Here is a 54,851-nt window from a genome sequence, read left to right as displayed (position 1 = left end):
CAATATATAAACGCTTGCCACACCTCGAATTTACGCGTAGAGGCGGACCGCAAGGGGGCGGCGGATGTGATCATTGCTGCAGGCATGAGCCCAAGCCGCTTTGGAGCCGCTCTGCTGCGCTTGCATTCGGAGTGGGACGGCTGCGAGAAGCCGCGCAAGTGGTCGACCGCGTTGGTGGCGGAGTGGGCGGAATGGTTGGCCGAACCGAAACCCACACCCGAAGCGCGCCGATTGGCTGCTGTCCAGGCGCAGGCCCAAGCCCATCAGTCCTATCTGCACGAAATGGGCATCCTGTTCGGAAAGCTCAAAACCATGCCGGTCGTGCGCGCGCAGGTGGTGCTGGAGCTGCGCAAGTGGGGCGTTTCAGATGCTGAGACCGTAGGCCCTGCAATATTGATGCATTGGCTGGATGCCGTATGCCACCCATGCGGAGGTTTGAAGTTCTTGCCGATACCCAACACGCCCGCTTTGTCGAAAAACCGGTGCAAGGCGTGTGCAGGTTCTGGCATCAGCCGCGTGCCACACGAGGAGGTCGGCAAGCGGATGGAGAATTTCCTGGACGACAGCACGCACAGCGCGCGGCAACAAATCAGCAAACGCTTGCGCAATATGATGAATCGCGATTAGAATTGCCACCGCCGATGGCAGAGAATGCTAATTCTCTCGTCCGGCAACTCTCCGACGAATGCCCGTAGCAACAGCCTGGCAATTGCCTGTAGCGACTGCGGTAGACATGAGTGGACAGCCGACTTTAAATTTCAGCGCGGTGGAGCAGCCTGGTAGCTCGTTGGGCTCATAACCCAAAGGTCGGGGGTTCAAATCCCTCTCGCGCATCCCTTTAGCCCTCACGGTTCACGCCCTGTGGGTTTTTTGCTTTCCGCTGCGGCTCGGTCTCCCAACATCCAGGCCATGTGCCATTTGTGACTGCAGCCCAGCAACTACAACCCCGAAGCCACTGGAAACCTGAGCCAGGCCACCACGGGTAAATGGTGGCTACATTCGCCGACTGCACCCCCGGAATCAGGAGCGGTGCGAACGGTTGCCCTTGCGCTCCCCCATGGGGGCGTAAATCCGAAGGGGCATTGCTGCTGCGTGCAGAGAAGGGGCAGCGATGGCAGGAAGAAAATCAAAACTGAGTGAAGTGCAATGGAAGGACGTAGAGCAGCGCATGCTGGCGGGCGAATCAGTGCGCTCGATTGCCAAGTCTTACGGGGTCTCTGAAACGGCCATCAGACTTCGCAAATCTTCGCAAGTGAAAGATATAAAAACCGTTGCAAATCAAATACTTGCGACGGAAATAGCTTTTAAAGCTTTGCCCATTGCTTCGCAAATCTCCGCACATAACCTCGCAGACGATTTACGCGCTATCAGCACGCATTTGGCAGGGGCGGGGAAGTACGGCGCAGCGACCGCGCACCGGTTGTCGGGCATTGCGCACTGCAAGGTGCAAGAGATTGACGATGCCGCCCCGCTGGACGCGGACAGCCTGAAAGCGCTCAAGGGCGTGGCGGTGCTGACTAAGCTGGCAAACGACTCCAGCCAGATCGGGTTGAACCTGCTCGCGGCAAACAAGGACATGCTGGCCGAATCACTGCGGCTCAAGGCTAAAGAGGTGTGGGCGTTCGAGGTCATTGAATATGAGCCTGACGCTTAGAGCCAGAGCCAGCGGGCCGCAAACGGAGTTTGTCAACTGCAAAGACCAGTTCCCGGCGATGGTCGCGGGGTTCGGCAGTGGCAAGACCCAGGCGGCGATTTTGCGGGCGTTAAAGCTCAAGTTTGAGAACCCCAGGCAGGACGTGGCGTATTACCTGCCCACGTATGACCTGGTGCGCATGATCGGCTATCCGCGCTTCAGTGAGACGCTGGGTGAAGCAGATATCAAGCACACGCTGAACAAGTCAGAGCACGTTATCAGCATCCCTGACAAGGGCCGGATCATTTTCCGCACGCTGGACAACCCTGCGCGCATTGTGGGCTACGAAGTCGCTGACAGCATCGTTGACGAGCTGGACACGCTCAAGCAAGACGATGCAGAGCACGCGTGGCGACAGATCATTGCGCGCAACAGGCAAAAGAAGCCCAGTGGTGCGCTGAATACGGTGGCGGTGGCGACTACACCCGAGGGCTTCCGCTTCGTCTACGACCGCTGGGCCAAGAACCCCGAAGAGGGCTACCGGTTGATCCGGGCCAGCACGTACAGCAACCAGCGCAACCTGCCCGCAGGCTATGTGGAGTCGCTCAAGCGCTCGTACCCGCCGCAGTTGATCGCCGCGTACCTCGAAGGGCAGTTCGTCAACCTGGTGGCCGGCGCGGTGTATCCCGATTTCGACCGGGCCAAGAACCACACGGACGAGACGATCGAGGCGGGCGAAGAGCTGCACATCGGGCTGGATTTCAACGTCTACAACTGCACGGCAGCGGTGAGCGTGGTGCGCAATGACCGCCCGCGTGTGCTGTTCGAGCTGGTCAAGATGCGGGACACCCCGCACGTGGTCGATACGATCAAAGAGAAGTTCCCGCACCGTCGCATCACGATTTACCCGGATGCCAGCGGTGCCAGTAACAAGACGGTGAACGCTACCGAATCGGACATTTCGCTACTCAAGCGAGCCGGTTTCGGCGTTTCCGTGCCGAACAGCAACCCGTTTGTCAAAGAGCGGGTGATGGCGGTGAATGCGCTGCTGTGCAACTCCTTGCAAGAGCGCGCACTGTTGATAAATACAGTCCTGGCTCCTACGGTGACCGAGTGCCTGGAACAGCAGATTTACGACGACAACCAAGAGCCCGACAAAAAAGCGGGCAAAGACCATGCGCCCGATGCGCTGGGCTATTTCATCCACCGGCTGTGGCCGATTGTCAAACCCACTATGTCCCGTGTGGCCCAACTGCCGCATATCGGACGCTGACCCGCTTATGTTCAAAACCATCACAGCAAAAATTGAGCGAGACCGCGACTATCCGCAACGTCAGTTCGATATCGACATGCTGACGCGGGTGTTGGAAGGCCGTCTGTACGGCCATCTGAAATACGATTTTCATCAAGAAAAGATCGACGGGATTGGTGAGTACATCCCTCTGCGCGACCGCCGTCCCAGTGTGCGCTACGCCCTGAGCCGGGTGGTGGTGGACGATGCGGTATCACTGCTATTCAGCGAGGGGCACTTTCCCGCCCCGGTGTGTGACGACGAGCCCAGCCAAGACATGCTGGCCGAGATCATCAAAGAGACGCGGCTGAACGAAGTCATGATCGAGGCCGCCACGGTGGGCAGCGTTGGCAGTGTTGCGGTGCTGATGCGCGTGCTGTCGTTTCGGGTGTTCTTTTCCGTGTTCAACACGCAATTTCTGACCCCGACGTGGAAAGCCGACGCGCCCGACACGCTGGCGATGGTGACCGAGCAGTACAAGGTCAAGGGTGAGGTATTCGCGGCTAGCGGCTACACCATTCCCGCAGACAAGCTGTCAACCGACTTTTGGTTTCGGCGCGACTGGACCGAGGTCGAGGAAACCTGGTACATGCCCGCCGAGCTGCCCGTACTGGCTGGCGAAGCGGTCGCCTGGGTGCGTGATGCAGCCAAAAGCACGCCGCACAAGCTAGGATTTGTGCCCATGGTGTGGGTCAAGAACCTGCCCGGTGGCAATGGCATTGACGGGCGGTGCACGTTTCCGAGCGAGACGATTGATACGCAGATCGAAATTGATTACCAGCTGTCGCAAGCCGGGCGCGGACTTAAGTACAGCTCCGACCCGACTCTGCTGCTGAAAGAACCAGCCGTAGACAACGACGGGAAAATGGTCAAGGGCGGCGGTAACGCCCTGATCGTCGGCAAAGAGGGCGATGCCAAGCTGCTGGAGATCAATGGCACCGCCGCCCAGGCCGTACTAGAGTACGTCAAGGGCCTGCGCGAAATGGCGTTGGAATCGGCGCACGGCAACCGCTCCAACGCCGACAAACTGAGCGCGGCTCAGTCTGGCCGGGCCATGGAGTTGATGATGCAGCCGCTGATCTGGCTGGCCGACAAGCTGCGAATCAGCTATGGAGAAGGCGCATTGCTGGACTTGCTGCGCATGGTAGTGGCGGCCTCGGGCAAGTTTGCGTTGGTGAAGAAAGATAGCAGCAAAGTAGGCGTTTTGAGCGCCGACAAGCCGCTGTCGCTGCGCTGGCCCGCGTGGTTTGCCCCTACATATGCGGACAAGCAAACCCAGTCGTTGACGCTGAACACGCTGTGCACCACCGGCCTGCTGTCACGCGAGACCGCTGTGCAGTCGCTGGCCAGCGATTACGACATTGAAGACGTGCAGGCCGAGCTAGCTCTGATCAAAGCCGACCCCATGACACCCCCGCCCCCAGCAGATGGGAAAGTCAACCCAGACGCTAACGACAACTAGCCCGCTTTCACGCCCAATTTTTAAGGTTTTCCATGATCTATACCAGCTTTCTTGCCAACAAAATCAGTGATTGGCTGCGCCGTGGCCAGGCTTACACGCCTCCGACCACTGCCTACAGCCTGGGTCTACTAACTACGACCAAGGGCCCGCGCGGCAACAGCACGGTGTATGTGCTGAACGACACCATCAGCTTGACCGCTAACGACGCCAAAACGCACATGTACAAGTGCACCACGGCGGGTACCAGTGCTGCGGCCCAGGCAACGTTGTATCCGGGCGCGTTCAACGAGGCCATTACGGACGGCACGGCGGTGTTCACAGAGCAAACCTCTGCCCTTCGCGCCGGTATCGGTGGCGTAGTGGTCGAAGCGGCTTACACCGGGTATGCCCGCTCCAATACAGCCGCCTCGCTGGCGAATTGGGCGGGTACGCAGGGCGCGGGCACCACCGTGGCATCGTCTGGCACCGGTGCACCGGCCAGCAGCAACAACGCCACGGTGACCTTCGGCACAGCAGCGACTTCGGGCACCACTTTCGTGTGGGCGGTCGCCACTTTTGACGCGACCACGGCGGGCAATATGCTGGAGATCGACCCGATGGCCACCGCTAAAACCATCAATAACGGCGACCCGGCCCCCACGATAGCGGCAGGAGCGCTATTGCTGGCCATTGACAACTAAGGCCCGTTATGACGCTGCTCGACGAGATCAAAGCGAAGTGCCCGGCCCTGGTGCTGGCAGCCCGCGAGGCCCAGGCGATTGCCACAGCCGTTAGCGTAGACCGCGTGCGCATGGGCAGCGTCCAGCGTGCCGACTTTGCGATGTGGGCGGCTGTGAACGGCATGCGGTCGAAGATCGAAGATCACGCAGCTAATACGCAGTCGCCTCTGCGCGATGCGGCGCTAGCTTGCCGTGACTTGATCCTCGGCGCTGCCAACTCTATCGACTTCTCCCTTGCGCAAAACCAGTACATGCTGGGCGCGTGGGTGCAAGTCGGCGCTCTGACGCAGGCGCAGGCTGAAACGCTGCTCGCACTGGCAACCAAGCCCGACCCGATAACAGAATTTGATGTGCGCTGTGCTCTCTGGGCAACAGACGGCACTTGGCTGGGAGGCTAAAAAATGGCAGCAACAAAAACAGCAAAGACGCTGCTCACTTCGCAGTCTCTGGGTGCGACTGCGTCCGTCAACTCCACCGAGTGGAACATGGGCGTGGTCTATGGCGGCATAGTAGGGGTCAAGCTGACTAATGGCACCACCGCACCTACAACAGCTCCAATTGTCAAGATCTATATCGGTGAGGCCACAGGCGTCAAACGGCTGCTATACCAGGCTGCGGGGGACGTTGTAAACAGCAGCGTCAATGACATTGTGTGCGAGATCCCAGCGTCAGCCATGTTTGTAAATATCACGGTGGTCAATGGCGCGACTAACGCAATCACCACCGAAGCCTACGGCCAAGAGCTGACGACGATCTAAGCAATGGTAAAGCGTTACACGCAGCCGCAGAGCGGACCCGCTACAGCAAATCCAGCTTGGCAGGTCGCCCACCTATGGGGCCCCAATCTCGGGGGGCGTATGGTGTTGCGCGATTGCGCAGGCAAAGGTGACGGGGTATTTGGTGCAGCCAGCAGTGGATCTGAACCCAGCGGCATAAGGTGGACACTTGGACCAACAGGGTACTATTTGCTTGCTGATAACAGCGGCACTGGTACAGTGGTTTCAACCGATGCATTACTTGGTAATGCGTCAGGGTCTGCCGGTCCATCGGGCAATACGTTCACCATCGCCGCCCGCATTCGATTTGCGTCCTTGGGCGTGCAGACGATCTACTCAGGGGGTAACGGCGGCGTAAGTTTCCGCATGAGCGGAAATAACAAGCTGCAGCTTTTAGTCGCTGGCATAGCATCCATCGGGGAGAGCACAGCAAGCCTTTCTGTCGGCATAGACTACGATCTCGTTGCAAGCTACGACGGTTCAACAGCCTTTTTCTATGTCAACGGCATACTTGCTGGAAGCTCTGCTAGCGCTCAAACTTTTAATCACGCACAGCAGCACTGTCTTGGCTGGTATCAGCCAGTGGCCGGTGAGCGTTGGGGTAACGGAACCCAGCTCTACCAGCTCGCCGTGTTCAACCGGGCGCTATCTGGCTTTGAAGCCAAGGCACTAACAGGCCAAGGCTTCTGGCAGCTTTTCGCCCCCACGCGCCCGGTCTTCAATGCCTCGGTGGCTGGTGGCGCAGCGCTGTCGGGCAGTAATGCCGCATCCACCTCGGCCAGCGCCAGTCTCACCACGGCCATCAATCTCGCGGCCAGTGCCAGCGCCAAGACGGCCAGCAGCGCAGGCTTGACGACCAGCATCGCTTTGGCAGGCAGTAATTCCGCTACCATGACTGGATTAAGCGCACTGGGCACGCAGATAGCCCTGGCGGCAAGCAATACGGCAGTGACAAGTGCTACGGCGGCGCTGTCTACGGGGATCACACTGCAGGCTAGCAACGCGGCGACTACATCGGCCTCTGCCACGCTGGCGGGGTCAGGCACGCTACAGGCGAGCAATGCGGCGACGACGGGCGGCAGTGCGGCGTTAACCACCGCTATCACGATCGCCGCAGCGGCCAGCGCCAGTACCTCGGCTTCGGCGGCGTTGCCGACCAGTGTAAATGTAACGGCGACGAACAGCGCGACCAGCAGCAGCAGTGCAGCCCTTGCGACGGCGATTCAGCTGGCCGGGCAGGCTGCAGCGGCGGGCAGTAGCTCGGCGAGCTTGAGTACTGCTATTCAATTGGTAGCATCTGCCGCAGCCACCACATCGGCTAGCGCCACATTGACCGTCGGTAGTGCACCCTGGTCGGCAGCGGCCACCGCGTCCACGATGGCGACGGTGAATTTGAGCACGCAGATACGGCTGACTGCAACGAATGCGGCGGCCACCTCGGCCAGCGCAGACCTGCTGATCGGCACCTTGGCCAAAGACCCGCGCTACATCGTGAGCGCAGAAGCCCGGCTGTTTTCCCTGTCCGTCAGTGCCCGCCCCTTTGGGATGGCTGCCAGTGCGCGGCCTTTTTCCGTGGCTATCAGCCAGCGACCTTGGAAGGTAGTAGCCACATGAAGACATTTAGCGACCCGAAAGACCCGGTAGAAAAGATCGTGCTGACATTCGATTTCACGCTGGCGCTGGCCACGGGTGAGTCGGTGATTGCCGTGCCCACCCCCACCATCGCCGTGCGCAGTGGAAGCGACGGTGCGCCGTCTGCCATGCTGGCCGGAACCGCCACGATTGATGCCAGCGGCAAGATGGTGCTGGTGCCCGTACAGGGCGGCCTCGACATGACGGACTACCTGATCAAAGTGCTGGCCACGACCAGCAACCCCCTTAAAGCCCCGGCCCTGGTCGGCTTGCTCGCAGTACGGTCTTAGACCTTTTTTAGTTTCTCAACCAGCCCGCTCGATGCGGGTTTTTTTTATTGGAGTGGCTGATGCCCCGATTCCTTAAGCGATACCCCCTCTTTAACGCCGACCCCGGTGCACCCGGTGGCGGCAGTGCTGCACCGGCTGTCCCTCCCGCCACGCCGCCTGCGTCGTTCTCTGCTGAGTACGTTAAAGAGTTGCGCGAAGAAAACAAGTCCTGGCGGCTCAAGGCCCAGACGACCGAGCAGGAGCGTGACAACTTCAAGACGGCGGCTGATAAAGCGATGGTGGATGCCAAAGAGGTGTCCACCGCTGCCCAGGCGGCGGCCGACCAGCGGGTCATCCGCGCGGAGTTGAAAACAGTGGCGCTGAAAGCGGGTATGGTGGACCTGGACGGCTTGAAATTAGCCGACCTGTCCACCGTCAAGCTGGACGACAAGGGTGAAGTAGAGGGCGCAGATGCGCTGATCGACGCGCTCAAGAAAGCCAAGCCTTATCTGTTCGCCACCCCGCAGCACACCAGCACGCCTGGCGCTGCGCCCCCTAGCACCCCCCCCGCAGCCAAGAAGGCCAGCGAGATGACCCCGGCGGAATACGCCGTTGGCCGCGCCCAGTTCAAGCGCTAGCACCCCCACCCGCCCCAGCCTGATGGCTGCGGGCAACCCATCACCGTTGACGGCGCACACGCGCCACCCATCGGGGCAAGACGCCCAGGGGATTTATCCACCCCCTAGGAGCTTTCTATGCCCGTTCAAAATATGCCCGCGTCCCTGCAAAATGCAGTCCAGACCGGCTTCCTCGAAACCGAATTCCAAACCGGTTTGACTTCTGCCATCGGCTACCGCGCTATCGCGGACGCTGAACCCGTCTCGATCAATGTCGGTGAAACCGTCACCAAGACCCGTGCTGGCCTCAAAGCCCCGGTGACCACGCCGCTGAATGCCAGCGGCAACACCAACTTGGACAACGGCATGACCCCGACGGCCCAGGCTATCGAGCAGTACACGCTGGGCATCGACCAGTACGGCGACACCATCGACCTGAACATCATCACGTCGCAAGTTGGTATTGCCAACCAGTTTTTGCTGAACGCCCGCACCAATGGCATCCAGGCCCGCCAGTCGCTGGACCGCTTGGCCCGCAATGCGCTTTTTGCCGGGTATATGGGTGGCAACACCCGCGTACGTGTGACCCTGGGTTCGCCTGCGGCCACGGTGTCGGTCGATGATGTGCGCGGCTTTGAAACTGTGCTGGGCACCGGCTCCAGTGCCGGTAAGTACGTGGCCGTCTCGGGCACGTACACCGCTGCTGTGCTGGTCGGCCTCAACGTCTACACACTGATCGGCACCGCCCGCGACGGCTCCAACGTGTCCACTACCCCCGGTGGCTTCTCGGGCACGTTGACCTTTTCGGGCAACGTGACCACCGCCGACGGTACGGCGCTGAACATCGCTTCGCACGCCAATTGCCCCGTGCTGGTGCGGCCTAACGGCAAGTGGAAGAGTGGCTCCGCGCTGGGTATTGCGACTGCCACCCCTGCGCTGGTGGCCGCCGATACGCTGACCTTGTCGGTGATTGAAGATGCGATTGCCAACCTGCGAAACAACACCGGTATGCAAGACCAGTTGTTCAATCTGTACCTCGACAACATTTCGATGCGCCAGCTTTTTTCGGACAACGATTTCAAGCTGATGTACCAGGGCCAGTACGGTTCGGCAGAAGCGCAGCGCGGTAAGGTATTTCAGTTGATGGGGGCGAATTTCATCCCCACCACCGAAGCGCTGACCCAGGTGCACCCCACCAACTCCGCACTGACCGTGCGCCGCCCCATCCTGTGTGCCCCTGGCGCGCTGGTGGAGGGCGACTTTGCGGGCATGGCCAACAAGGCGCATGAGATCACCGATGGCAATTCCGAGATCCAAATGATCGACGGCGTAGCCCAGGTGATCCGCGGCCCGATTGACCGCTTGCAACAGATCATCGGCCAGTCCTGGTTCTGGATTGGTGGCTTCGTGGCGCCGACCGATGCCACTGCGACCACCCTGATCATTCCGACCGCTGGCGCGCAGTATTTGAAGCGCGCTGTGGTGATTGAGCACTGCTAATTAGCTAGGGCTCCAGCCTGAAGGGGCTGCCTACGGGCGGCCCCTTTGTGACGCAGCTTTGCACCTAGGACACACCATGACCGACGACAACCCCCCCACTATTGCCCTCGATGTAACCGCTGCTGAGGTGGCCACCCCAACCCCCGTGGAAACTGCTCCTGTGGAGAAGGTACACCTTCGCCGCCAGCGCAAACAACAGACTATGAACGTGGTCACGGCCCAGATGCAGGATGAAACTGTCATCACCGACGACCTCGCAGATGCGCTGCCCGTCAGCGTGACTTTGGCCGCACCGTACGGTTTCTACGCCGACGATGGCCAGTACTACGCGTGGGCCGCTGGGCAAATCGTGGTCGATGCCGCAGAAATCGCCATTCTGGTGGCGCGCGGTGCCATCTTCGAGGTGGAGTAAATGGCTTTCACCGATCCCGAAAAGACCGATATCCGCCGTTTTTGCGGTTACGGCGCGTTTGGTGGTGGCCAGCCGCTGCCTGCGTCGGGCTACCGTTTCTCCACCCAGTACGGCGTGTTGGAGTACAAGCTCAACACCTTGGGCGCGTCCGAAGAATCGGTAACCCGCTCGATCTACTTGGCCAGCCTGGCCTTGCTGGAAACTGACATCATCGGCGCGACCGGCATCCGGGCCAATCTGGATACCGATGCGGCGGCGGTGTGGACGCACAACAAAGACGAGTACCGGGACCGCAAGCGGCTGTTTGACGGCACGCGGCGCGAACTGTGCAACTTTCTGGGCATCGCGCCCGGCCCCAGTCTGGGTGCTGGCGGTGGTATCACGCTGGTGGTGTGAGATGGACGGCCCCACGATCCAGGCCCGCGTTTACGGCGGGTATGCGAAGGCGGCCCGGGTGATCGGTGTCGCCTTTGACCAATACCGGCCCCTGACGGCGGCATCCCCCTTGGGTAACAAGGTGTCTACCGTCAAGATGGCGTTGAACTCGGGCAAGCAATACACCTTTTCCTCGCCCAACGAATACGGCGACCCGACTTGGTTGGCCCTAATCGACGATGCCAGCGTGCTGACCGGGGATTACCTAGTGGGCAATAACGGCGGCTACAACATCGGCACCTACTTCATCGCGGGTAAGCAGTTTTTGCTACCGGTGCTGGCGATTGAGTGCAACCGCAGTCTGCGTGTCAGCCGCCAAGTGAGCAGCACTAGCTTGGGCGCAGTGGACTACAGCGGCAGCAGCGCGGCCAACGAGGTCAATATCCTAGGCGCGCCAGGGGCGCTGTGGCCTGCGTCAATTCTGTTTGGCGGCAAGTCGCAGCAAGGTTTGAAGCTGGCTGCGGGCACTAAGCAAACCGGCTGGAAAATTTTGCTACCGCCGTCAGTACCGGCCAGCGTTGTACTGACGGCTAGCGATATCGTGACCGATGACCTGGGGCGGCGCTACGTGATCGACGGGGCCGAGCTGACCGACCTGGGTTGGCGTATCAGCGCAAACGAGTTACACACCTGATGGCTGACTTCACCGATGTAGCCAATGTGTTGCGTGACACCCTCTCTGCCGCCGTGTACCCCAATGGCACCGGCGCGGCCTCCGTGGTGGGCTTTGGCGTGCAGGTCTATCAAGGCTGGCCTCAACCGGAAAAGCTCGATGCCGACCTGAAAGCCGGGATTGGCCATATTTCGGTGTGGCCCACGCCCTCCGAACAGCCCAGCCAAGCGCATTTCCCGGAATGGCAAACCCTGAGCACCAGCCCGGCCACCCTGACGGGTACGGTCAGTGCGCAAACGGTGTCCCTGGGCGGCACGGTAACGGCGGGGCAGGTGGCGGCGCTACTGGCAGACGGCAAGGCCTATCCCTACGCCGTGCAAGCTGGCGATACGCTGGCCACGATTGCCACCGCGCTGGCGGCCGGCATGACGGCGGCAGGCATGGCGGCCACTGCAGCCGGGCCCGTTGTGACGCTCGCCAGCGCCAAACGCATCGTGTTTCGGTCGGGTGGCACGGGGGTAAGCATCCGGGAGTTGCGCCGCCAGTCTCGGGTGTTCCAGATCGGCTGCTGGGCCAACGACCACAGCAAACGCGATGCCCTAGCGGTGCTTGTAGATACCGCGCTCGGGGCCAATTGGCGGGTTCTGTTGCCCGATGGCGCTTACGGCAATGTCACCTATCAAGGCTCCAGCCAACACGACGAGAGCCAGAAACAACTGGTTTACCGGCGCGACATTTTGTATGCCGTGGAGTACGCCACCACCCAGACCCGCACCGATGCGCAGGTACTGATCGAGAACTTCAATACCCAGGCGGCAACGGTGATCGCTGCGTCTGTTCCTGTGCAAACCACCAACTTTTAAAGGCTCCCCATGAAATTAGTCGCTACCCAGTCTTTTGGCCCTTACGTCAAAGGCGATGACATCACCGACCCGCAAGCCATTGCCGAGATTTTGGCGGGCGAGAACGCTGCCAACGTGGTCAAGACCGCCGCTACACCGCCTACGCCGCCCGCCGAGTAAGGCCAACCCGCCACCCCCCCACACAACCACCTTCGGGTGGTTTTTTCGTTTCTAGGCCGCCATTGCGCGGCTTTTTTCATTTCTGGAGAGAAATATGCCAGTTGTCCAAAGCGGCTCCCTGAACACCACCGCCCTGGTGGTGCCTGATCTCTATGTCCAAATCGTGCCGCCCAGCGTGACCCTGCTGAACGGCGTACCCAGCAACATCGTCGGCATTGTCGGCACATCCGCCTGGGGGCCGGTGAATTCGCCAGTGGTCCTGGGTTCGATGGCGGACTACGCCTACAACTTCGGCGCGATTCAGAACCGCAAGTACGACATGGGCACGATCATGGCCACCGCCGTGATGCAAGGGGCCAACAACTTCCGGGGTGTGCGCGTCTCCGATGGCTCGGATGTGGCCGCTTCGGTGGTGGTTCTGACCAACTGCTTGACCCTGACCGGCAAGTACACCGGCACGCTGGGCAATAGCCTGGTGGTCTCGGTCAGCGCCGGTTCTGCCACCAATACCCAGCGCGTCACCGTGGCGCTGCCGGGCCAGGCCGCCGAGGTGTTCGACAACATCGGCGCGGGCTTGTCCGGCAGCGCCTTGTGGGCTGCCATAGCGACCGCTATCAACAGCGGCAACAGCCCATTCCGGGGGCCGTCCAACTTTGTAGTGGCTTCTGCGGGCGTGGGCGTGACGGCTCCGGCCATCGCTTCCTACACGCTGGTGGGTGGCACCGACGGTGTAGCGGCCATCACCGCCTCGGTGCTGCTGGGGGTGGATACCACGACCCGCACCGGCATGTACGCGCTGCGCAATACCGGCTGCAGCATCGGTGTACTGGCAGATTGCGACACCTCGACCAGTTGGACCACCCAGGTGGCTTACGGCTACAGCGAAGGCACCTACATGATTTTGGTGGGGCCGTCGGGCGACACCGTGTCCAACGCAGTGACCGTCAAAGCCACGGCGGGCATTGATGCCTACATCGCCAAGTACCTGCATGGTGATTGGATTTACTTTACCGACACGGTGAACGGCGTGGTGCGCCTGGTCAGCCCACAGGGCTTCATTGCGGGCATGATGGGCAACCAATCGCCAGAACAATCCACGCTGAACAAGCCGTTGCAAGGCGTGGTTGGCACCCAGCGCAGCTACTCCAACCGGGTTTACAGCACGGCCGAACTGACGCTGCTGGGCCAGGCCGGTATCGACGTCATCACCAATCCGGTGCCGGGCGGTGCGTACTTCGGTGCCCGCTTTGGCCACAACACCAGCTCCAACCCGGTGACCAACGGCGATAACTACACGCGCATGACCAATTACCTGGCCTACACGTTCAACGCGGGCATGGGCAAGTTTGTGGGCCGGTTGCAGTCCAGCCAGGCCACCGACCCGCTGCGCGCCCAGTGCGGGGCCACCCTGGCGGCGTTTCTGGAGGCCATGAAGGGCCAGAAGCAACTCGATGACTACAGCGTGCAGTGCGACCTGGGTAACAACCCAGCCAACCGCATCGCCCTGGGCTACCTGCAGGCCGATGTGAAGGTGCGCTACCTGGCCGTGGTCGAAAAGTTCCTGATCAATTTGGAAGGCGGCCAATCGGTCCAGATCGCTCGCACCTCCACCACCGCCACGGTGTAACCCACCCGTCCACCCCTCCCCAAGCCGCCTTAGTGCGGCTTTTTGCATTTCTGGAGTACCCATATGCCTGTTAACAATATGTCCATCGGCAAGGACGTCGGCGTGGTCATCAACACCACCACCGGCGTTCTGAACATTCCCGCTGCCGCCATCACCAGCTTTAGCAGCCAACCCGTGACTGAAAACGAGTCGCGCATCGGCTTCGATGGTGTATCCCGCTATTTGGTGGTTCCGACCGGCTGGAAAGGCTCGTTTGACGTGGACCGCATGAGTAGCGCCATCGAAGACTGGTGGGCCTCTTACGAGTCAGCCTACTTTGCGGGCCAGACGACCCAGCCGGGCACCATCACCGAAACCATCACCAACCCCGACGGCTCAATTACCCAGTACCGCTACACCGGCGTAATGTTTGACCTGCAAGACCTGGGCACGCGCGAGCCGACCAAGGTGATCAAGCAAAAACTGAGCTTCATGGCCTCGCGCCGGGTGAAAGCATGAGCAAGATCACGATCAAAGCCACACCGAGCGCGGAGGTGGTGGCCATGGCGACCAAGCCGGTTGTGGTGGTCGATGCCAAGGGCCGCGCCATCACCCTGCAAAAGCCCGGCGTGCTGGCCCAGTTCCGCATGATCGAGATGCTGGGCGGCGAAACCGCGCAGAACCAGGTGTATGTCGGCATGGTGTTGCCGTTGATGTTCATTACGGACATTGACGGCGAGGCCATGGCCCGCATTTCGACCAAGCGCGAACTGGATGCATTAATCCAGCGGTTGGACGAGGACGGTGTGATGGCAGTCACCAAGGGAGTGGTCGAACATTTCGGGCAATCGAACCCCGAAGAAGACCAGGCCGCTCTAAAAAACTAGGGCGGGCCACGTCGATCAGTGAATGCCTGTGGTTGGTGAAAAACGGCATTCCCTTTGATGTGGCCTTTCAGTTGGACGATGTGACCAGGGCCTTCTTTTCGATCAAGTTCTCCGAGTTCAACGGTAATAAGTTCGACTGGGAGAGCTTGCGTTTCGTGGAGTCTGAATCATGAGCACCAAGTCGTTTGACAACCTCGCCCTGTTCGCCTTGCACTTGGCAAAAGCCGCCGTGGAGGTGCGGGTGTTCGAGCACAAGGCGCTGGACAAGGCCGCAAAGCTGGTGGAGACCGCCGCAAAAGCCGAGTTTGGCACCTACCAGCCCGAAGTCGGCCCTTTCGCCGCGTGGGCTCCCTTGGCAGATGCCACGGTTGCAGACAGGGTGCGCCAAGGCTTCACGCCCGACGAGCCTTTGCTACGCACCGGAGCCCTGCGAAATTCCATTTCCCGGCAGGTGTCGGGCAATGAAGCCTTGATCGGATCTACCAGCGATGTGATGGTGTACCAAGAACTGGGGAACTCCCGGATCCCCCCGCGCCCGGTGCTGGGGCCTGCGGCCTTTTCCAACCAGAAGGCCATTCAGGCCTTACTAGGGGAGGGCCTTATGCACGCAATCGAATACGGCGCGTCAGGCGGCTTCGCGGCTTTACCCGAATAGCAGCGAATAAATGAAGACTGCGAGGAAAAACGCCAAGCAGAGGCTCAGCAACAGCGCGGCGGTGCTGACCATGAATAAAAAGATTCGGGTGTAAATCGGCATTTGGTACTTGAAAAATGGTTCTTTTGGCCGCCTAAACGGGTCGATGTTTGGGTATTGAACAAAGCTAAAACGGCGCGCCGCCCATTCGTGAATCCGTGTTTTAAGTGCAGTCAAAGGAAGTCCCTCGATGATAGAAGCCTACAAGATAGCGATAAAACTGCACCTCGTGAATGGTGTGAGTGCAGGAATCACGGCGCTATCCGGTGAATTTCTGAGTTTAAACCGGCACATCGGCGCATCCAACTCCAATTTGGTGGAGATGGAGCGTCGGATGGGTGTGATCAAACGGATGGGCCTGATTAGCGGGGCGATTGCGGGCGCAGGGGTCGGTATGCTGGTGTCGCTGAAAGGGCCGATTGGCATGGCGATGGAGTGGGAGCGCGAAGCGGCCAAGCTGCGCCAGATGGGTCTAGGTGACTCGCAGGTGGAGGATGCGCAGAAGTTTGTCCGGGCTACCGACATCATTGGCACGTCGATGCAGCAGCGGATGAAGCTATTCACCGAGGCGCAAGGCGCTTTCCGAGAGTCGGGCATGGGCGGGAACCATGCGCTGGAAGCTGCCAAGGTCATGATGCCGGTCTTGGCCCGTTACGAAGTTGCTAGTGGGCTCCTGTCTGGACCGCACAAGGCGGCGGTAGAAGGCGCGATGCGCAGTCTGAACAAAACCGTCGAAATGATGGGCGGCCTGGGTGACACCAACCGTGCAAACGAAATCGCCACCGGCGTATTCAAGGCCGTCCAGTCCAGCGGGAAAATGGTCGATGAGCGACAACTCAAGCAGTTCGTGGCTTACGCCAGTTCCGCTGGCAACCAGCAAAGCCTAAGGACCATTTTTGGCGGCTTAGAGCCGATCATCGGCGAACTGGGCGGCAGCACCACGGCGGTGGGCTTGCGGACCGCCTACACCCGCACCAACGGGATGATGTCGCTGCCGCCCAAGCTGATGTTGCACGAGATGCAGCGTCTGAACATGCTGGATGGCACGGGCAAGAAGCAAACTACTGACCTTGCGCAACTACAGTCCACCAACGTCATCGACTACGCAGTGGAACTGCTGCGCCGTTACAAGAGCGCGGGCATTACCAGTCAGACCGACCGTGAACGCGAGAACTCGATCATTTTGGGCACCAATGGCGCTAAGGTCTACAACAAGATCATGGCGCAGATGACGGTGTTGCAGGAGTCGTTGAAGTCTTATGACATGGCGCAAGGTCCGGCCAGCGTCATAAACCGGGAGAAAAAGGGCCCGATGATGGCGGTGGAGCGGTTCCACAAGGCATTGGACGACCTCGGGTTGGTGGTAGGGCAAACCGTTTTGCCGATATTCACTCCTTTTATCCAGCGCTTGACCGAGTTAGCCCGCGAGATGGGGCGGCATCCGAACCTTTTGAAGATTCTGGCTATTGGGTTTGTCGGCTTGGGCACGGCCATGGCCATCGGTGGGACCATCGGCCTTGCCACTGCTGCCGTCAAAGGCTTTGGGCTGGCCATCGGAGCCATGGGGGGGGCCTCTGGACTGATAGGCGTGTTGGGACGCGCCGGGCTCGCCACTGGCGTGTTGGCGGCGGCCCTTGGCGGCATGGCGGTGGGGTCGTTCATCTATTCCTGCATTGAAGGCACCAAGGCGGCCTCGTTGCTTGGCAGTGCCATTGCGCACATCTTCGCGTTTTTCGGCAACACAGAGGCGCGCGAGGCGGTCAAGAGAATGAACGCTACCCACAATGGCGGGGCTTCTGGTGAATGGGGCAATTCTCCCATGCGGCAAAACCTACCCAATGCAGCACCCTGGGTGAAGGGCGTGACCAGCGCGCCGGGCCGGGCCAATATGCCGGTGGTAGCTGCCACTGTTCAACGCGACTACGTGCGCACCAGCGCGCCCAACGGAAGAAATTATATAAACAACACCATCGTTATGCCCAGCGGCCAGGTGCTGGCCAAGGTCGTTACGGAGGTGCAGGCCAAGGAGCTATCCCGCCCGAACACCGGCCCGCGCACGCAGGACGGCGGCATGGCCCCCCGTAAATCTAGCGCGACAGGATCCTGGTAATGCCCGATTTAACTACCACTCTGGCCCTCGGAGACTTTGTTTTCGGCGGCCTGGAAATTCCCGAGAGCATGCCGTTTGGCGGGGCGCAAAAGCTGGTGGTGCACCAGTACCCTGGCGGCGCACGGTCGGTGCAGGCGATGGGCCGCGACGATGCCCCCATCACGTGGACCGGGGTGTTGTCCGGTGCGACGGCCATGGCCCGCGCCCACTACCTGGACACCCTGCGGGCCAAGGGCGAAAAACTGACGCTGACCTACCACGATTTCAACCTCACAGTGGTGATCGAGAAGTTTGAGGCCACCCTCAAAAGCTCAGTGCGCATACCCTACAGCATGTCGGTTCTGGTGGTGCGCGACAACACCAGCCCGGTGACTTCGATTGTGCCGAACGACTTTGATGCAGCATTGCGCGGCGATAACGCCACATGCCAAGCTTTGGGCGGTCAAGTGGGTGACTCCACACTAAGCAGCCTCATGGGCACGATGGATAGCGCAATTGGCGCTGTAAGTGACTTCGCGAAAGCGACTACCGCGACGATTCAAAGCGTAGTGGCACCGGTGGGGGCCGTGATTGCCCGCGTAAATAGCCTTATTGGGTCTACCTCATCGGTGATTACATCGGTCACCACTCTTGGCGGAATTTTGCCGAACAACCCAATAGCAAGGCAGGCATCTCAGATGCTATCGCACGTTACGGCCGTGACCCAAACCCCGCTACTTGTGCAAACCTTGAGCGTGGCAAACCGCATTCAAGGCAATCTCTCTAGCGTGATTTCCGGTGGCCAGCAAGTGCGCAACATCGTCGTGGCGGGCGGCACGTTGTTTGACCAAGCCGCGAAATTCTACGGTGATGCTACGAAGTGGGCTCAGATTGCTCAAGCGAACAATTTGACAGATCCGCAGGTAACAGGCGTTCAAGCTTTGAAAATTCCAACAGTGGCATCCAACAGCGGTGGCGCACCTATTCAATGATCGTCAACAATCCAATACCAGCAGCCGGATTTTCTCAGCCGCGGGGGATGGCGTTCGTCAACGGTGAGCGCGTGACAGGCCTAAAATCTTTTGAGGTAGACAACAATAGCTTTTTTCAGGCCGACACTTTCCGCTTGTCTTTGGCCCTGAGTGCACAACCTGACAACCGGGGCTTTGATTTTTGGGCAGCCCAGACCACGGTGCAGGTCGAACTGCTGGCCGGATTCCCCGGTGATCCGGACAACTTCACCCGCACTGAACTCAGCAGTTGGCTCACCGGGTGGGCCGACGATATCGAAGTGGACCCGATTGCCGACGAGATCGTTATTTCCGGGCGCGACAAAACATCGCTGCTGGTGGACACCAAGAAGGCGATTGCGTTTACCAACAAGCGCAGCAGCGACATTGCCACGCAGATCGCCACCACCATGGGGCTGTCGGCGGATGTGGACCCGACAACCAAATTCCCCGGCACGGTCTCCAATACATTGATGCAGATGGTCAACGACCGGGGCACCTACTGGGATGTGCTGACCAAGCTGGCACAGATCGAGCAGTACAACGTCTATGTCGCGGGCAACACCCTGTTCTTCAAAAAGGCGCAGGCGGTCAAAGACCAATACGTACTGCGCTACCAGCCGCCCGGCCCCGAAGCCTGGGCGCAGGTCAATACAGTAAGCCTGCGGTTCTCGCGCAATTTGTCGGTGGCACGCGGCACCAAGGTCACCGTACTGAGCTGGAACCAGAAGACCGGGCAGGCCCTACCGCCTGCAGTAGCCCAGCGCGCCCGGGTGAAGAACGCCACCACCGCGAAGTCGGGTTCCAACGGCCTGCCCACGGCGGAATACACCTTCATTTTCCCGAACCTGACCCCGCAGCAAGCGCAGGACCGGGCCAATGCACTGGTTGCGGACATCAGCCAGCACGAAGTGAACGTCAGCGCCGATATGCCGGGCGACGACCTGCTGACCACCAATGTGGCAGTGAAGGTGGTGGGCACCAATTCCGCGTTTGACCAGATTTATTACCCCGCCAGCATCCGGCGCAGCTACTCGTGGGACGAGGGCTACCGGATGAGCCTGCGGGCCCGAAATTTCAGCCCGGAGAGCCAATTGTCATGATGCAAGCCCATTTGAACGCCATGCGCGAAGCCACGGCCGGGCAAAACCTGGAGCGCGCAGGCACCCGCATGGGGACCATCAGCGGCTACGATGCCAGCAACTACCTGGCCAAGGTGCTTTTACAGCCCGACGGCATCGAAACCGGCTGGCTGCCCATCGGAACGATAGGCGTGGGCAACGGCTGGGGCATCCAAGTCGGCCCCGGCATCGGCGACATGGTGGAGGTGGAGTTTCAGGACGGCGGCATTGATGCCGGGCTGATTACCCACCGTTTCTTTAACAACCTGGCACGGCCTAACAGTGTACCGACCGGGGAGGTGTGGTTAGTGCACCAGGCCGGGCAGTTCATCAAGCTGCTCGGCGACGGCAGTATCAGCAGTGCGGGCACCTGGAACCACACCGGGGCGCTGAATGTGACCGGCAACACCACCGTCAGCGGCAATGTCACGGTGCAGGGCACGGTGCAAGCGCCGAATGTGGTCGGCACCACCAATGTGACGTTTGGCGGCAAGTCTGGCATCGGTCACACCCACAGTGGCGTGCAGACCGGCACGGGCAACACGGGAGCACCGAATTGAATGACCTCGACCATTACATCGGCGGCGATATTGCCGTCAGCGCTACGGCCGACATCAATGTGGCCACAGCCTTGACGGCCAGTCAGCAACGGGTGTTGCGGCGCTTGCTGACCAACCCCGGCGACTACCCCTGGCACCCTAGCTACGGCGCGGGCCTGCCGTCCGAGGTGGGAAAACTGGCCGACGAACGTCGCATTCGTGGGCTAATTCAGTCGCAGATATTTCTAGAAGCGGTAGTGCTGCAAAAGCCTGCGCCCGTAATTACCGTCACTATGATTTCTGGCGGTGTGTCGGTTTACGTCAAGTTTGCCGATGCGCAGACCGGACAACTCGCCACCTTGGCATTCGACGTCAACCGATAGGACACCATGGCCCTGACCTTCAAAGACTTCAACACCCTGGTATCCGACCAGGTGGCCTTCCTGCAAGCGGGTTCGCGCCTGCTGCTGGACTACACCATTGGATCGGTCATTCGTTCTATCGTAGAGGCCAATGCTTCGGTGGTGCTGTGGGTGCAGAGCCTGCTGGCCAAACTGCTGCAGGCCATGCGCGCCAGTACCGCCGCCGGGGCGGACCTGGATAGCTGGATGGCCGACTACGGGGTCACCCGCCTGGCCGCCGTGGCTGCCACCGGAGTGGTGGCGTTTGCCCGCTTCACCACCACCCAGCAGGCCGTGGTCCCCGTGGGAACGGTGGTGCAGACCGCCGATGGCTCACAGAAATTCACTGTCACGCTGGACATTACTAACGCGGCCTACAGTGTCGGGCTGGGCGGCTATGTGGCCGCCGTGGGAGTCGCGTCCGTATCGGTCCCGGTGCAAGCACAAATTGCGGGCATTTTGGCTAATGTGGTGATCGGCGGCATCAGCAGCATTGCAAGCGCCATCGTGGGCATTGACACGGTGGGCAATACGGCCGCCTTTACCAACGGGGCGACAGCTGAGACCGATACCGCGCTGCGGGTGCGCTTCGTGGCTTATATTGCCAGCCTGTCCAAAGCTACCAAGACGGCAGTTGGCTACGCCATTACCTCGCTGAAAACCGGTCTGACCTTTTCCCTGGTGGAAAACTACACCTACGCCGGGGCGTACCAGCCGGGCTATTTTTACGCGGTGGTGGACGATGGCACGGGCACGCCCAGCGGCACGCTGCTGACTTCGGTCACCAACGCCATCGACACTACGCGGCCGTTTACCTCGACGTTCGGCGTGTTCGCCCCGGTGGTGGTGAATGCAACGGTGGCGATGACAGCCACCATCGCGGCGGGATACGACCCAGTGGCCACCAAAACCTTGGCGGTCACGGCGCTGCAGGCTTACATCAATACCCTGGCGTTGGGTGCCACGCTGGCCTATTCCCGGCTGGCACAGGTAGCCTACGACGCATCGCCCGGCATCACCAACCTGACCGGTATTTTGCTCAACAGTGGATCAGCAGACCTGGTGGCTACAAACAAGCAGGTTATCAAGTACACCAGCGTGGTGGTGGGCTAGATGGCAACCGGCGATTCTGCGGACATTACCGCCCGCTTGCAGCAGTCGCTGCCAAAAATGTGGTTTCAGAGCGATAGCCCTGTGGTTCTTGCCATCTTGGGATCACTTGCTACGGCCTGGGCCTGGCTGTATAGACTGTACCTCTACATCGTAATGCAGTCGCGCATCAAGACCGCTAGCGATGGCTTTCTCGACCTGGTTGCTGCGGACTTCTTCGGGCCGCGCATCGCCCGTAAGGCCGGGCAGTCGGATGCTAGTTTCCGCGCCAACATCATTGCCAACCTGTTCCGCGAACGCGGCACCCGCAAAGCCATCATCCAGGTGCTCACCGACCTGACCGGGCGGGCTCCGCTGATCGTAGAGCCCCAGCGGCCAGCCGATACCGGAGCGTATGGCGTGGCCACAATGGGTTACGGGGTCAATGGAGCATATGGCTCCATGTTGTTGTCCTACCAGGCCTTTGTACTTGCATACCGTCCGCTGACGACCGGCATCCCCAATATCGCAGGCTATGGCAATGCACCAAGCGCTTACGGCATCGCCAGCCAGGGCGGTGAATATGCTTCGATGGCAATGGTGCAGGGTGCCGTGCTGGATGCAGATATTTACGCCGCAATTGATTCGGTAGCACCTGCCGGGTCGATTGCCTGGACCGCGATCAGCAGTTAACACCGTCCGTTTTTTTAAACCAAGCCGTCAGGGTGACCTAGGCGGCTTTTTTATTGGGGAATTTATGAATCGCGGAATTATTTACCCCGGCCAAGTGCCGCTGGAAACCGACCTGCTCTATGCGCAACAGCAAAGCATGCTGAGCCTTTCCAAGTTAGCCGCCGCCATATTCGGCACTTCAATGGTGGTCAATGGCCTGGGTGTCACCCAGACCGCCGTGGCAAGCATGAATGTGCAAGTCGCGGCAGGCGAAATCTACGGCCTCGCCAACTTGGAAGGCACTGCTTACAGCTCGCTTCCGGCCGACACCACGCACTCAATTATGAAACAAGGCATCGCGCTTGACGCGACGCTGCTAGCGTTGACCGCTCCAGGCACGGCGGGTTTTTCTGTCAACTACCTGATCCAAGCCACGTTCTCCGAAGTGGACTCGGTGCCGGTAACCTTGCCGTACTACAACGCTTCAAACCCCTCTACTGCTTACTCTGGCCCAGGCGGAACCGGTGTAGCGCAGAATACCCGCCGCCTTGGTAATGTGGTGTTGACGGCCAAGGCTGGCACAGCAGCCACCACTGGTTCGCAGGTCACGCCAGCACCGGATGCCGGTTACGTCGGCCTCGCCGTGGTGACGGTTGCAAACGGTGCATCAACAGTGGTGAACGCCAATATCAGCGCCTACGCGAGTGCACCAGTCGTCACGCCGCTACTCAACGGACGGTTACTCAATGTCCGCGTCGTGACCTCCAGTGGCATCTATGTGCCGACACCGGGAACGACTTCGATCCGCGTCACAGCGCAGGGCGGAGGTGGCGCTGGCGGTGGCTCTGGAGCGACCGGAGCTGCACAGGTCTCAGCGGGGTCCGGCGGCAACTCTGGCGCAGCTGGGGAGACTTTCTATCGAACTGGTTTCGCCGGTGCCTCCATGGTTATAGGTGCGGGCGGTGCCGCTGGTGCTGCAGGAGCCGCAGGTGGTAACGGAGGCTCAACCTCATTCAGCGCATCACCGACTGCACTGACTGCGCCAGGCGGCACAGGCGGCAACCCCGGAGCGGCGATTACGCCACCAGGCCTCACCGTTGCCCCGGATAACAGCCCCATCGCAAGCGGCGGCAACGTCTTCAACGGGTCCACAGGCGCAGGCGGCAATGGCCTGCCTATCAGCAGTAGCGCTTCGATTTCCGGCAACGGTGCTAACTCTATTTTCGGCAATGGCCCGCTGGGGCGATTCGTTCCTGGGGGCGGCGGAAACGGCGGCAACTTTGGATGCGGAGGAGCTGGTGCATTGACTGGCGCTTCTTCGGGGGCGCAGCCAGGTGGTTCTGGCGCTGCAGGTGTGATTGTTATTGAGGAATTCTCATGAGATACGTCATTGTTGAAAACAACTTAGTCGTGAACGTCATCAAGTGGGATGGCGAGGACGATTTTGGCGCGGGCCTTGATCTGATAGCCAGTGATACAGCAGGCATTGGCTATGCCGTGGTCAATGGTGTGTTGGTTGCACCTAAGCAGCCGGTGGCCCAGTTACAGGATGCCAAAGACCAACGGCTGGCATTCCTGGCCGCCACGTACCAAGCGGTCATCACCGTTTCGGTGCCGTATACAAGCAAGGGCGGCGTGACCCAGGTATTTCAATCCGACGAGGCGGCGGTAGCCAATCTCTCAAAGATGCTGCTGGCGTTTCAGGGCGGATCGGTGCCAGTCGGGTTCGCCTGGATCGCCCAAGACAATACTCCTGTGCCGTTCATCTACTCTGATATGCAGGGTTTGGCTGCCGCCATCGGCACCCAAGCCTATGCGGCATTCGTCCGCCTGCAGCAGCGCAAGGCAGCAGTGCGCGCAGCCACCGTCGTGACAACCGTGCAAGGAGTGGTGTGGTGAAGCACCTAAAACCTATCCTTATCGCGTTGATGACGCAATTCAACGGGCTGTTTGCGCCGACCCTGTTGCAGCTGGGCAATTTTTTGCTGGCTGATTCTTGTTTTTCCATAACGAAAGCTTAAACGATGGACCAAAACCTAATTAATGTTTTGGCGGCTATCTGTGGGGCTCTTGGTGGTTGGTATCTCAAAGTAATTGGAGAGGCGCTGCGCGATTTACAGGTTGCAGACAAAGAGTTAACTGCCAAGGTTGCATCCATCGAAATTTTGGTGGCTGGCAGCTACGTCAAGCGCGAGGAGCTGGAGCGGCTGGTTATCAACATCAGTTCCAAGCTGGACCGCATCGAATCCAAATTAGACCAGAAAGAGGATAAGCCATGAGCCCTGAACAACTTGCGTATGCCATGCAGTGCCCCATCACCAGGGCTACACCCTGGGCTGCACTCATCACGGCGGCCATGGATCGCTTTGAGATCAACACCCCAGCCCGCCAGGCGGCGTTTCTGGCGCAGCTCGGGCATGAGTCCGGGCGCTTGATCTTTGTGCGCGAAATATGGAACCCGGCCCAATGCCCCTGGCAGGGCCGCTATGAAGGCCGGGCCGACCTGGGCAATACGCAGCCGGGTGACGGCGTGAAGTTCAAAGGCCGCGGGCTGATCCAGATTACCGGACGGGCGAACTACCAAGCCTGCGGCGCCGCGCTGGGCCTGGACCTCGAAACCGCGCCGGAGTTGCTGGAGCAAACCGAAAACGCGGCGCTGTCGGCGGGCTGGTTTTGGTCTACCCATGGCTGCAACGAACTGGCAGACGCTGGGCAATTTGAAAAGATCACCCGGCGCATCAACGGCGGGTTAAACGGACAGGCTGACCGCTTGGTTTTATGGGACTTTGCAAAGAGGGCTTTAGCATCATGAAACTGATCGACAACTGGAGTAAGGCGCACAAAATGCTGTCCGTGCAGGCCATGACGGCGGCTGGGGCCATCCAAAGCGCATGGGTCTACATTCCCGACGATATGAAAAGCCACATTCCCAGCAGCTTGGTGACGGGTATCACTATTGGTCTGCTGGTCTTGGGCGTAGTCGGGCGGCTGCTGGCACAACCTGCAGTGACGGACACGCCATGATGGCCTGGATGAACCCCAAGCTCTGGGGCGCGCTGCTTTTGGCAGCAATCCTGGCCTTCGCGGGCTTGTTCCTGTACCGGGCAGGGGCAGCCAGCGTGCGCACCCAGTGGGATGCCGCCATCATCCAGCAGCAAGCCCTCACCGCAGCGCAAGAGGCCGACAACCGCAAGCTCGAAGCCAAGCGGCAAACTAACGTCATTGAGGCACAAAATGCACAAACCCAACGTACCCAAGTCCTGCAAGTGGCTGCTGCTGGCGCTCGCGCTGAGTCTGACGGCCTGCGCAACGACATTGCCGCCATCCGCGCAAGTTTGCCCGGAACTCCCAGCGATGCCCACGGCAACGCAGCCAGCACCGCAGCAGGCCTACTCGCTGAGTGCGGCGCAGCTTATCAAGTCTTGGCGGAACAAGCTGACGGTCACTACAGCGATACCCTGACCTTGCAACAGGCCTGGCCCAAGTGAAACGCAGCAACTGCCTGTTCTGGGCTGTTGCCATGTGGTTGCGCCGTAAGCGCAAGGGGAAGGCGGGCTATTTGGTGGCGCGCATGAGCCGATGGGGGGCATTTCCGCACTTCCTGTACATGGAGCGCGGAAAGCTCTACAGCTTTGTACCGCGCAATCCCAAACACAAATCTCTTCCTCCCCCTGTGTTCAAGGGGCGGTCTAAGTTTGGGGATTTGATGTAGCCATGCGGAAGTTGCGCGGAAGCGGATGCGGAAGTAAAAAGGACTTGCTACTAAAGAAATAGCAGCAAGCCTTTATACAGTGTGGTGCCCGGGGCCGGAATCGAACCGGCACGCCTTGCGGCGGGGGATTTTGAGTCCCCTGCGTCTACCAATTTCACCACCCGGGCAATGCAGAAGCAAGACCAATATTATGGCACAGTGCAGGTTATGAAATATCCAACAATTGAAGATGTCATCGGAAAAACCCCGATGGTGGCATTGCAGCGCATTGGCGCGGCTGGCAATGCCGAGCGGGGCAATGTGGTGCTGGGCAAGCTGGAGGGTAACAACCCGGCGGGTTCAGTGAAGGACCGGCCCGCGCTGTCGATGATCCAGCGGGCACAGGAGCGCGGCGAAATCAATGTGGGCGACACCCTGATCGAGGCCACCTCGGGCAATACCGGCATTGCGCTGGCCATGGCCGCAGCGGTCAAGGGCTACCGCATGGTGCTGATCATGCCGGAGGACCTGTCCATCGAGCGCGCCCAGACCATGAAGGCCTTCGGGGCCGAGCTGATCCTCACACCCAAAAGCGGCGGCATGGAATACGCCCGCGACCTGGCCGACCAGATGCAGCGCGAAGGCAAGGGCCGGGTGCTCGACCAATTCGCCAACGCCGACAACCCGCGCATCCATTACGAGACCACCGGCCCTGAAATCTGGACCGACACCCAGGGCCAAATCACCCATTTCGTCAGCGCCATGGGCACCACCGGCACCATCACCGGCGTGTCCCGGTTCTTGAAAGAAAAGAACCCGGCCATCCGCATCATCGGGGCCCAGCCCAGCGAGGGCTCGCGCATCCCCGGCATCCGCAAATGGCCGCAGGCGTATCTGCCGAAGATTTACGACCCGTCGCACGTGGACGAGCTGGCCTACGTGGGCCAGGACGATGCCGAGGAAATGTGCCGCCGCATGGCGCGCGAAGAAGGCATTTTTGCGGGCATCTCTGCCGCCGGAGCTTGCTGGGTGGCGCAGCAGATTGCCGAGCGCGAGACCAACGCCACGGTGGTGTTCATCGTCTGCGACCGGGGCGACCGGTATTTGTCTACCGGCGTTTTCCCGGCTTAGAAATTTATAGAAAAAGTAGCTGTAGCGTATGTTTGGTATGCGCTAGTAGCTACATTTTTTGTAGTATTGGTGAAAATTGAAACTTATGCCTTCCGTCTACAAATTTTGCCCCCAGTGCGCCACCCCGCTGGCCTTGATCAGCCAGCTGGAAGACGGCGGCCCCCAGCAGCGGCTGCGCTGCCCGGCCTGCGACTTCACGCACTGGAACAACCCTACGCCGGTGCTGGGGGCCATCGTGGAATACGGCGGGCAAATCCTGCTGGCACGCAATGCAGCCTGGAGCAACGCGATGTACGCGCTGATCACCGGCTTCATGGAGGCGGGCGAAACCCCGCAAGAGGGCATTGCCCGCGAGATTCTGGAAGAAACCAACCTGCAGACTTCGGCGCTGAACTTGGTGGGTGTGTATGACTTTCAGCGCATGAACCAGGTGCTGATCGTCTACCACGCGGTGGCCCATGGCGAGGTGCGCTTGTCGCCCGAGCTGGTGGACTACAGGCTGGTTGACTTGGCCGATGTCAAGTGCTGGCCCGCCGGGACCGGCTATGCCATGGCGGATTTCTTGCGCAGACGGGGCTTTGAGCCGCAGTTCATGGAGCCCATGCTGCCCAACCCGGTTGAGAGTGCAAGCCACTAAAATCAAAATCCATCCTAGGACACCCGCCCCATGCAGACAGACAAAGAAATTGACACCCGCGGCCTGAACTGCCCGCTGCCCATCCTGAAGGCCAAAAAGGCGCTGACCGACATGCAAAGCGGCCAGTTGCTCAAGGTGGTATCTACCGACGCGGGCTCGGTGCGCGACTTCCAGGCCTTTGCCAAGCAAACCGGTAACGAGCTGGTGGAGCAGGAAACGGCGGGTACCGATTACATCCACGTGCTGCGTCGGCGGTAAGCTAACGCTCACCCCCAGGCTGCAGTGCTGCGCATCTTTCGCCAACCCCCTTGCAGGGGGCAACACCAGCAGCCTGGCAAAGCCAGTTCTGCGGTGTTTCTGGAGGGCATGCGTTCTGCCCTTGGTCAGATTGGGTGCCGTTAGCCCAGGCGAGCTAGCTGCTCTTTCAGGCGTTCAAGAGTGGCACCAAAGTCGGTGATGCGACCCCGCTCCAGGGCGATCACGGCGGGTGGGGCTTTGGCTACAAAAGCCTCGTTGCTTAGCTTGTTGTGCGCCTTGGCGATTTCGCCCTCCAGACGGGCGGCCTCTTTGCCCAGGCGGGCCTTTTCGGCTGCCACGTCGATCTCCATGTGCAGGCACAGGCGTGCGTCGCCCGCGACCACGGTGGGGGCGGCTTGCGCGGCGGCTTGCCAGGCAGCTTCGTCGTCAAACAGCTTGACCTCGCTCAGCTTGGCCAGTGCCTGCAGTACGGGGGCGACCTGCTGCATGAACACGGCATCGCCCACGCAGTAAAGCGGCATGCGGGTGGCGGGCGACACATTCATCTCACCGCGCAGGTTGCGGCAGGCATCCACCAGGCCCTTGAGCTTGGTGATGTATGCGATGGCGGCTTCGTCGATCTTGGCGGGCTGGCTTTGCGGGTAGGCGGCGATGCTCACCGACTCACCTTGGATGCCGGCCACTGGGGCCACTTTTTGCCACAGTTCTTCGGTGATGAACGGAATCAGCGGATGCGCAAGCCGCAGAATGGCTTCCAGCACGCGGATAAGGGTGCGGCGGGTGGCGCGTTTTTGCGCGTCTGTGCCGGTGTTGATCTGCACCTTGGCGATTTCCAGGTACCAGTCGCAGAACTCGTTCCAGGCGAAGTCGTAAATCGTGTTGGCCACCAGGTCGAGGCGGTAGTCGGCAAAGCCCTTGGCCACTTCCGCCTCGGTTTGCTGCAGTTTGGAGACGATCCAGCGGTCGGCCTGGCTCAGGTCCAGATACTCTGCAGGCTGGTCTTCCAGTACGCCGCAGTCCTGGCCTTCGCACTGCATCAGCACGAAGCGGGTGGCGTTCCACAGCTTGTTGCAGAAGTTGCGGTAGCCCTCGCAGCGCTTGCTGTCGAAGTTGATGTTGCGGCCCAGCGAGGCCAGCGACGCAAAAGTGAAGCGCAGCGCGTCGGCACCAAAGGCGGGGATGCCTTCAGGGAACTCTTTTTCGGTGTTTTTGCGCACGGCGGGTGCGGTTTCGGGCTTGCGCAGGCCCACAGTGCGCTTGTCCAGCAAGGGTGCCAGGGCGATGCCGTCAATCAGGTCCACCGGGTCCAGCACATTGCCTTCGGACTTGCTCATCTTCTTGCCCTGTGCATCGCGCACCAGGCCGTGCATGTAGACATGCTTGAACGGCACCTGGCCGGTGAAGTGCTTGGTCATCATGATCATCCGGGCGACCCAGAAGAAGATGATGTCGTAGCCGGTGACCAGCACGCTGGAGGGCAGGTACAAGTCAAAGTCCTGCGTCTTTTCGGGCCAGCCCATGGTGCTGAAGGGCACCAAGGCGGAGGAGTACCAAGTGTCCAGTACGTCTTCGTCGCGCTTCAAGGTTTTTCCGGGCGCTTGCGCCTGCGCTTCTGCTTCATTGCGCGCCACGTAGACCTTGCCGTCTTCGTCGTACCAGGCCGGAATCTGGTGGCCCCACCACAGCTGGCGGCTGATGCACCAGTCCTGGATGTTGTTCATCCACTGGTTGTAGGTGTTGACCCAGTTTTCGGGCACAAACTGGACTTCGCCCGACTGCACCGCGTCGATGGCTTTTTGGGTGATGGATTTGCCGGTGGGGTCCTTGTCGCTCACCTTGGTCATCGCCACGAACCACTGGTCAGTCAGCATGGGCTCGACCACCTGGCCGGTGCGGGTGCATACCGGAACCATGTTTTTGTGCGGTACGGCTTTTTGCAGAAAGCCTTGGGCTTCCAGATCTTTCAGCACCGCTTTGCGGCAGTCGTAGCGGTCCAGGCCGCGGTATTGCGCCGGGCCGTTGTCGTTTATTTTTGCGTCCAGCGTGAAGATGGTGATCAGTGGCAGCTTGTGGCGCTGGGCGACCTGGTAGTCGTTGAAGTCATGGGCACCGGTGATTTTTACGCAGCCGCTGCCGAAAGCCGGGTCTACATAATCGTCGGCGATGACCGGAATTTGCCGGTCGCACAGCGGCAGATCGACTAGTCTGCCGATGAGGTGCTGGTAGCGTGCGTCGTCCGGGTGCACGGCCAGCGCGCCGTCGGCCAGCATGGTTTCAGGGCGGGTGGTGGCAATGTGCATGCCACGCAGGGGCGTGCCGTCAGCGGCAGTTTGCGGGCCGTCGCTGAACGGATACTCGATATGCCACATGAAGCTGTCGCGCTCTTCGCTCTCCACCTCCAGGTCGCTCACCGCGCTTTGCAAAACCGGGTCCCAGTTGACCAGGCGCTTGCCGCGGTAGATCAGGCCTTGCTCATACAGCTGTACAAAGGTTTCGGTCACCGTTTTGGACAGTTTGGGGTCCATGGTGAAGTATTCGCGGCTCCAGTCCACGCTGTCGCCCATGCGGCGCATTTGGGTGGTGATGGTGTTGCCGCTCTTTTCCTTCCACTCCCACACCTTTTCGACAAAGTTCTTGCGGCCCAGGTCGTGGCGGCTGACTTTTTGCTCTTGCAACTGGCGTTCCACCACGATCTGGGTGGCGATGCCTGCGTGGTCGGTGCCGGGCACCCACACGGTGTTGTGGCCTTGCATGCGGTGGTAGCGCGCCAGGCTGTCCATGATGGTCTGGTTGAAGGCATGGCCCATGTGCAGCGTGCCGGTCACATTGGGCGGTGGCAGCTGGATGGCAAACGCTTCGACGCCGTCTTTGGCCTGGCCCGTACCCCGGTAGCCCGCCGTGGCGTAGCCGCGCCGCTCCCATTCCGGCCCCCAGTGCGCTTCCAGCGCGGCGGGTTCGAAGGATTTGGACAGGCTGTTCAGGCCGGGTTGTTGCAGGGTGTCGGTCATGGGGGCTTCATGGAAAACGGCATCCTGTGGGGATGCCGTTTGGATGGGTTACGGGTTCGCCGGATTTTACCGGGCCGGGTTGCGGGTCAACAATCTGCTGCGTCCTGCGTTGAAGGTGCTGACTACGGGCCCCGTAGGTGTTTGCGAGAACCTGAAAATGAAGCAATTTGGATCTGCCGTCGCCTGGCTGGCGTTGGCCATTTTGTCGACGTCATCCGCCTGGGCGGTCAATAAATGCACTGCGCCCAACGGCCAGGTGACTTACCAAACCCAGGCTTGCCCGTTGGTTGGTTCTGGCGAGGTGCTGAACCCTGGCCGCCCCGGTCGTCGTACGGTGGTGGTGGAGCCCAGCCCAGAGTCACTTTCGCCCATCAAAACCAATAACCAGGCCGATGCTTTTGCGCCCAGTGTGCCGCTTCAGATGCCTTCTACGTCGGTAACTCCGGCCGCCACTGCGCTGGATGGCGAGGCGCAAACCTGCCTGGGCTTTATCCAACCCATGCTCAAAGACCCCGGCTCGCCGTATGTGCGCGATGTACGCAAAGAAGGCACCGTGTTGAAGATGAACCTGTACGCCAAAAACTCCTTCGGCGGCTACACCAGCAAGGCCGCGGCCTGCGAGATCAAAAACAGCCAGCTCGACGTGGGGTGGACCAATATCCACCTCAAGCGCCTAGGCTGGTTTACTGAGTGAATCCCGCTGTTGTGGCCATGCCATCCTGGCGTAACCGGTTTTGGTGGTGCCGGACCGGTTGGTGATACTTGGTATTGAGGCGCAAGGGCGAGCCATTACCTTGGCGGTGGCATGTCGTCAGAGTGTCACATCGGGCGGGCAGCCCGCATTCCGCCTGGGTTTACCAGCATGACAAGCTCTGGGTCGTTCATTAAAATTTTTTCAAAATAGCACGAGCGTGCTTATTTTGGCCAGAGCCAGCTACCACCCCCAGCTGCCAAATGACCGCACCGCGTAGGCCTGCCTATCCAGCATGCCCCTGGCATATCCGACAGCTTCCTATTCAACCCTGTGGGCCTCGGCCCTTTGGAGAACCCTGTGAAAAAAGCCTTGATGAAATGGTTGGGCGCCTGTGTCTGCGCTCTGGTTTTGTTGCCTGCCACCGTGTGGGCTGGCGGTTATTCCCAAACCCGCTACCCCGTGGTGCTGGTGCACGGCCTGTTTGGTTTTGACAATATCGGCGCGCTGGATTACTGGTACCGCATCCCGGAAGCGCTGCGGGCCGATGGCGCCCAGGTCTATGTGGCACAGGTATCCGCAGCCAACAGCACCGAGGTGCGGGGGGAGCAACTGCTGGCACAGGTCAAGCAGATTCTGGCGGTGACGGGGGCGGCCAAGGTCAATCTGATGGGGCACAGCCACGGCGGGCCCACCGCGCGCTACGTGGCCTCGGTACGGCCAGACCTGGTGGCATCGGTAACCTCGGTGGGTGGCGTCAACAAGGGCTCGGCCGTGGCCGACGTGCTGCTGGGCGTAGCGCCAGCGGGCAGCTTGAACAACACCGTGCTGACCTCGGTGGCCAATGGCCTGGCCAGCGTGATCGCGGTCTTATCGAATGACCCGCAGCAGCCGCAAAACTCCCAGGCCGCCGCCGTCTCCCTCAGCACGGCGGGCTCGCTCAAGTTCAACCAGGCGCACCCTGAGGGCATCCCCACCAGCGCCTGCGGGGAGGGGGCTTACAGCGTCAACGGCGTGTCGTATTTCTCTTGGAGTGGCGCCCAGCCTTACACCAACCCACTGGACATCCTGGACCCGGCACTGGCGCTGACGTCGCTGGCTTTTGCCGGTGCCAAAAACGACGGGTTGGTGTCCAGCTGCTCCTCGCACCTGGGCCGTGTGATCCGTGACGACTACCACCTGAACCACCTGGATGAGGTCAACCAGGTGGCCGGCCTGGTTAACCTGTTCGAGACCAACCCCGTCACGCTGTACCGCCAGCAAGCCAACCGGCTGAAGAACCTGGGGCTGTGAGGCCCGCATGCGGACACGCCAAACATTCACCCGGGTCTGTGGGCTGTTGCTACTGGCCGTGGCGGCTTGGGCGCTGTGGGCGCGGGGCGCGGTAGACGGCCCCCCAGGTGACGCGACCGACGCACCCTCTGCCGCTGCGCTGCCGCACCTGCCCGGCCCGGCGTTTGTACCGTCCATGCAAGGCACTTTGGCCGATGGCGACCTGCGGGTGCTGCGTAGCGGTCCGAGCGCTGACAAGTTCAGCCCCGAAGCGTATGCGCAGTTGGTGCGCATGTTTGACTACTATCTGAGCGCTGTGGGAGAGGCCGGTATCGAGGCCATCACCGAACGCATCCGCCGGGAGCTGGCGCAGAACCTGACCCCGGCCCAGGCGCAGCAGGCCCAGCGGCTGCTCGGCCTGTACCTGGCGTTCAAGCGCGCGCTGGTGGACATGGAGCAGAACGCTGCGCAGGCACCCCCGACCTCAGGCCTGTCCGCCATCCGCCAGCGCATGCTGGCCATGCAGCAGCTGCGCGAGCATTACTTTAGCGCGGAGGAGATCCAAGGCATGTTCGGTTTTGAAGACCGCTATGACCAAGACGCACTGGCCCGGCTGGAGATCAGCCAAAACGCCAAGCTAAGCCCGGCACAAAAAAAGGTCCAACTTGCCGCCCTGGATGCCGTTTTGCCAGATGCCATGCGTGCCGAGCGCGAAGCGGGTCAGGCCTTGATGAAAGCCCAGCAGCAGGCCGAGGCTTTGCGTGCGCGGGGCGGCAGCGACGACGACATCTACCGCCTGCGTTCCCAGGCTTTTGGCACCCAGGCAGCATCGCGCTTGGCCGAAGTGGACCGCGAAGAGCAAGTCTGGCAGGGCCGCATCGCGGCTTACCTGGGCGAGCGCAGTGCCCTACTGAGTGCTGACCAGCCGCAAGCCCAGCGCCAGCAGGCACTGGCCCAGTTGCAGCAAGCCCGCTTCGCCCCCGAGGAGCGCCGTCGGCTGGCTGCTTATGAAGAGAAATAGCTGTGGTCGGGCGGGAGTACAGGCAGTCTAAGATAGTGGCCTGCGTCTTTTCCCCTACTGCTGCCATGCTGTTTCTGCTTTCTCCCGCAAAGTCTTTGGACTACGACACACCCGCTGGTGCTGTGCCGCACACGCTACCGCAATTCATCTCGCAGTCCAGCGCCCTGATCGCGCTGCTGCGCAACAAGACACCGCAGCAAATCTCCGAGCTGATGCACCTCAGCGATGTCTTGTCGGCCCTGAATGTGGCGCGCTACCAGGCTTGGAGCCCCAAGTTCACTGCCAAGAACGCCAAGCAGGCCGTATTGGCCTTCAATGGCGATGTGTACGGCGGATTGGATGCCGCCACCTTGCCTGCCGACGCGTTGGCCTGGGTGCAAGACCACCTGTGCATCCTCAGCGGCCTGTACGGCGTATTGCGCCCGCTGGACTGGATGCAGCCGTACCGTCTGGAGATGGGCACCCGGCTGGCCAACCCGCAGGGCGCTACGCTGTACAAATACTGGGGCAGCCACATATCCGAATATCTCAACCAGCGCCTGCGCGCCGACGCCACGCCTGTGGTGGTGAACCTGGCATCGCAAGAGTATTTCAAGGCGGTGGACCGCAAGGCGCTCAAGGCCCAGGTGGTGGAATGCGTGTTTGAAGAGCTGCGCAGCAACGGCCAGTACAAGATCATCAGCTTTATGGCCAAGCGCGCCCGCGGCCTGATGGCCCGGTTTGCGGCCGAGCACCGCCTCAGCCTGCCCCAGCAACTGCAGGGCTTCAACCTGGAGGGTTACAGCTTCGCCGCTGCTGCTTCCGCGCCCGAGCGGCTGGTGTTTCGCCGCAGCGGAGCCGCCCATGGCTAAGCCCGGCGCACCTGCGCAAACCGTGACGCCCGCCCTGCGCAAATGGATCATCGAGCAGGCCGAGGCCGGGTTTGCGCCCGACGTGGTGCTGGCGTCCATGCGGGCTTCGGGCTGGGACGAGGACGTGGCCATTGCCGCTCTGGAAGCGACCCTGACCGCGCATTTGCAAGACCGCAGCCAGCAGGCGCAGCGCCCCCCTGCCGTGCCCGTGCCCAGCCCTGCACTCGACGGTGCGCCCCTGTGGCTGAACGCGGGTGACCGCCAGGTGGCCGTGCTGTCGGTTATGCGCCAGCCCCGGTTGGTGGTGCTGGGGGGCTTGCTCAGCGATGAGGAATGCACCGCTTTGGTAGACCTGGCCGGCCCGCGCATGAGCCGCTCGCTCACGGTGGAAACCCAAAGTGGCGGCGAAGAAGTGCACGTGGACCGCACCAGCGAGGGCATGTTTTTCCAGCGTGGCGAGAACCCGCTGGTCCAGCGCATCGAGGCCCGCATCGCCCGCCTGCTGGACTGGCCCGAGACCCACGGCGAAGGTCTGCAGGTGCTGCAGTACCAGCCGGGCGCGCAGTACAAACCGCATTACGACTACTTTGAGCCGCACGAGCCGGGTACGCCCCGCATTCTCGAGCGTGGCGGCCAGCGCGTGGCTACGCTGATCATCTACCTGCAGGCCCCCGAACAAGGCGGAGCCACTATCTTCCCTGACGTGCAGCTGGAAGTGGCCCCACAGCGCGGTAATGCCGTGTTCTTCAGCTACGACCGGCCCCACCCCAGCACCCAAACCCTGCACGGCGGCGCGCCGGTACTGGCGGGCGAAAAGTGGATTGCGACTAAATGGCTCCGCGAAAACGAATTTAATTAGTGAAATTGACCTCTGGCGCATATTGCACCTGCGCCAGTAGCTATCAAAAAATGAGTAAACCCCTGTGAACAACGCCAACACCCCCGACCAGTCCCAGCTAGGCAAAGCTTCAGCCTACATTGACCAGTACGATGCCTCGCTGCTGTTTCCCATTCCCCGCGCCACCAAGCGGGCCGAAATTGGCCTGGCCGACACAGCCACGCCATTTTTTGGAGCCGATTTGTGGACCGCCTTCGAACTGAGCTGGCTCAACTTGCGTGGCAAGCCGCAGGTGGCGCTGGCCCACATCACCGTGCCGTGCGAAACCCCGAACATCGTCGAGAGCAAGTCCTTCAAGCTCTACCTGAACAGCTTCAACAACACCCGCTTTGCCGATGCCGCCGCCGTGCAGGCCCGCATTCGCGCCGACATCAGCGAAGCCGCCTGGCGCGGCAGCTCAACATCGTCCGGACCGGCCAGCGTGGGCGTGCGCATCCTGCTGCCCGAGATTTTCTACCGCGAGCCGGTGCACGAACTGGACGGCCTGAGCCTGGACCGGCTGGATATGGATTTCGATACCTACACCCCCGACCCCACGCTGCTCAGCGCCACGCAAGACGAAGCCCCGGTGTCGGAGGTGTTGACCAGCAATCTGCTGAAAAGCAACTGCCTGGTCACTGGCCAGCCCGACTGGGGCAGCGTGCAGATCCGCTACACCGGCCCGCAGATTGACCAGGCCGGGCTGCTCAAATACCTGGTGAGTTTCCGCAACCACAACGAATTCCACGAGCAGTGCGTGGAGCGCATCTTCATGGAGCTGTGGACCCGCTGCCAGCCCATCAAGCTCACCGTCTACGCCCGCTACACCCGGCGCGGCGGGCTGGACATCAACCCGTTTCGCACCAGCCACCCGGGCATATTGCCTGCCAACACCCGCACCGCGCGGCAGTGAGTTATTGGGCCAGAACGTAGCGGTTCTTGCCCGCGTGCTTGGCCTGGTACAAGGCCTGGTCGGCACGGCGCATCAGTTCCCCTGCGGGTTCGGTGCTGTGCCAACATGCCACTCCGATGCTGATCGACAGCGGCCTGCCGCAGACCGTGCGACCGTGGATGTCTTGCACCAAACGCTGGGCCAGTGCCTGGGCACGGGCCTCGTCCAGCAACGCCGCTACGGCAAATTCTTCACCCCCCAGGCGGCCAAAGCTGTGCGCGTCGGCCTGCGCGGCAATGCCCTGGGCGACGTCGAGCAGCGCGGCATCGCCCTGGTCGTGGCCAAAATCGTCATTCACTTTTTTGAAGTCGTCCACGTCCAGCATCATGAAAAATAGTGTCTGGCCAGCGGGCAGGCTGTGCAGCATCTGTTCCAGGCGCAGCAAGAAGGCTCGCCGGTTGGGAATGCGGGTCAGGCTGTCGACAAAAGCGGCTTGGTGTAATTGCTGCTGCAGGGCATAGGCATCCTGCCGCAGGCGGATGAACATGATGTTGCCCAACAGCCCGGCACACAAAGAGCCCACCACCACCAGCCCTAACAAGACCTGCTCCATCCCGACAATCGAGCGCAGCGGAATCAGCCATGCCAGCAGGCACCAGACCAGAATGCGCGAGCCCACAAAATGGACGCTGTTGGCGTACAGAGGAGGTGAGGTAATGGTCATGACCAAGCCGATGGTCGTAAAGCAGAGTTCCGGTGTCGATATAAAAGGTGCCACGCTGCCCATGGCGGCAGACACGGAGATGGCCGTCAGTGTGTCCGCCGCCGCCAAGGCGCGCAGGCTTTGGCAGCGGAACGCGACGGCCAGGCCCAACACCGCTAGCGCCACCCAGCCGTACAGAAACCACTGGGTGGGCGGTCTGTAAAAATCTTTCACCATGAGCGTCAGCAGGCAAAAAAAGATCCCCAGTGCCTGGCTGGCCTTCACCATGGGCCGCAAATGTCCCAGGGTCTGGGTTGCAAAGCTGCTGGATATCAAGGGCGGGCTAGGGATCATTGCTCCGCATATTACCCATCCGCAACCGGATGTGCGATGCCTGAGCGGGGGGGCTGGTCACGGGAGGTCATCACACCGTCACGCAGCATGCCTAAGCTGTTGGGTTGGCCTGCAGTGTTTTTGCGGGTACCAATACCAACCCCACGTACCCAACCCCACGCACCATGCACCGCACCTCCATCCTCTCCCTTGTTCTTGCCTCGTTGTTTGCCGCCACGGCTGCACAGGCCACGCCCACGCTGATCGCCATTGGCACCCTGGGCGGCACATCCGATTTGTCGGGCCTCACTGGCAAACTGGAAAACGGCTTGGCTGGCAACGTGCTGGGTGGCCTGGGTTCCGGCCTGGCCTGGGCCGGTGGCAACACCTTTGTGGCCACGCCCGACCGGGGCCCTAACGCCACCGCCTACAACAGCCAGGTGGACGACACTACCTCGTACATCGCCCGCTTCCAGACCCTGAAGCTGGACCTGGTGGCCACCGCCTCGGGCAACCTGCCCTACACCCTGACCCCCACGCTCACGGCCACCACGCTGCTCAGCAGCGCCACCCCGCTGGTCTACGGCACGGGCACGACGGCAGGCCTGCCGAATGGTGCACCGGCGCAGAACAGCGCGGGTGTCAACTACTTCACCGGCCGCTCAGACAACTTTGATGCCAGCCAGCCCTCGACCAACCCCAACAATGCCCGGCTGGACCCCGAGGCGGTGCGCGTGTCCAAAGACGGCAAGAGCGTGTTCATCTCGGACGAGTACGGCCCCTACGTCTACCAGTTTGACCGCGCCACTGGCCAGCGCATCAAGAGCTTTGCCCTGCCCACGAACCTGGCCATCAGCACCCTCAGCGCCCAGGGCGCGGTAGAAATCGCGGGCAATACCACCGGCCGCGTGACCAACAAGGGCATGGAAGGCCTGGCGATTTCGCCCGACGGCACCATGTTGGTGGGCATCATGCAGGCCTCGCTGGAGCAGGACAAAAACAAGGTGGTGCGCATCGTCACCATCGATATCGCCACCGGTGTGACGCACGAATATGGCTACCAGCTCACCACCGGCTCTGGCGTGAGCGAGATCGTGGCACTCAACAACCACCAGTTTCTGGTGGACGAGCGCGACGGCAAGGGCCTGGGCGACGGCAGCACGGCTGTGGTCAAGCAGCTCTTTCGCATCGACTTGGACGGTGCCACCGACGTAACCAACCTCACCGGCTCCAGCGCCGACCAGACCAAGCTGAAGGCCGCGGCGGTCAAGAAAACCCTGGTGCTGGACCTGGTGAATGTGCTTACCGCCAACGGCATCAGCGCCAGCCAGATCCCGTCCAAGATCGAAGGCTTGGCGTTTGGCGACGACATTACCCTGGGCGGCGTGCTGTCGCACACCCTGTACGTGGCCAACGACAACGACTTTGTGCCGGGTCTGTCGGGCGACAACCAGATATTCGTCTTCGCCCTCAGCGATGCCGACTTGGGTGCGACCTTCACGCAGCAGCAAATCCCCGAGCCGGAAAGCCTTGCGCTGGTGCTGCTGGGCCTGGGCGTGATGGGCGGCCTGCAGCGCCGTAAATCAGGTTTGCTACAAAAATAATAGCTACTGGCGTAGGCAGAATATGCGCTAGAGCCCTGTTTTATCTAAAAATATGCAGGGCGTGCAAAGACGATGCCACCAGGCTGAAACCCACCAGCGCCAGCAGCACGCAGACGATGCGCTTGACCGTGGCGGGCTGCAGGCGGGACGGGTGGTTTGCCATCCAGTAGGTTTGCAACAGCACCAGTGGCACCGTCTCCAGGCTCAGCAGCAAGGCGTTGCCGCTGACATGCCCGGCGGGCACCATCATGCACAGGCGCAGCACCGCGTTGGCAGCGAAGACGGCCACCAGGGTGTCGCGGATGGCACGCAAGGGCAGGGGTTGCCGGTACAGGTGGTACACCAGCGGCGGACCTGCGGTAGAAAACAGCCCCCCCAGCACTCCGGACACCGCCCCCACTGCCATGAAGCTGGTGATGGACGAACGTTGTGCCAGGGCCTGTACTGAGCGGGCCAGCATACTGGCACAGGCGATGATGGTCAGGCCCAGCAGCAGGCTCAGCACCACCACCAGGCTGCTGCTGAGCCAGTTCAACAGCAGCACGCCTCCCACCACGCCGACTTGGCTGGCTGCCAGCGCTGGCAGCAGAATGCGGGTTTCAAACTTGGGCCGCGTGGCGCAGAACAGCACGATGGCGTTGACCAGCGTCAGCACGCTGACCACATTGGCCACATCGGCGATGGAGGCCACACCCAGCAAGCCCACCATGCCCAGCAGCACCAGCCCGAACGCGAAGCCGGTGAGGTTCTGGACATAGCCTGCGGTGGCGGCACAAAGCAAAAACAGCAGGTGCTGCGGCAGTGTCATGGGTTTAGGCGCGTTCTTAAGAGGCCATGCCCGCCAGACACAGGTATTTCAGCTCCACATAGTCGTCCATGCCGTGGCGCGAACCCTCGCGGCCCAGGCCCGACTGCTTGACCCCACCAAACGGCACTTCGGCGGTGGAAATCAGCCCGGTGTTGACCCCCACCATGCCGTACTCCAGCGCCTCGCCCACCCGGAAGATGCGGCCGATGTCGCGGCTGTAGAAGTAGCTGGCCAGCCCTGCCTCGGTGGCGTTGGCCAACGTGAGCACTTCGGCCTCGGTGTGGAAGCGGAACACCGGTGCCATGGGGCCAAAGGTTTCCTCGCGCGCGCACAGCATGTCGGCGGTGGCATCGGCCAGCACGGCGGGGGCGTAGCTGCGCTCGCCCACGCGTTCGCCGCCGCACACCAGGCGCGCGCCCCGGGCCAGTGCGTCCTGCACATGGGCTTCCACCTTGGCCAGCGCGTCGGCATCGATCAGCGGGCCTTGCTGCACGCCCGCATCGAAGCCGTTGCCGACCTGGATGGCGCGGGCCTTGACGGCGAGCTTGTCCACGAAGCGGTCGTACACGCCGTCTTGCACGTAAAAGCGATTGGCGCAGACGCAGGTTTGCCCGGCGTTGCGGTATTTGCTGGCCATGGCGCCTTCCACGGCGGCGTCCAGATCGGCATCGTCAAAGACGATGAAGGGCGCGTTGCCGCCCAGCTCCAGCGACAATTTTTTGATGCTAGGCGCGCACTGGCGCATCAGGATGCGGCCGACCTCGGTGCTGCCGGTGAACGACAGGTGGCGCACGGCATCGCTCTCGCACCAGGCGCGGCCAATGGCAATGGAGTGGGCACCGTCGCCAGGCACCACGTTGATGACCCCGGGCGGCAGACCGGCGCGTTGCGCCAGCTCGGCCAGTGCCAGCGCGCACAGCGGTGTTTGCTCGGCGGGCTTGAGGACCACGGTGCAGCCCGCCGCCAGGGCGGGGGCCAGCTTGCGGGTGACCATGGCGATGGGGAAGTTCCACGGCGTGATGGTGGCACACACGCCGATGGGCTGGCGGATCACCAGGTAGCGTTTGTCGGGGTCGGTGGTGGGGATGGTCTCGCCGTAGATGCGGCGTGACTCCTCGGCGAACCACTCGATGAAGCTGGCACCAAAGGCTACCTCGCCGCGCGATTCGGCCAGGGGCTTGCCCTGCTCGGCCGTCATCAGCCGGGCCAAATCGTCGGCGTGCTGGTGGATCAGATGGAACCAGCGCAGCATCAGGCCAGCACGCTCCTTGGCCGGGCGGGCACGCCAAGCCGGACCTGCGGCCTCGGCGGCTGCCACGGCCTGCAGCGCATGGTGGGCACTGAGGTTGGCCACTTCGGCCAGCGGCAGGCCGGTAGCGGGGTCATGGACAGTGAAGCGCTCTGCCGAACTGGTCCACTCGGCTCCGATCAGGCCGTCGGTTTGGAGCAGGGTGGGGTCGTTCAACAGTGCCAGGGGGGAAGTCGTGGTGGTCATACAGGCTCAGGAAATAACGGATTGCTGGGCGATACCGGCATCGACCAGCACATGCTGGCCGGTCATGCCGTCGCTGTCGTCGGCGGCCATGAACAGCGTGGGGCGGGCCACGTGGCCGGGGTCGAGGCGGATCTTCAGGCACTGCGCGTCCAGGAACTGCTGGTCGGCCGCCAGGTCGCGGTGCAGTGTGGTTTGCCGCTCGGTGACGATGGCACCCGGCACGATGGCATTGACGCGGATGTTGCGCGCGCCGAGCTCACGCGCCAGGGTGCGGGTCAGGCCCAGAATGCCGGCCTTGGCGGTGGTGTAGCCCACCAGGTTGGGGCGGCCGCGCATCCACGACACCGAGCCCATGTTGATGATGGAGCCACCACCGGCGGCTGCCATGCCGGGGGCCACGGCCTGGATGGCGAAGAAATAGTGCTTGAGGTTCAGCGCCAGGCGCTCGTCCCACATGGCCGAGGTCACGTCTTCCATGGCGTGGCGGTCGTCGCGCCCGGCGTTGTTGACCAGCACGCGGACAGGGCCCAGGCGCTGGACCACATCCGCCAGCAGGGCCTGGTATGCCTCCACATCGCGCACGTCGCAGGGGGCGAAGAACGGGGTGGGGTGCCCGGCGGCAGTAATTTCTTCAACCAGTGGCTGGCCGCCGTCGGCACGCAGGCCGCAGAAGGCCACCTGTGCGCCCTGGGCGGCAAAGGCGCGCACCAGTTCGGCACCGATGCCGGAGCTGCCGCCCGAGATGAAGACGACGCGGTTTTTGAGGGAAGGGTAGTAGGTGGTGGCTTGGGTCATGGTGAATTCACAAAGTGGGTGGCAAGGCCGGGAACCGCCACGCGCAGGTGCAGCACCTGGCCGGATAAAGGCATATCGGCCAGTTCCTGCGCGGGCCGCTTCTCGCGGGAGGTGGTGATGAAAAGGGTGCGCAGATCCGGCCCGCCAAAGCAGGGCATGGTCGGGCAGCGCACCGGCAGGGGCAGGATTTGCAGCAGCTCGCCCTGGGGTGTGAAGCGTTGCAGGCAGCCGCCTTCAAACATCGCCACCCAGTAGCAGCCCTCGGCATCCACGGTGGCACCGTCCGGGCGGCCACCGTAGTGCGCCAGGCTTTTGGCCGTATCGCGTGGGGTGAAGCGGGCGAAGGGCCGCCGGTGCGACAGGCTGCCCTGCTGCGCGTCGTAGTCGCAGACGTAAACCACATGCGCCGGGGTATCGGCCCAGTACAGGGTGCGCCCCGACGGGCTCCAGGCCAGGCCGTTGCTGACGGTGATGTCGTCTGCAGCCCGCTGCAACTGGCCGTCGGCCCAGCGGTACAGTCTGGCACTGGGTGTGTCGCGCGGTTCGTGGATGGTGCCGCACCAGAAGCGGCCTTGCGCGTCCACCTTGCCGTCGTTGAAGCGCTCGGTGGCCTGCGGGTAGGGTGCGGTGGCCACCTGGATACGGCTGCCGTCCGCTGGGTTGAAATGCCACAACCCGTCGCGCAGGGCCAGCAGCAGGCCGCCTTGGGCACGCGCCGCGCAGCAGGCAACTTCGGTGTGGAATTGCCAGTGCTGGTGCTGCCCGGATGCCGGGTCGAATCGGTGCAACTGCCGCCCCGGAATGTCGCACCAGTACAGCACCTGTTCCTGCGGGTGCCACAGGGGCGATTCGCCCAGCAGGCTGGCAGGCACGGGCAGAGCAAGGATGTCCATCACAGCGCCTCCACGTCCAGCGTCAGCGACGCGGTAGCCACGGCACCGGGTGCCAACGCCACCAGCCCTTGGCTTGCAGGGGCCGCGTGCTGGATGGCGTTGTTCACATGGCTGACCGGTTCCACGCACAAATGCGACTGCCCCGGGGGCGTGAACACCACCAGGTAGGGCAGGGTGGACGACAAGCGCAGCGCGAACTGTTCGTCACGGATGTGGGCCACGCCCGGCCAGCCGCCGAAGCAGTGGTCCAGGTTGAGGGACCGCACCGGGGCATCGATGCCTTGCTGGGCCGTGGCATGGGTGGGCAGCATTAGGGCATCGCGTTCCCAGCGGCTTGTCACATCCACCTGCAGATGGCTGCCATCGCGGTGGAGAAAGTAGGGGTGCCAGCCCAGGCCCACGGGCTGCTCGCGCGCGTGGGTGTTGCGTAGCCGCAGTTCCAGCTGCAGCGCTTGCGGTGTGAGCGTGATGTCTTGCTCGGCCTCGAAGGCGAAGGGCCAGTGGCCGTCTGGGGTGTGGGTGTAGCTCAGGCCCAGGTGGTCGGATGTCTGCCGTACCACTTGCCAGGTGCGCAGCCAGCCCACGCCGTGCAGCGAGTGGGGGCTATCGTCGAAATTGGGCTCGGTGGTGTAGTTCTGCCCCTGCCACGCAAAGCGCCGCTGCCCCAGCCGGTTGGAATAGGGCAGCAGCGGGAAGCAGGCCGACTGGCGTGGCCCCGCCAGCAGGCTGGGCTCGGTGGAGCGCAGCACTGGCCTGCCCTGGTGCCACAGCCCGGCCAGGCTGCCGCCCAGGTCGGGCCGTACGGCCAGGCGCAGTGGCCCGGCCTGCAATGTGATGCCGTGGTGGTCTGGCATTACCAGCCCGCGGGCAGCACTTCGCTCATCAGCACGGCGCGGCCGGTCTCGATGCTGCGGTGCGCGGCCAGGCCGGTGGCCACGCTGCGCAGGCCTTCTTCCAGCGTGATCTCGGGCGGCGTGCCGTTGCGGATGGCGGCGGCGAAATGCTGGTGCTCAATAAACGAGGCACCAAAGTGCTGGCCTGCGTATTTGATGTTGGTGTCCCACACGCGGCGCACGGCTACGCCCTTGCCGGTACCCGAGGGCTGGCCCCAGGTTTCGCGCCGGCCCCAGTCTTCGCGGCGGCCATGGCGCAGCGTGAGCGAGGGCAGCAGCGACTCCAGCTTGCCTTCGTCGCCCACGATGACCACCTGCTCGTTGTCCACCGAGTTCTCGGCAAACATGCACAGGTCGAGCATGGCGCGGGCACCGCTGGCGTATTCGACGATCACGTAGGCGCTGTCCAGAATGTCGGGGCGGCGGCCGCCGTATTCCTCGGTGAGGTGGTTGACGCGCTGGCCACCGGAGGCAAACACGCACACTGGCTTTTCGCCCAGAATCAGGTCCATCAGGTTGAAGTAGTGGCAGCACTTTTCCACTAACGTGCCGCCAGTGTTGGCGCTGAAACGGTTCCAGTCGTCCACCTTGGGGTAGAAGGGTTCGCGGTGCTCGCGGATCGCTACCTGGTGCAGCGTGCCGATGGCGCCTGCATGCGCCATGCGAATCATTTCGGCCACCGGCGGCATGTAGCGGTACTCCTGTGCCACCCAGACAATGCCTTTGCGGCCCTCGGCCTGCTTGACCATTTCCACGCCGTCTTCGATGCGGGTCACCAGGGGCTTTTCGACCAGGATGTGCAGGTCGGTCTGGAGCGCGGCGCGCATCATCTCGATGTGGGTGAAGTTGGGCGTGGCAATTACCACCGCATCGCACAGGCCGCTGTCTAGCAGCGTCTGGTGGTGCTCAAACACCTGCACGCCTGCGGGCAGAATGTCCAACGCCGCCGCGCGGCTGGCCGGGTGCGGGTCGGCGATAGCCGTGACCTGGGTGCCCGCCAGGGCCTTGAGGTTTTCAATGTGCTCGCGGCCCATGCTGCCGCAGCCGATGATGCCGTAACGAATGGTCTGTGCCATGGTGTGTGTCCTGTTCAGAATTGGTGGGCAATGCCCGCTGCCACGCCGCGTACGCTGGTGCCTGCCGTGAGGGGGGCAATGCCGTTGAGGCTGTTGGCCGAATTGGCATCGTTGTTGACCCGGCCATACGAAACGTACAGCTCGGTGCGCTTGGACATGTAATGGTGGTAGCCCACGCCAAAGCCTTGGGAGTTGCAGTCGGTGCATTCCTTGACGGTCTTGCCTGCGTAGTTGGCCCACAGCTGGCCCGCAGGCAGCTTGTACGATACGCCGACCATCAGGTCATGGCCTTTGACTTTGCTGCCCGCACCGGCCGCTACATCCCAGCCGTGCGCATTGCCCCACAGGTTGATGGCGGAGGTGACGGAGTACATCGCGCCCACCATGGATTCGTTGATCTTTTGGTAGTTGCCGGTGCTGGCGACCAGCCCTTGCTTCTGGGTCCAGCCGCCGCCCAGGTACAGGTCGCCCTTGCGGAATTCGGCATTGGCGCCGTAGATCCTGCCGCCGTCGGTATAGCCTTCGGGTGCGCCGTAGGCCCCGGTCACCGTCAGCCCGCCGAAAGAAGGCGTTTTGTACACCACCAGGTTGTTTTCAAATGCCGAGGTAATGCCGACCGAATAGATGCCTCCACTGGCAGACGCCAGTGTGCCGTTGGCCACCGGGGTGGTCAGCGCGCTGCTGTTGACCCGGAAGAAGTTGCTGCGCTGGATGGACTGCACCGGGCTGTAGCCATGCAGGCGCAGCGGGCCGGTGTCATCAGAGAAAAGGAACGGCCAGAAGATCGGCGTGTACTGCCGACCGAGGGTGACGGTGCCCGCATCCTTGCTGGACAGGCCCACATAGGAGCCGCGGTTGAACAGCCGGTTGCCGCCCTGGGCCACGCCGGTGTCGGCGTTGAAGCCGATTTCCATGAAATACAGCGCCGACAGACCGCCGCCCAGGTCTTCGTTGCCGCGGAACCCCAGGCGTGAGGCGGTGTAGGTACCGCTGTCCACCCGTGTGCTGCTGGCGCCGTTGTTGACCTGCTGCAGGCCTACGTCTACGCGGCCGTAGATGGTGGAGCTTTGCGCCATGGCTACCGGGCTGAGTGCCATTTGGGTCAGTGCGGCAGCGGCCAATAAGGCCAGTTTGTGTGTGTTGTGCATGTTTTTTCCTTTGATTTTTAGAATGCTTGGGTACTTGGGGGGGGGTAATTTGGAACGGGCTAGCCTTTGAGGCCGCCCTGGGTCAGGCCGCCGACCACGCGCTCCTGGAAGGCCGCAATCAGCACCGCAATGGGCACGATGGCAACCACCAGGGCGGCGGAAATGACAGGCCATGGAAACGTGAACTCGCCCTGGTACAGCGAAATACCGACGGGCAGGGTGCGCATGGAGGCACTGGCGTTCAGCGACAGGGCCAGCAGGAACTCGTCCCAGGCGTTCACGAAGGCCAGAATGCCCGCAGTGAAAACGCCCGGTGCGGCCAATGGCACCACCACCCGCCACAGCGCGCCCATGCGGGTGCAGCCGTCGATCATGGCGGCGTTCTCCAGGTCCTTGGGGATGCTCTGGAAGAAGCTCACCAGCACCAGGGTGCACACCGGCAGGCTCAGCACCGTATAGGGCAGCACCAGCGCGGTGTAGGTGTTGAGCAGATTCAGGTTGCGCATGGTCTCGAAGATCGGCACCAGCAGCGTGACCAGCGGGAACATGCTGGAGGCGACGATGCAGGTCAGCACCAGCTGCCGGTACTTCATGTTCAGCCGGGCGATGGCGTAGGCCGCAAAGGCCGCCACCACCAGCGAGACCAGGGTGGACATACCGGCCACCGCCAGGCTGTTGCCCAGGTACTTCAGCAGCGGCTGGTCGGTAAAGGCCTGCACGTAGTTGCTCAGCACCAGCTCGTGCGGCAGGTAGGTGATGGGCTTGTGCACTAGTTCGCCCTCGGTCTTGAGCGAGGTCAGCAGAATCCACACGGCTGGGAAGAAGCCGTTGAGCACCACCATGGTGGCGGCGATGAAGCGCAGCGAGCGCCCTTCAAAGAGCTTGTTCATGCGTTGTTTCCAATCCGTTTGAGGTAGACACCGGTGACGCACAAGGACAGGATGAACATGAACACCGCCAGGGTGGAGCCGTAGCCCACGTCGAGGTAGTCGATGGTGGTCTTGTGGATCAGCATGGCCAGCGTTTCGGTAGAGTTGCCCGGCCCGCCTTTGGTCATCGTGTAAGGGATGTCAAAGGTTTGCAGCGCGGTGATGGTGCGGAAAATCAACGCGACGATGATGGACGGCATCAGCATCGGAATGGTGATTTGCCAGAACTGCTGCAGCTTGGATGCGCCGTCCACCTCGGCCGCTTCGTACAGCGACTTGGGGATCATCTGCAAACCTGCCAGCAGGATCAGCGCCATGAAGGAACTGGTCTTCCAGACGATGGTGATGCAGATCGCGGCGAAGGCCCAGGTCGGCTCCAGCAGCCACATGCGCGGCTCGGTCTGGCCAGTACGGCGCATCACGTCGTTGACCACACCGTATTCCGAGTGGAAAAACCACGCGAAGATCAGGCCGCAAAAGGCCAAGGGCAGGGCCCAGGGCAGCAGCAGCGCCAGGCGCACCGGCCACTGTCGCTTGAACGGCAGGTTCGCCAGCATCGCCAGGGCCAGGCCGACCACCAGCGCACCGGGCACGGTGATCAGCGTGATCAGCACGGTGTTTTTGGTGGCGTTCCAGAAGTCCGGGTCTTGCAGGACCAGGGCGTAGTTGTCCAACCCGACGAATTTTGCTTCGCCGCCGCCAGAGAGTCGCAGGTCAAAGAAGCTGTTCCAGATCAGCCTGCCAATCGGGTAGACCACGATCAGTGCGAGTAGCAGGAAGGCCGGAGCCAGCATCATGACTGCCAGTGTCTTGTCGCTGGGGTCGCGCAGACGGTTGATCAGTGACACGGTAGGTTCTCTTTCGTGTGTATCAGCGCAGCCATTAACGCATTACCCGACGCAGGCGGGCATCGATCTCGGCTACACCTTCGTCGGGCTTCTTGGTGCGTGCCAGCACGGCGCTGGTGGTGGTGCGGATGATGTCGCTGACCTGTCCGTAGTCTTTCGACTGCGGGCGGCTGCGGCCCGCAGTGACCACGGCAGCGGCATCCTTGAACCAGGGCACGGCTTTCACCACGTCGGCATCCTGGTACACACCTAGCGAGGTGGGCAGCAGCGAGCCCTGCACTGCCAGGAACTTGCTGGCCTCGGGGCTGGACAGGAACTTGATCAGCTTGGCCGCTTCGGGCTTGCTTTTGCTGAATGCGCTCAGCGCCCATTGCCAGCCGCCGATGCAGGTGGCGCTTTTGCCGCCTGCCACGGCAGGTAGCGGCATGACACCGACCTTGCCCGCCACCTTGCTGTCAGCATCGTCTTTGAAACGGTCCCAGGCAAAGCCCCAGTTGACGGCAAACACTACCTGACCGGCCTTGAATTCGTTCACGGTGTCGGGGGTTTTGACCTCGGCCACATTCTTTTTGATGACACCCTGGTCGACCATGGCCAGCCACTGGTTCAGCCCCTTGGCGGCGGAGGCTTTGTCCAGCGTGAGCTTGCCCGCGGCATCGTTGAACTCGTAGCCCTGGCTCCAATAGGGCAGCAGGAAGGTGCAGACCGCCCCTTCGATGGGTGCGCCCTGGATCGACAGGCCTTGCAGATTGGCATCGCCCTCGGCCTTCTGGATCTTGGTGGCGGCGGCGGCCAGTTCGTCCCAGGTTTTGGGTTCGGCGATTTTGTATTTGTCGAGCAGATCGCGCCGGTAGTACATGAACATCGCGTCGGCAAACGCAGGCATGGCCACGATCTTGCCGTCGATCACATTCGCCGATGCGTAGGCGGGCAGGTAAGGTTTCATCGCTGTGGCGGTGTCACCCATATAGCTATTCAAGGGCTCGATCCAGCCCGCACCAGCGTACTGGGCGGGGTTCACGATGTCGATCATGAACAGGTCGATAGACGGGTCCTTGGCGTTGAGCACGGTGCCCAGGTACTGGCGTTGCAGCTCGGATGTGGCACCGCCGGTTTCCATTTCGATGGTGACACCGGGGTTCTTGGCCTGGTACTGGTCGAACAGTTTGCGCATCAGGTCAGGGCGCTGCCCGGACCCACCCGCAAAGGCGCGGATTTTGGTGTCTGCCAGGGCGCTGCCGGTGGCCATGCCGCTGACCAGCAGGGCCGAGCCCAGTAGTCCGAGAAATGTGTTGCGTGTGTGCATGAGTGTCTCCTTGGTTTTTTGTCAGTGGCTCAGTTCAGCGCCGCACCGGTTTGCGGGTTGAACAGATGCAGGTGGTCGGGGTGCACGTGTACGGCAAGCTGACTGCCCGGTGCTTCGCGGAACGAGGCCGACACCCGGGCGATCAGCTCTGAGCTGCCCACCTTGAGCGAAACCAGTGTTTCCGAGCCCAATGGCTCCAGCAGCGAGACGCTGGCAGGCAGCACGATGTCGCCCGCCCCAGGGGCCAGGCGCAGGTTTTCCGGGCGCACGCCCAGCTTGCAGGCACCGCCATGCACCGCCAAGCGGGGCGGCAGGGTGATCTGCACGCTGTTACCCACATCGGCCACGCCGTGGGCGACGCTGGCATCGACCAGGTTCATCGGCGGCGCACCCGTGAAGCCCGCCACAAACAGCGCTGCGGGCCGGTTGTAGATGGCATCGGGCGTGTCGTACTGCATCTTGTGTCCGGCGCTCAGCACGGCGATGCGGTCGGCCAGGGTCATAGCCTCCACTTGGTCGTGGGTCACGTAGATCATGGTCGCACCCAGGCGCTGGTGCAGGCGCTTGATCTCGGTGCGCATCTCCTGGCGCAGCTGCGCGTCCAGGTTCGACAGCGGTTCGTCGAACAGGAACACCGCAGGTTTGCGCACGATGGCCCGGCCGATGGCGACGCGCTGGCGCTGCCCACCCGAAAGTGCAGCAGGGCGGCGGTCCAGCATGTGGTCGATGCGCAGCAGTTTGGCCGCGTCCATCACCCGGCGCTTGATTTCGTCTTCGGACGTTTTGCGCAGCCGCAGGCCAAAGGCCATGTTGTCGTACAGCGTCTTGTGCGGGTACAGCGCGTAGTCCTGGAACACCATGGCGATGTCACGGGCGCGCGGGGGCTTGTCGTTCACCACCTCGCCGCCGATGCGCACTTCGCCGCTGGTGATGGTTTCCAGTCCGGCAATCATGCGCAGCAGCGTGCTCTTGCCGCAGCCGGACGGGCCGACAAAGACGCAGAATTCACCCTCGCGGATCTCCAGGTCCAGGCCGTGGATGATGGTGTGTTTGCCGTCGTATGTTTTGACGACCTGGCGTAGTTCTACAGCAGCCATCAGTAGCCTCCGTTGGTAGGGGTGGACAGGGTCGCACCCGTGTTGCGTACGCTGGCCAGTGCGGCCTGGGCGCTGCGCATCAGCAGGCCCAGGTCGGAGGCAATGGCGACAAAGTCGAAGCCGATGGCGCGGTACTGCGACACCACCTCAGGTGTGCCGCCCACGGTGCCGATGGGCATGCCCAGGGCTTTGGCGCGGGCGACGGCATTGGCCGTCACGGCCAGTACCTCGGGGTGGGTGAGTTGGCCCACATGGCCCATGGTGGCCGACAGGTCGCCCGGGCCGATGAATAGCGCATCCACGCCCGGCACGGCGGCTATTGTTTCTAGCTGGGCGATGGCCTCGGTGGTTTCCAGCTGCAGGATGACGGTCATCTGCGCGTTGGCGGTGGTCAGGTAATGCGGCGTGGTGCCGAATTTCGAGGCCCGGCTCATGCCCGCCATGCCGCGGCGGCCTTCGGGTGGGTAGCGGGTGGCGGCCACGGCAGCGCGGGCTTCCTCGGCGTTTTGTACAAACGGCACCAGCAAAGTGGTGGCACCGGCATCCAATACGCGCTTGATGTTTACGGTGTCGTTCCAGGGCACGCGGACCACTGGCAGCAAGGGGGTGCCCGATACGGCCTGCAGCATGTGCACCAGGTCCATCAGGTCCAGCGGCGTGTGTTCCATGTCGATCACACCCCAGTCGAAACCGGCGTGGCCCATGGCCTCAGCGACGAGGGGGCTGGCCGACATGATCCAGGTGCCGACCGGCGTGGCGGCACCGGTGTTTTGCAGGAGTTGCTTGAAAGGGTTCATCGGGGACCTTTAGAAAATGGGCGGCTGCGGCGTGGGTGCCGTGCCTTGGAGGAAGTCGAAGTCGCAGCCTTCGTGGGCCTGGGTGACATGCTCCTGGTAGAGCCGGATATAGCCGCGCTGGTAAGTGCGCGGTGGTGGCACCCGCGCGGCGTGGCGTGCGGCCAGTTCGGCCTCGTCCACCAGCAGTTCGAGTTTGCGGCTGGTCAGATCGACCAGGATTTCATCGCCGTCGCGCACCAGCGACAGCGGGCCACCCACGGCCGCCTCGGGGCTGACGTGCAGGATGCAACTGCCATAGTGGGTGCCGCTCATGCGCGCGTCAGAGATGCGCACCATGTCGCGCACGCCTTGGTCCAGCAACTTCTTGGGGATGGGCAGGCCGCCCCATTCCGGCATGCCGGGCGCACCCACCGGGCCAGCATTGCGCAGCACCAGCACGGTGTTTTCGTCGCAGTCGAGGTCCGGGTCGGCACAGCGCTGGTTCATCTCGGCGGGCGAGTCGAACACCAGGGCACGACCCCGGTGATGGAAGAATTTGGAGCTGGCGGCGCTGGGTTTCATCACCGCACCATCGGGGGCCAGGTTGCCGCGCAGTACCGCCAGCGCGCCAGACGGGCTGACTGGGTTGTCCAGCGTGCGCACGACGCTGTCGTCCAGGCTTTCGCGGCCCGCGATGTTCTCGGCCAGGGTGTGGCCGGTGACGGTCATCTCGTCTAGCGACAAATGCGCGTGCACGCGGTTCAGCAGGGCGGGCATGCCGCCGGCGTAGTGGAAATCCTCCATTAGCTTGTCGCCGCTGGGGTACAGGTTGGCCAGCACCGGCACCTGGTGGCCGATGGCGTCCAGATCTTCCAGCTGCAGATTGACCCCGGCGCGGCGGGCCAAGGCAATCAGGTGCACGGCGGCGTTGGTGGAGCCGCCCAGCGCCATCTGCGCAACGGTGGCGTTGCGAAACGAGCCCTTGGTGAGTATCTTGGCCGGGGTCAAGTCGTCCCACACCATTTGCACGATACGGGTGCCGCAGTCGGCCGCCATGCGGCTGTGGCCTGCGTCCATGGCCGGGATCGAGGTGGAGCCTGGCAAGGCCAGCCCCAGCGCTTCGATGATGGAGGTCATGGTGCTGGCCGTGCCCATGGTGTTGCAGGTGCCGGGCGCGCGAGTCATCTTGGCCTCCAGGCCAATCCATTCCTCTTCGCTGATATGGCCCGCCTGGTATTCGTCCCAGAACATGCGGGTATGGGTGCCTGCGCCCACGGCACGGGTGGGTTCGCCGCGCTTGAGGTAGCGGTCGCTGATCATCGGTCCGGCGGCGCAGAACAGCATGGGCAGGCCTGCGCTGATGGCCCCCATCACCGTGCCAGGGGTGGTTTTGTCGCACCCGGCCAGCAGCACCACACCGTCTAGTGGCAGCGAGCGCAGCAACTCTTCTACCTCCATGGCCAGAAAGTTGCGGTACAGCATGGTGGTGGGCTTGACCATCACCTCACCCAGGCTCATGGCGGGCAGCTCGAACGGCATGCCACCGGCCATGAGCACGCCGCGCTTCACGCTCTCGGCGCGCTCGCGCAGATGGGCGTGGCAGGGCGACAGATCGCTCCAGGTGTTAATGATGCCGATGATGGGGCGCTCCAGCACATCTTCGCGGCGCAGGCCCATTTGCTGGATGCGCTGGCGGTGCGCAAAGCCACGCATGTCGCCAGCGGCGAACCACCGGCGGCTGCGTAAATCTGCGAGGGATTGGGTCATGGATGGGGGCCTTCGAAATAAAGAAGATCAAAAAGAAGATGGGTTTGACTGTTACCGGTAACATTAACGGCAGTGGAAACTTCACGCATTAGCAAAAACCCTAGCGCACAGCAAAATGCTCCCGGATCTGACCAAGCGCCCACTGAACGGCCACGCGAGCCAGCGGCCCATATTCGCGGTCCGAAGCCGTGGGTTGGGTGCTTGGGCGGTGCGCAAAGCCGGCCAAGTCGCTGGTGTCGAACCACCGCCGGTTGTGCATATTGTCGAAAGAGCGGGTCATAAAAAAACAGTCACATAGAATTTGAAAAGCCAGGAAATTGTTACCGGTATCAATCGGAAATTTGACAGGTTTTTCGCATTTGCAAACTCACTTACCGCATAAAACAATGACTTCGGACCCGACCAAGCGCCAGCGGCGCGGCCATGGGCGGCCTACGCTGCACGATGTGGCCGATGCAGCAGGCGTGACCCGCATTACCGTTTCGCGCTACATCCGCCAGCCCACCCTGGTCGCTGAAGCCACTGCCCTGCGCATCCGCGACGCGATAGAGCAGACCGGCTACGTGCCCAACCAGCAGGCTGGGCAACTGGCCAGCGGCGCGTCGCGCCTGGTGGCGGCGCTGATCCCGAATGTGGGCCACTCCATCTTTGCCGAAACCATCCAGGGCCTGACCGAGGGCCTGCGCGAGAGTGCTTACGAGCTGCTGCTGCTGTCCACCGGCTATTCCCAGGAGCGGGAAGAAGAGCAGTTGCGTGTCCTTACCGGCTGGGCACCTGCGGCCATCGTGGTCACCGGTCGCCACCATGCGCCCGGGGCCCTGCGCATGCTGCGGGATGCACAGGCTGCGGGCATTCCGGTGGTGGAAATATGGGACCACCCCACCACGCGGACCGATGCAGAAGGCTTTGCGCAGATTGGTTTTGACCACTTTGCCGTGGGCCAGGCCATGGCCCGGCATCTGCTCGACCTGGGCCATACCTCGCTGGCCTATGTAGATAGTGGTGTGGCCGAGGATTTTCGGGCCCACGAACGCGGCGAAGGCTTTGTGGCCGAAGTGAAGGCCTGTGGTGCGCGCGCCACGGTGCTGCGTGCGGCCATGGGCGATGCGTTTGACGCGGGCCGGGCGGTACTGCCTAAGATACTGGCTGCCAAGAGCGCGCGGGTGACGGCGGTGGCTTTTGCCACCGACCATCTGGCCTGCGGGGCCCTAATGCAGGCCACCCGCCAGGGCATTGCCATACCGGGGCAACTGGCGCTGCTAGGGTTTGGCGACTTTCCCATTGGCCGCCAGCTGGAGCCCACCCTGTCCACGGTGCGACCGCCCACCGCCGATATCGGCCGGGTGGCAGCCAAGGCCATTCTGCAATCCCTGGCTGACGGCCCCGAGCCCACCAGCCGCAAGCTGCCCTACCAGCTGATAGGACGGGATAGCACGGCTGCGGTCTGAAATACGGCGGACCGCCGCGTAAGCTGCTGCATGGGCCGACTACTTTTACCACTGTGTACGCCAGCGCACAGATGGCGACACAGAGGGCGGAGAAGATAGCTTGGCGTGCGGCAG

At 62.0% G+C, this 54,851-nt stretch carries 60 protein-coding genes and 2 tRNA genes (1 of these 62 cut by a window edge); 45 read left to right on the top strand and 17 right to left on the bottom strand.

The annotated features are described in order from the left end of the window. From AC097L_RS06265 to AC097L_RS06165, 21 genes are all read left to right on the top strand, one after another. On the top strand, positions 1–627 hold the 3' portion of the coding sequence (locus AC097L_RS06265; protein WP_479585403.1) for a hypothetical protein. 36 nt of this gene lie to the left of the window's left edge; the window shows 627 of its 663 coding nt (coding positions 37–663); the start codon falls outside the window, past its left edge; it ends in the stop codon at positions 625–627. A gap of 133 nt (positions 628–760) precedes the next feature. Further along, positions 761–834: transfer RNA gene (locus tag AC097L_RS06260), tRNA-Met, on the top strand. A gap of 277 nt (positions 835–1,111) precedes the next feature. Beyond that, positions 1,112–1,654, top strand: a complete 543-nt coding sequence (locus AC097L_RS06255) for a helix-turn-helix domain-containing protein (RefSeq protein WP_479585402.1) — start codon at positions 1,112–1,114, stop codon at positions 1,652–1,654. Further along, a complete protein-coding gene (locus tag AC097L_RS06250; protein WP_479585401.1) occupies positions 1,638–2,906 on the top strand; it encodes a phage terminase large subunit in 1,269 nt (422 codons plus the stop codon). Before AC097L_RS06255 ends, AC097L_RS06250 begins: the two co-directional genes overlap by 17 nt. 7 nt (positions 2,907–2,913) lie before the next feature. After that, complete coding sequence (locus AC097L_RS06245) at positions 2,914–4,386, top strand: phage portal protein (protein WP_479585400.1); 1,473 nt, start codon at positions 2,914–2,916, stop codon at positions 4,384–4,386. Positions 4,387–4,418: 32 nt separating this feature from the next. Beyond that, entirely contained in the window at positions 4,419–5,066 is a 648-nt protein-coding gene (locus tag AC097L_RS06240; RefSeq protein ID WP_479585399.1) for a phage tail fiber protein, read from the top strand. Between the two features lie 8 nt (positions 5,067–5,074). Further along, a complete protein-coding gene (locus AC097L_RS06235) occupies positions 5,075–5,503 on the top strand; it encodes a hypothetical protein (protein ID WP_479585398.1) in 429 nt (142 codons plus the stop codon). Positions 5,504–5,506: 3 nt separating this feature from the next. Beyond that, on the top strand, positions 5,507–5,863 hold the full coding sequence (locus AC097L_RS06230) for a hypothetical protein (RefSeq protein ID WP_479585397.1): 357 nt from the start codon (positions 5,507–5,509) through the stop codon (positions 5,861–5,863). 207 nt (positions 5,864–6,070) lie between these two features. After that, complete coding sequence (locus AC097L_RS06225; RefSeq protein WP_479585396.1) at positions 6,071–7,495, top strand: LamG-like jellyroll fold domain-containing protein; 1,425 nt, start codon at positions 6,071–6,073, stop codon at positions 7,493–7,495. Beyond that, the gene (locus AC097L_RS06220; protein ID WP_479585395.1) at positions 7,492–7,803 is read left to right on the top strand and encodes a phage fiber-tail adaptor protein; all 312 of its coding nucleotides are present in this window, start codon (positions 7,492–7,494) and stop codon (positions 7,801–7,803) included. The genes AC097L_RS06225 and AC097L_RS06220 overlap by 4 nt, the downstream gene beginning before the upstream one ends. 59 nt (positions 7,804–7,862) lie before the next feature. Further along, positions 7,863–8,420, top strand: a complete 558-nt coding sequence (locus AC097L_RS06215) for a phage scaffolding protein (protein ID WP_479585394.1) — start codon at positions 7,863–7,865, stop codon at positions 8,418–8,420. A 117-nt stretch (positions 8,421–8,537) separates the two neighbouring features. Further along, the gene (locus AC097L_RS06210; RefSeq protein ID WP_479585393.1) at positions 8,538–9,899 is read left to right on the top strand and encodes a major capsid protein; all 1,362 of its coding nucleotides are present in this window, start codon (positions 8,538–8,540) and stop codon (positions 9,897–9,899) included. Between the two features lie 76 nt (positions 9,900–9,975). Then, positions 9,976–10,311 carry a hypothetical protein gene (locus AC097L_RS06205; protein WP_479585392.1) on the top strand — a complete coding sequence of 112 codons (336 nt, stop codon included), beginning with the start codon at positions 9,976–9,978 and terminating at the stop codon, positions 10,309–10,311. Further along, positions 10,312–10,707 carry a hypothetical protein gene (locus AC097L_RS06200; RefSeq protein WP_479585391.1) on the top strand — a complete coding sequence of 132 codons (396 nt, stop codon included), beginning with the start codon at positions 10,312–10,314 and terminating at the stop codon, positions 10,705–10,707. A 1-nt stretch (position 10,708) separates the two neighbouring features. Beyond that, positions 10,709–11,380 carry a hypothetical protein gene (locus AC097L_RS06195; protein ID WP_479585390.1) on the top strand — a complete coding sequence of 224 codons (672 nt, stop codon included), beginning with the start codon at positions 10,709–10,711 and terminating at the stop codon, positions 11,378–11,380. Continuing rightward, a complete protein-coding gene (locus tag AC097L_RS06190) occupies positions 11,380–12,222 on the top strand; it encodes a hypothetical protein (protein ID WP_479585389.1) in 843 nt (280 codons plus the stop codon). Before AC097L_RS06195 ends, AC097L_RS06190 begins: the two co-directional genes overlap by 1 nt. Before the next feature lie 9 nt (positions 12,223–12,231). Beyond that, positions 12,232–12,381, top strand: a complete 150-nt coding sequence (locus tag AC097L_RS06185) for a hypothetical protein (RefSeq protein ID WP_479585388.1) — start codon at positions 12,232–12,234, stop codon at positions 12,379–12,381. Between the two features lie 94 nt (positions 12,382–12,475). Next, on the top strand, positions 12,476–14,008 hold the full coding sequence (locus AC097L_RS06180; RefSeq protein ID WP_479585387.1) for a phage tail protein: 1,533 nt from the start codon (positions 12,476–12,478) through the stop codon (positions 14,006–14,008). A gap of 63 nt (positions 14,009–14,071) precedes the next feature. After that, complete coding sequence (locus AC097L_RS06175) at positions 14,072–14,506, top strand: hypothetical protein (protein WP_479585386.1); 435 nt, start codon at positions 14,072–14,074, stop codon at positions 14,504–14,506. Then, positions 14,503–14,874: a hypothetical protein gene (locus tag AC097L_RS06170; RefSeq protein ID WP_479585385.1), complete on the top strand. Its 372-nt coding sequence runs from the start codon at positions 14,503–14,505 to the stop codon at positions 14,872–14,874. The genes AC097L_RS06175 and AC097L_RS06170 overlap by 4 nt, the downstream gene beginning before the upstream one ends. A gap of 169 nt (positions 14,875–15,043) precedes the next feature. Continuing rightward, positions 15,044–15,529 (top strand): phage virion morphogenesis protein, encoded by a 486-nt coding sequence (locus AC097L_RS06165; RefSeq protein ID WP_479585384.1) that lies wholly within the window; start codon positions 15,044–15,046, stop codon positions 15,527–15,529. Here the strand turns inward: AC097L_RS06165 and AC097L_RS06160 are convergent. Next, on the bottom strand, positions 15,518–15,745 hold the full coding sequence (locus tag AC097L_RS06160) for a hypothetical protein (RefSeq protein WP_479585383.1): 228 nt from the start codon (positions 15,743–15,745) through the stop codon (positions 15,518–15,520). The two genes, AC097L_RS06165 and AC097L_RS06160, sit on opposite strands and share 12 nt — an antisense overlap. Before the next feature lie 13 nt (positions 15,746–15,758). Here AC097L_RS06160 and AC097L_RS06155 point away from each other — a divergent pair, with 13 nt between their 5' ends. The 13 genes from AC097L_RS06155 (at position 15,759) to AC097L_RS06095 (ending at position 25,977) form a co-directional block, all read left to right on the top strand. After that, positions 15,759–17,678 (top strand): phage tail tape measure protein, encoded by a 1,920-nt coding sequence (locus tag AC097L_RS06155; RefSeq protein ID WP_479585382.1) that lies wholly within the window; start codon positions 15,759–15,761, stop codon positions 17,676–17,678. Next, positions 17,678–18,649 (top strand): LysM peptidoglycan-binding domain-containing protein, encoded by a 972-nt coding sequence (locus tag AC097L_RS06150; RefSeq protein WP_479585381.1) that lies wholly within the window; start codon positions 17,678–17,680, stop codon positions 18,647–18,649. The genes AC097L_RS06155 and AC097L_RS06150 overlap by 1 nt, the downstream gene beginning before the upstream one ends. Before the next feature lie 47 nt (positions 18,650–18,696). Next, a complete protein-coding gene (locus AC097L_RS06145; RefSeq protein ID WP_479585380.1) occupies positions 18,697–19,770 on the top strand; it encodes a phage late control D family protein in 1,074 nt (357 codons plus the stop codon). Further along, a complete protein-coding gene (locus AC097L_RS06140; RefSeq protein WP_479585379.1) occupies positions 19,767–20,348 on the top strand; it encodes a hypothetical protein in 582 nt (193 codons plus the stop codon). Before AC097L_RS06145 ends, AC097L_RS06140 begins: the two co-directional genes overlap by 4 nt. After that, positions 20,345–20,710 carry a phage tail protein gene (locus AC097L_RS06135; RefSeq protein ID WP_479585378.1) on the top strand — a complete coding sequence of 122 codons (366 nt, stop codon included), beginning with the start codon at positions 20,345–20,347 and terminating at the stop codon, positions 20,708–20,710. The genes AC097L_RS06140 and AC097L_RS06135 overlap by 4 nt, the downstream gene beginning before the upstream one ends. Before the next feature lie 6 nt (positions 20,711–20,716). Then, complete coding sequence (locus AC097L_RS06130) at positions 20,717–21,841, top strand: baseplate J/gp47 family protein (protein WP_479585377.1); 1,125 nt, start codon at positions 20,717–20,719, stop codon at positions 21,839–21,841. A 153-nt stretch (positions 21,842–21,994) separates the two neighbouring features. Beyond that, a complete protein-coding gene (locus AC097L_RS06125) occupies positions 21,995–22,510 on the top strand; it encodes a hypothetical protein (protein WP_479585376.1) in 516 nt (171 codons plus the stop codon). A 64-nt stretch (positions 22,511–22,574) separates the two neighbouring features. Beyond that, entirely contained in the window at positions 22,575–23,870 is a 1,296-nt protein-coding gene (locus AC097L_RS06120) for a hypothetical protein (RefSeq protein ID WP_479585375.1), read from the top strand. Then, positions 23,867–24,388: a DUF4376 domain-containing protein gene (locus tag AC097L_RS06115; protein ID WP_479585374.1), complete on the top strand. Its 522-nt coding sequence runs from the start codon at positions 23,867–23,869 to the stop codon at positions 24,386–24,388. Before AC097L_RS06120 ends, AC097L_RS06115 begins: the two co-directional genes overlap by 4 nt. Positions 24,389–24,513: 125 nt before the next feature. Continuing rightward, entirely contained in the window at positions 24,514–24,768 is a 255-nt protein-coding gene (locus AC097L_RS06110) for a hypothetical protein (protein WP_479585373.1), read from the top strand. After that, positions 24,765–25,301, top strand: a complete 537-nt coding sequence (locus AC097L_RS06105) for a glycoside hydrolase family 19 protein (protein ID WP_479585372.1) — start codon at positions 24,765–24,767, stop codon at positions 25,299–25,301. The genes AC097L_RS06110 and AC097L_RS06105 overlap by 4 nt, the downstream gene beginning before the upstream one ends. Continuing rightward, complete coding sequence (locus tag AC097L_RS06100) at positions 25,298–25,513, top strand: DUF7940 domain-containing protein (protein WP_479585371.1); 216 nt, start codon at positions 25,298–25,300, stop codon at positions 25,511–25,513. The genes AC097L_RS06105 and AC097L_RS06100 overlap by 4 nt, the downstream gene beginning before the upstream one ends. Then, the gene (locus AC097L_RS06095) at positions 25,510–25,977 is read left to right on the top strand and encodes a hypothetical protein (RefSeq protein WP_479585370.1); all 468 of its coding nucleotides are present in this window, start codon (positions 25,510–25,512) and stop codon (positions 25,975–25,977) included. Before AC097L_RS06100 ends, AC097L_RS06095 begins: the two co-directional genes overlap by 4 nt. Before the next feature lie 306 nt (positions 25,978–26,283). Here AC097L_RS06095 and AC097L_RS06090 read toward each other — a convergent pair. Further along, a tRNA-Leu gene (locus tag AC097L_RS06090) sits at positions 26,284–26,368 on the bottom strand. 40 nt (positions 26,369–26,408) lie between these two features. Between AC097L_RS06090 and cysM the strand changes: the two genes are divergently transcribed. The 3 genes from cysM to AC097L_RS06075 all read left to right on the top strand — a co-directional run bounded on the left by cysM (position 26,409) and on the right by AC097L_RS06075 (position 28,206). Beyond that, complete coding sequence (gene cysM / locus AC097L_RS06085; RefSeq protein ID WP_479585369.1) at positions 26,409–27,311, top strand: cysteine synthase CysM; 903 nt, start codon at positions 26,409–26,411, stop codon at positions 27,309–27,311. Between the two features lie 85 nt (positions 27,312–27,396). Next, entirely contained in the window at positions 27,397–27,948 is a 552-nt protein-coding gene (locus AC097L_RS06080; RefSeq protein ID WP_479585368.1) for an NUDIX hydrolase, read from the top strand. 30 nt (positions 27,949–27,978) lie between these two features. After that, positions 27,979–28,206, top strand: coding sequence for a sulfurtransferase TusA family protein (locus AC097L_RS06075; protein WP_479585367.1), 228 nt, complete (start codon positions 27,979–27,981; stop codon positions 28,204–28,206). Positions 28,207–28,346: 140 nt separating this feature from the next. On the opposite strand, the gene AC097L_RS06070 is transcribed toward AC097L_RS06075, so the two are convergent. Next, complete coding sequence (locus AC097L_RS06070) at positions 28,347–31,214, bottom strand: valine--tRNA ligase (protein WP_479585366.1); 2,868 nt, start codon at positions 31,212–31,214, stop codon at positions 28,347–28,349. Between the two features lie 157 nt (positions 31,215–31,371). On the opposite strand from AC097L_RS06070, the gene AC097L_RS06065 reads away from it, so the two are divergent. The 6 genes from AC097L_RS06065 to queF all read left to right on the top strand — a co-directional run bounded on the left by AC097L_RS06065 (position 31,372) and on the right by queF (position 36,839). After that, on the top strand, positions 31,372–31,908 hold the full coding sequence (locus AC097L_RS06065) for a DUF4124 domain-containing protein (protein ID WP_479585365.1): 537 nt from the start codon (positions 31,372–31,374) through the stop codon (positions 31,906–31,908). Positions 31,909–32,280: 372 nt separating this feature from the next. Continuing rightward, on the top strand, positions 32,281–33,198 hold the full coding sequence (locus AC097L_RS06060; RefSeq protein ID WP_479585476.1) for a lipase family alpha/beta hydrolase: 918 nt from the start codon (positions 32,281–32,283) through the stop codon (positions 33,196–33,198). 7 nt (positions 33,199–33,205) lie between these two features. Then, positions 33,206–34,198 (top strand): lipase secretion chaperone, encoded by a 993-nt coding sequence (locus tag AC097L_RS06055; protein ID WP_479585364.1) that lies wholly within the window; start codon positions 33,206–33,208, stop codon positions 34,196–34,198. Positions 34,199–34,263: 65 nt separating this feature from the next. Continuing rightward, positions 34,264–35,049, top strand: a complete 786-nt coding sequence (gene yaaA / locus AC097L_RS06050) for a peroxide stress protein YaaA (RefSeq protein WP_479585363.1) — start codon at positions 34,264–34,266, stop codon at positions 35,047–35,049. Beyond that, the gene (locus tag AC097L_RS06045) at positions 35,042–35,908 is read left to right on the top strand and encodes a 2OG-Fe(II) oxygenase (RefSeq protein WP_479585362.1); all 867 of its coding nucleotides are present in this window, start codon (positions 35,042–35,044) and stop codon (positions 35,906–35,908) included. Before yaaA ends, AC097L_RS06045 begins: the two co-directional genes overlap by 8 nt. Positions 35,909–35,972: 64 nt before the next feature. Further along, positions 35,973–36,839 carry an NADPH-dependent 7-cyano-7-deazaguanine reductase QueF gene (gene queF / locus AC097L_RS06040; protein WP_479585361.1) on the top strand — a complete coding sequence of 289 codons (867 nt, stop codon included), beginning with the start codon at positions 35,973–35,975 and terminating at the stop codon, positions 36,837–36,839. 1 nt (position 36,840) lies between these two features. On the opposite strand, the gene AC097L_RS06035 is transcribed toward queF, so the two are convergent. Then, a complete protein-coding gene (locus tag AC097L_RS06035) occupies positions 36,841–37,809 on the bottom strand; it encodes a GGDEF domain-containing protein (protein WP_479585360.1) in 969 nt (322 codons plus the stop codon). Positions 37,810–38,039: 230 nt separating this feature from the next. On the opposite strand from AC097L_RS06035, the gene AC097L_RS06030 reads away from it, so the two are divergent. Beyond that, complete coding sequence (locus AC097L_RS06030) at positions 38,040–39,458, top strand: esterase-like activity of phytase family protein (RefSeq protein ID WP_479585359.1); 1,419 nt, start codon at positions 38,040–38,042, stop codon at positions 39,456–39,458. A gap of 40 nt (positions 39,459–39,498) precedes the next feature. Here the strand turns inward: AC097L_RS06030 and AC097L_RS06025 are convergent, their stop codons facing one another. From AC097L_RS06025 to araD, 13 genes are read right to left on the bottom strand one after another with little or no spacing between them, the layout of a single operon-like run. After that, on the bottom strand, positions 39,499–40,266 hold the full coding sequence (locus AC097L_RS06025; RefSeq protein WP_479585358.1) for a TSUP family transporter: 768 nt from the start codon (positions 40,264–40,266) through the stop codon (positions 39,499–39,501). Positions 40,267–40,282: 16 nt separating this feature from the next. Then, the gene (locus tag AC097L_RS06020; protein WP_479585357.1) at positions 40,283–41,761 is read right to left on the bottom strand and encodes an NAD-dependent succinate-semialdehyde dehydrogenase; all 1,479 of its coding nucleotides are present in this window, start codon (positions 41,759–41,761) and stop codon (positions 40,283–40,285) included. 6 nt (positions 41,762–41,767) lie between these two features. Beyond that, positions 41,768–42,556, bottom strand: a complete 789-nt coding sequence (locus AC097L_RS06015; protein WP_479585356.1) for an SDR family NAD(P)-dependent oxidoreductase — start codon at positions 42,554–42,556, stop codon at positions 41,768–41,770. Further along, positions 42,553–43,449, bottom strand: a complete 897-nt coding sequence (locus AC097L_RS06010) for an SMP-30/gluconolactonase/LRE family protein (protein ID WP_479585355.1) — start codon at positions 43,447–43,449, stop codon at positions 42,553–42,555. The genes AC097L_RS06015 and AC097L_RS06010 overlap by 4 nt, the downstream gene beginning before the upstream one ends. Further along, entirely contained in the window at positions 43,449–44,303 is an 855-nt protein-coding gene (locus AC097L_RS06005; RefSeq protein ID WP_479585354.1) for an aldose 1-epimerase, read from the bottom strand. Before AC097L_RS06005 ends, AC097L_RS06010 begins: the two co-directional genes overlap by 1 nt. Further along, positions 44,303–45,418 carry a Gfo/Idh/MocA family protein gene (locus AC097L_RS06000; RefSeq protein WP_479585353.1) on the bottom strand — a complete coding sequence of 372 codons (1,116 nt, stop codon included), beginning with the start codon at positions 45,416–45,418 and terminating at the stop codon, positions 44,303–44,305. The genes AC097L_RS06005 and AC097L_RS06000 overlap by 1 nt, the downstream gene beginning before the upstream one ends. Before the next feature lie 14 nt (positions 45,419–45,432). Further along, on the bottom strand, positions 45,433–46,566 hold the full coding sequence (locus tag AC097L_RS05995; protein ID WP_479585352.1) for a porin: 1,134 nt from the start codon (positions 46,564–46,566) through the stop codon (positions 45,433–45,435). A 59-nt stretch (positions 46,567–46,625) separates the two neighbouring features. Then, entirely contained in the window at positions 46,626–47,456 is an 831-nt protein-coding gene (locus tag AC097L_RS05990; RefSeq protein ID WP_295951688.1) for a carbohydrate ABC transporter permease, read from the bottom strand. After that, positions 47,453–48,343: a carbohydrate ABC transporter permease gene (locus tag AC097L_RS05985; protein ID WP_479585351.1), complete on the bottom strand. Its 891-nt coding sequence runs from the start codon at positions 48,341–48,343 to the stop codon at positions 47,453–47,455. The genes AC097L_RS05990 and AC097L_RS05985 overlap by 4 nt, the downstream gene beginning before the upstream one ends. 34 nt (positions 48,344–48,377) lie before the next feature. Next, positions 48,378–49,649, bottom strand: a complete 1,272-nt coding sequence (locus tag AC097L_RS05980) for an ABC transporter substrate-binding protein (protein WP_479585350.1) — start codon at positions 49,647–49,649, stop codon at positions 48,378–48,380. 29 nt (positions 49,650–49,678) lie between these two features. Continuing rightward, a complete protein-coding gene (locus AC097L_RS05975; RefSeq protein WP_479585349.1) occupies positions 49,679–50,746 on the bottom strand; it encodes an ABC transporter ATP-binding protein in 1,068 nt (355 codons plus the stop codon). Beyond that, entirely contained in the window at positions 50,746–51,543 is a 798-nt protein-coding gene (locus AC097L_RS05970; RefSeq protein ID WP_479585348.1) for an HpcH/HpaI aldolase family protein, read from the bottom strand. Before AC097L_RS05970 ends, AC097L_RS05975 begins: the two co-directional genes overlap by 1 nt. A 9-nt stretch (positions 51,544–51,552) precedes the next feature. Continuing rightward, positions 51,553–53,289, bottom strand: coding sequence for an L-arabinonate dehydratase (gene araD, locus AC097L_RS05965; RefSeq protein WP_479585347.1), 1,737 nt, complete (start codon positions 53,287–53,289; stop codon positions 51,553–51,555). Positions 53,290–53,675: 386 nt separating this feature from the next. On the opposite strand from araD, the gene AC097L_RS05960 reads away from it, so the two are divergent. Beyond that, positions 53,676–54,737 (top strand): LacI family DNA-binding transcriptional regulator, encoded by a 1,062-nt coding sequence (locus tag AC097L_RS05960; protein ID WP_479585346.1) that lies wholly within the window; start codon positions 53,676–53,678, stop codon positions 54,735–54,737. The last annotated feature ends 114 nt before the right edge of the window (positions 54,738–54,851 follow it).

The sequence above is a fragment of the Rhodoferax sp. RT5P35 genome (assembly GCF_056521385.1).
Note: the sequence above shows the minus strand (reverse complement) of the source record. Positions and strands in the feature narration are given on the sequence as shown.

Excerpts from the sequence above, each read along its gene's own strand:
- AC097L_RS06125 (WP_479585376.1), top strand. The coding sequence starts at position 21,995 with ATGCAGTCGCGCATCAAGACCGCTAGCGATGGCTTTCTCGACCTGGTT.
- AC097L_RS06185 (WP_479585388.1), top strand. The coding sequence starts at position 12,232 with ATGAAATTAGTCGCTACCCAGTCTTTTGGCCCTTACGTCAAAGGCGAT.
- AC097L_RS06215 (WP_479585394.1), top strand. The coding sequence starts at position 7,863 with ATGCCCCGATTCCTTAAGCGATACCCCCTCTTTAACGCCGACCCCGGT.
- AC097L_RS06055 (WP_479585364.1), top strand. The coding sequence starts at position 33,206 with ATGCGGACACGCCAAACATTCACCCGGGTCTGTGGGCTGTTGCTACTG.
- AC097L_RS06210 (WP_479585393.1), top strand. The coding sequence starts at position 8,538 with ATGCCCGTTCAAAATATGCCCGCGTCCCTGCAAAATGCAGTCCAGACC.
- AC097L_RS06000 (WP_479585353.1), bottom strand. The coding sequence starts at position 45,418 with ATGGCACAGACCATTCGTTACGGCATCATCGGCTGCGGCAGCATGGGC.
- AC097L_RS06065 (WP_479585365.1), top strand. The coding sequence starts at position 31,372 with ATGAAGCAATTTGGATCTGCCGTCGCCTGGCTGGCGTTGGCCATTTTG.
- AC097L_RS06030 (WP_479585359.1), top strand. The coding sequence starts at position 38,040 with ATGCACCGCACCTCCATCCTCTCCCTTGTTCTTGCCTCGTTGTTTGCC.
- AC097L_RS06070 (WP_479585366.1), bottom strand. The coding sequence starts at position 31,214 with ATGACCGACACCCTGCAACAACCCGGCCTGAACAGCCTGTCCAAATCC.
- AC097L_RS06005 (WP_479585354.1), bottom strand. The coding sequence starts at position 44,303 with ATGCCAGACCACCACGGCATCACATTGCAGGCCGGGCCACTGCGCCTG.
- AC097L_RS06200 (WP_479585391.1), top strand. The coding sequence starts at position 10,312 with ATGGCTTTCACCGATCCCGAAAAGACCGATATCCGCCGTTTTTGCGGT.
- AC097L_RS06170 (WP_479585385.1), top strand. The coding sequence starts at position 14,503 with ATGAGCAAGATCACGATCAAAGCCACACCGAGCGCGGAGGTGGTGGCC.
- AC097L_RS06140 (WP_479585379.1), top strand. The coding sequence starts at position 19,767 with ATGATGCAAGCCCATTTGAACGCCATGCGCGAAGCCACGGCCGGGCAA.
- yaaA (WP_479585363.1), top strand. The coding sequence starts at position 34,264 with ATGCTGTTTCTGCTTTCTCCCGCAAAGTCTTTGGACTACGACACACCC.
- AC097L_RS05980 (WP_479585350.1), bottom strand. The coding sequence starts at position 49,649 with ATGCACACACGCAACACATTTCTCGGACTACTGGGCTCGGCCCTGCTG.
- AC097L_RS06115 (WP_479585374.1), top strand. The coding sequence starts at position 23,867 with ATGAGATACGTCATTGTTGAAAACAACTTAGTCGTGAACGTCATCAAG.
- AC097L_RS05975 (WP_479585349.1), bottom strand. The coding sequence starts at position 50,746 with ATGGCTGCTGTAGAACTACGCCAGGTCGTCAAAACATACGACGGCAAA.
- AC097L_RS06120 (WP_479585375.1), top strand. The coding sequence starts at position 22,575 with ATGAATCGCGGAATTATTTACCCCGGCCAAGTGCCGCTGGAAACCGAC.
- AC097L_RS06250 (WP_479585401.1), top strand. The coding sequence starts at position 1,638 with ATGAGCCTGACGCTTAGAGCCAGAGCCAGCGGGCCGCAAACGGAGTTT.
- AC097L_RS06245 (WP_479585400.1), top strand. The coding sequence starts at position 2,914 with ATGTTCAAAACCATCACAGCAAAAATTGAGCGAGACCGCGACTATCCG.
- AC097L_RS06130 (WP_479585377.1), top strand. The coding sequence starts at position 20,717 with ATGGCCCTGACCTTCAAAGACTTCAACACCCTGGTATCCGACCAGGTG.
- AC097L_RS06150 (WP_479585381.1), top strand. The coding sequence starts at position 17,678 with ATGCCCGATTTAACTACCACTCTGGCCCTCGGAGACTTTGTTTTCGGC.
- AC097L_RS06100 (WP_479585371.1), top strand. The coding sequence starts at position 25,298 with ATGAAACTGATCGACAACTGGAGTAAGGCGCACAAAATGCTGTCCGTG.
- AC097L_RS06155 (WP_479585382.1), top strand. The coding sequence starts at position 15,759 with ATGATAGAAGCCTACAAGATAGCGATAAAACTGCACCTCGTGAATGGT.
- AC097L_RS06235 (WP_479585398.1), top strand. The coding sequence starts at position 5,075 with ATGACGCTGCTCGACGAGATCAAAGCGAAGTGCCCGGCCCTGGTGCTG.
- araD (WP_479585347.1), bottom strand. The coding sequence starts at position 53,289 with ATGACCCAATCCCTCGCAGATTTACGCAGCCGCCGGTGGTTCGCCGCT.
- AC097L_RS06195 (WP_479585390.1), top strand. The coding sequence starts at position 10,709 with ATGGACGGCCCCACGATCCAGGCCCGCGTTTACGGCGGGTATGCGAAG.
- AC097L_RS06010 (WP_479585355.1), bottom strand. The coding sequence starts at position 43,449 with ATGGACATCCTTGCTCTGCCCGTGCCTGCCAGCCTGCTGGGCGAATCG.
- AC097L_RS06175 (WP_479585386.1), top strand. The coding sequence starts at position 14,072 with ATGCCTGTTAACAATATGTCCATCGGCAAGGACGTCGGCGTGGTCATC.
- cysM (WP_479585369.1), top strand. The coding sequence starts at position 26,409 with ATGAAATATCCAACAATTGAAGATGTCATCGGAAAAACCCCGATGGTG.
- AC097L_RS06105 (WP_479585372.1), top strand. The coding sequence starts at position 24,765 with ATGAGCCCTGAACAACTTGCGTATGCCATGCAGTGCCCCATCACCAGG.
- AC097L_RS06205 (WP_479585392.1), top strand. The coding sequence starts at position 9,976 with ATGACCGACGACAACCCCCCCACTATTGCCCTCGATGTAACCGCTGCT.
- AC097L_RS06075 (WP_479585367.1), top strand. The coding sequence starts at position 27,979 with ATGCAGACAGACAAAGAAATTGACACCCGCGGCCTGAACTGCCCGCTG.
- AC097L_RS06255 (WP_479585402.1), top strand. The coding sequence starts at position 1,112 with ATGGCAGGAAGAAAATCAAAACTGAGTGAAGTGCAATGGAAGGACGTA.
- AC097L_RS05995 (WP_479585352.1), bottom strand. The coding sequence starts at position 46,566 with ATGCACAACACACACAAACTGGCCTTATTGGCCGCTGCCGCACTGACC.
- AC097L_RS06165 (WP_479585384.1), top strand. The coding sequence starts at position 15,044 with ATGAGCACCAAGTCGTTTGACAACCTCGCCCTGTTCGCCTTGCACTTG.
- AC097L_RS06035 (WP_479585360.1), bottom strand. The coding sequence starts at position 37,809 with ATGGTGAAGGCCAGCCAGGCACTGGGGATCTTTTTTTGCCTGCTGACG.
- AC097L_RS06240 (WP_479585399.1), top strand. The coding sequence starts at position 4,419 with ATGATCTATACCAGCTTTCTTGCCAACAAAATCAGTGATTGGCTGCGC.
- AC097L_RS06180 (WP_479585387.1), top strand. The coding sequence starts at position 12,476 with ATGCCAGTTGTCCAAAGCGGCTCCCTGAACACCACCGCCCTGGTGGTG.
- AC097L_RS06020 (WP_479585357.1), bottom strand. The coding sequence starts at position 41,761 with ATGACCACCACGACTTCCCCCCTGGCACTGTTGAACGACCCCACCCTG.
- AC097L_RS06045 (WP_479585362.1), top strand. The coding sequence starts at position 35,042 with ATGGCTAAGCCCGGCGCACCTGCGCAAACCGTGACGCCCGCCCTGCGC.
- AC097L_RS06190 (WP_479585389.1), top strand. The coding sequence starts at position 11,380 with ATGGCTGACTTCACCGATGTAGCCAATGTGTTGCGTGACACCCTCTCT.
- AC097L_RS06060 (WP_479585476.1), top strand. The coding sequence starts at position 32,281 with ATGAAATGGTTGGGCGCCTGTGTCTGCGCTCTGGTTTTGTTGCCTGCC.
- AC097L_RS06220 (WP_479585395.1), top strand. The coding sequence starts at position 7,492 with ATGAAGACATTTAGCGACCCGAAAGACCCGGTAGAAAAGATCGTGCTG.
- AC097L_RS06145 (WP_479585380.1), top strand. The coding sequence starts at position 18,697 with ATGGCGTTCGTCAACGGTGAGCGCGTGACAGGCCTAAAATCTTTTGAG.
- AC097L_RS05970 (WP_479585348.1), bottom strand. The coding sequence starts at position 51,543 with ATGAACCCTTTCAAGCAACTCCTGCAAAACACCGGTGCCGCCACGCCG.
- AC097L_RS06110 (WP_479585373.1), top strand. The coding sequence starts at position 24,514 with ATGGACCAAAACCTAATTAATGTTTTGGCGGCTATCTGTGGGGCTCTT.
- AC097L_RS06025 (WP_479585358.1), bottom strand. The coding sequence starts at position 40,266 with ATGACACTGCCGCAGCACCTGCTGTTTTTGCTTTGTGCCGCCACCGCA.
- AC097L_RS05990 (WP_295951688.1), bottom strand. The coding sequence starts at position 47,456 with ATGAACAAGCTCTTTGAAGGGCGCTCGCTGCGCTTCATCGCCGCCACC.
- AC097L_RS06015 (WP_479585356.1), bottom strand. The coding sequence starts at position 42,556 with ATGACCCAAGCCACCACCTACTACCCTTCCCTCAAAAACCGCGTCGTC.
- AC097L_RS05960 (WP_479585346.1), top strand. The coding sequence starts at position 53,676 with ATGACTTCGGACCCGACCAAGCGCCAGCGGCGCGGCCATGGGCGGCCT.
- AC097L_RS06080 (WP_479585368.1), top strand. The coding sequence starts at position 27,397 with ATGCCTTCCGTCTACAAATTTTGCCCCCAGTGCGCCACCCCGCTGGCC.
- AC097L_RS06095 (WP_479585370.1), top strand. The coding sequence starts at position 25,510 with ATGATGGCCTGGATGAACCCCAAGCTCTGGGGCGCGCTGCTTTTGGCA.
- AC097L_RS06230 (WP_479585397.1), top strand. The coding sequence starts at position 5,507 with ATGGCAGCAACAAAAACAGCAAAGACGCTGCTCACTTCGCAGTCTCTG.